Consider the following 57671-nt stretch of genomic DNA (forward strand, 5'->3'; position numbering starts at 1 on the left):
ATATGCGCTTGCGGATTTTTCTAATCAACGGGTTAATCAGCTACACATAAAAAAACATCAAAGCTAGTAACTTTTACTAACTTTGATGTTCATAGATGACCTTATCAGTCCGATTTGACAAAGAGCCCTTTTATTTCGTGTTTCTTCTATTATAATGCTTCTGTATTTCTTTCCTGATCCTGCAATCAATAAAAAAGCTCGGAACAAAGATCCTGAGATCTTCATTCCGAGCTTTTACGTCCGAATAGATGTTGCTTAGTTTTGCTTAATTCAATTAAGCTTTGATTTCTGTAACGACACCGGCACCAACTGTACGTCCGCCTTCACGGATTGAGAATTTAGTACCGTTTTCGATAGCGATTGGGTGGATTAATTCAACTTCCATTGTTACGTTGTCGCCAGGCATAACCATTTCAGTTCCTTCTGGTAATTCAACAACACCTGTTACGTCAGTTGTACGGAAGTAGAATTGTGGACGGTAGTTAGTGAAGAATGGAGTATGACGTCCACCTTCTTCTTTTGTCAACACGTATACTTCTGCAGAGAATTTTGTATGAGGTGTGATTGTACCTGGTTTAGCTAAAACTTGTCCACGTTGGATGTCTTCACGTGCAACACCACGTAGTAAAGCACCAATGTTGTCTCCAGCTTCAGCGTAGTCTAACAATTTACGGAACATTTCAACACCAGTAACTGTTGTTTTTGAAGTTTCTTCAGAAATACCAACAACTTCAACTTCGTCACCAACGCGAACTTGTCCACGTTCAACACGACCTGTAGCAACAGTACCACGACCAGTGATTGAGAATACGTCTTCGACTGGCATCATGAATGGTTTGTCGTTGTCACGTTCTGGAGTTGGGATGTATTCGTCAACTGCAGCCATCAATTCAAGGATTTTTTCTTCGTATGAAGCGTCGCCTTCTAGAGCTTTCAAAGCTGAACCAGCGATTACAGGAACATCGTCACCAGGGAATTCGTATTCTGTTAATAGGTCACGAACTTCCATTTCAACTAATTCTAGTAATTCTTCGTCATCAACCATGTCTACTTTGTTCAAGAATACAACGATGTAAGGAACACCAACTTGACGAGACAATAGGATGTGTTCACGTGTTTGAGGCATAGGGCCATCAGCAGCAGATACTACTAAGATAGCTCCGTCCATTTGAGCAGCACCAGTGATCATGTTTTTAACGTAGTCCGCGTGTCCTGGGCAGTCAACGTGAGCGTAGTGACGTGCGTCTGTTTCATATTCAACGTGAGCAGTTGAGATTGTGATTCCGCGTTCGCGTTCTTCTGGAGCACCATCGATTTGATCGTAAGCCATAGCTTGGCCGCCGTTTTTCTTAGATAGTACAGTTGTGATTGCAGCTGTTAAAGTTGTTTTACCATGGTCAACGTGTCCGATAGTACCAATGTTAACGTGTGGTTTAGAACGGTCAAATTTTTCTTTTGCCATTTTAAAATGTCCTCCTAAAAATACAATATAATTTTTTTATTTGTCTGATAGGTATGTGATATACGAATGTATACCACATGCCCATATCATCGATAATTATTTTACACGAAACTATATTAAAAATATAGTCTCTTTGGATAATCTCTTTACGAGACGATCCGGTTTTAAGAAATTATTCAGCTTTTCCGCCGTTTTTCTTAATGATTTCTTCTTGTACTGATTTTGGTACATCTTCGTAGTGGTCAAATGTCATGGTAAACGTACCGCGACCTTGAGTAGCTGAACGAAGTGTTGTTGCATAACCAAACATTTCAGCAAGTGGAACCATCGCACGAACAACTTGTTGTCCGCCAGCGCGTGCTTCCATACCTTCAACGCGACCACGACGTGCAGTAACATGTCCCATAACATCACCTAGGTAATCTTCAGGGATAACGACTTCAACAGCCATGATTGGTTCAAGGATCACTGGGTTTGCTTTCTTAGCTGCTGCACGCAATGCCATAGAAGCAGCAACACGGAAGGCAGTTTCATTTGAATCGACATCGTGGTATGAACCGTCGTAAAGTTTTGCTTTGATATCAACTAAAGGATATCCAGCTAAGACACCATTTTCCATAGCATCTTTCAAACCAGTTTCAACAGCTGGGATGTATTCACGAGGAACGACCCCACCGACGATCGCATTTTCAAATTCGAAGCCAGCACCTTCTTCGTTTGGTGTGAATTCGATCCATACGTGACCGTATTGACCTTTACCACCAGACTGGCGTACAAACTTACCTTCAGCTTGAGTGCCTGCACGGAAAGTTTCACGATAAGATACTTGAGGCGCACCTACGTTAGCTTCAACTTTGAATTCGCGACGCATACGGTCAACGATGATATCTAAGTGAAGTTCTCCCATACCAGCGATGATTGTTTCGCCTGTTTCCACGTTTGTTTCAGCACGGAAAGTAGGATCTTCTTCAGATAGTTTTTGCAAAGCGATACCCATTTTATCTTGGTCAGCTTTTGATTTAGGTTCAATAGCGACTTGGATAACTGGTTCTGGGAATTCCATTGATTCAAGAATAACTAAATTCTTTTCATCACATAGTGTGTCCCCAGTAGTTGTATCTTTCAAACCAACAGCGGCAGCGATATCTCCAGCATAAACTTCAGAGATTTCTGAACGTGAGTTGGCGTGCATCTGTAAGATACGGCCGACACGTTCACGTTTGCCTTTTGTTGCGTTTTGTACGTATGAACCTGATTTCAAGACACCAGAGTACACACGGAAGAAAGTCAAACGACCTACGAATGGGTCAGTCATAACTTTAAATGCTAAAGCTGAGAAAGGAGCGCTGTCGTCTGCTGGACGTTCTACTTCTTCGTCAGTTTTAGGGTCAATCCCTTTGATAGCTGGGATATCTAATGGTGATGGCAAGTAGTCAAGAACTGCGTCCAATAATAATTGAACCCCTTTGTTCTTGAATGCTGAACCGCAAAGTACTGGGTAGAATTCAACATTGACTGTTGCGCGGCGGATACCTTCTTTTAACTCAGCTTCAGTGATTTCTTCACCTTCTAAGTATTTCAAAGTAAGTTCTTCATCAGTTTCAGCAACAGCTTCTACTAATTTTTCGCGCCATTCTTCAGCTAATTCGCGATATTCTTCAGGAATTTCTGTTTCTTCGATCTCTGTTCCAAGATCGTTCGTATACATTTCAGCCTTCATTGTTACAAGGTCGATAATTCCTGTAAAGTCGTCTTCCGCACCAATTGGCAATTGGATTGGGTGAGCGTTTGCTTGCAGACGGTCATGTAAAGTTGATACTGAATATAAGAAATCAGCACCGATCTTATCCATTTTGTTTGCAAATACGATACGAGGTACACCATAAGTTGTTGCTTGACGCCAAACTGTTTCAGTTTGAGGTTCTACACCTGATTGAGCATCAAGAACAGTTACAGCACCATCAAGTACACGCAATGAACGTTCAACTTCAACAGTGAAGTCTACGTGCCCTGGCGTGTCGATGATGTTGATACGGTGACCCTTCCATTGTGCTGTAGTCGCAGCAGAAGTGATCGTAATACCACGTTCTTGTTCTTGTTCCATCCAGTCCATTTGTGAAGCTCCTTCATGAGTTTCACCAATTTTATGGATTTTACCAGTATAGTACAAGATACGTTCGGTAGCAGTCGTTTTACCAGCATCGATGTGGGCCATGATACCGATATTACGAGTGTTGTGTAAAGAAAATTCTCTGGTCATTCTCCTTGTTTCTCCTCTCTTTACTATCTAGTTGCTAAATATAAGGACGCTATCTGAGGCCGGCTGAAAGCCGACCAAACAGAGAGAATCTTACCAGCGATAGTGAGCAAACGCACGGTTGGCATCAGCCATTTTATGAGTGTCTTCACGTTTTTTAACAGAAGCACCTGTGTTGTTTGCAGCATCCATGATTTCTTTTGCTAAGCGTTCTTCCATTGTGTGTTCACCGCGCAAGCGAGCGTAGTTTACTACCCAACGAAGACCTAAAGTCACACGGCGTTCAGGGCGAACTTCAACTGGTACTTGATAGTTTGAACCCCCAACACGACGTGCTTTAACTTCAAGAACAGGTTGAACGTTTTTCATTGCTTGTTCAAACACTTCTAATGGATCGTTACCTGTAGATTCTTTGATCAAGTCAAAGGCATTATAGATAATGTTAGCTGCAATCCCGCGTTTTCCGTCAACCATCACACGGTTGATCAAGCGAGTTACTAATTTTGAGTTATAAATAGGATCTGGTAAAACATCACGTTTTGCAACAGGACCTTTACGTGGCATCCGTAACTCCTCCTTCCGAAATATTGTTCATAGTAGTTACTTCTATAATATAGAAGTAAAATTCATTTGCTTGAATAATTAAAATTAAGCTTTAGGTTTTTTAGTACCGTATTTAGAACGGCTTTGTTTACGGTCGTTAACACCAGCAGTATCTAGTGCACCACGAACGATGTGGTAACGTACCCCTGGTAAGTCTTTTACACGTCCACCGCGTAATAATACGACACTGTGTTCTTGTAAGTTATGACCAATCCCTGGGATATAAGCAGTAACTTCAATTAAGTTTGACAAACGAACACGTGCATATTTACGTAAAGCTGAGTTCGGTTTTTTAGGTGTCATTGTACCCACACGAGTTGCAACCCCACGTTTTTGAGGTGAGTTTACGTTAGTTTGAGTTTTCTTAAAGCTGTTATATCCTTTGTTCAAAGCAGGTGAATTAGATTTTTCCACCTTTGATTTACGAGGTTTACGTACTAATTGGTTAATTGTAGGCATTCCTTGTTCCTCCTTCCCACGATTTGCGTCTAGTTCCACACATCCAGGTGGTTCTTTTTTTGCGATAAAAAATAAATGCAATGTCTGCATCTTATCAAATATGCTTTGAAAAACAGTCAGCACGTTTCTTCACAGAAACCTGTAGATAAAGCACCTTCGTTAGAATATCACGAATGAAAAAGCATGTCAACCAGTGTTGTGTTTTTTTTGCAAAAACCTGAATTTACCTGGAAAGAAAGGTATCTTTTTTCTGTAAATAACGATAAAATAGCAGGGAAAGCACGGAGCTCAAACTCAAAAAAGTGGAGGCAAAAAATGAATTTAAAACAATTGGCTGGTATTGAAGCGGCAAAATTCGTAGAGGACGGAATGATCGTAGGTCTCGGCACCGGTTCGACTGCTTATTATATGGTAGAAGAAATCGGTCGCCGTATGCGAGAAGAAGGTTTGAAGATCACGGGAGTCACTACTTCCAATGCAACAAAAGAGCAAGCTGAAAAACTTGGCATTCCTTTGAAAAGTATCGACGAAGTACCTGAGGTCGACTTGACGATCGATGGCGCTGATGAAATCAGTGCGGACTTTCAAGGGATCAAAGGCGGTGGCGCAGCACTTCTCTTCGAAAAAATCGTTGCTACTTATTCGAAGAAAACGATCTGGATCGTTGACGAAACAAAACTAGTGAACAAATTAGGAAAGTTCCCTCTTCCTGTAGAAGTCATTCCTTATGGTTCACAACAGCTGCTTCGTCTGTTCGAAGAAAAAGAATTCCAACCTGTCTTGCGCAAAACAGAAGATGGTGAGATCCTCAAAACAGATGGCGGACATTATATCATCGACTTGCATTTAGAAACGATCGAAGAACCAGAAAAACTGGCTACCTACCTGGATCAACTAGTCGGTGTAGTCGAACACGGATTATTCTTGAATCTGGTATCAAAAGTGATCGTCGGTTCCGAATCAGGGACACAGATTTTAGAAACCCCGCATCACAGCTAGACGAAAAAAGGGTCCTTTTTTCACAAAATGAAATAAACAGCTGAAATTTGCGAAAAAACTATCTTTTTTATTCACTTTATGCTACATTCTTACTGTTATATTCAGTTAGAAAATCACTGCTAGAAAGGAATCACCATGAAAATTATTGGTTATGCACGCACAACCATAAATGATGTTGATTTAACAACTCAGGTTGAACAATTATCTGCCTTTGGTTGTCAAGAAATTTACCATGAGACATATGAAGTAAAAGATACTGGTTCTGCCACGATCGAACTGGAAACAGTTATCGGAAACATGCAGCAAGGCGACGCGCTTGTTGTCTGCCAACTTCATCGCTTAGGCAAATCCACACGGCAATTAACAGAACTTACGCAATTATTCAAAGACCGCGGGCTGCATTTAGTTAGCATTGATGAAGGAATCGATACCCGCGAAATGGGCAAAATCTATTTCCAACTAATGGAAGGTCTGGCGAACATGGAATGTGCCTTGATCAAGGAACGGACATTGGTCGGACTAGATGAAGCTCGTAAAAAGGGGAAGATCGGCGGTCGACCAAAAATCGATGCCAAGACCATCAAAAAAATCCGACGTCTCTATTATGAGAAAAAAGAAACGATCCAATTTATTTCTTCCAAATGTGGTGTTTCAGTCGGGACCTGTTATAAATATATCAATTTACCTGAAAAAGATATCGAGCAATTATGTATCTGATTCCAAAAAAACGAACGGCCTGCAAGTGCTGTTCGTTTTTTTATTCCTCTCACTCTTGCACTCACAGAATCTTATCCAAATTTTCGATGGAAATCTCCTTCAAAAAATTGTACAATAAAGCAGAACTGAAAATTTCAGAAATTCAACTTATCTTAAAGGAGAGCTAAACATGCCAAAATTAGTTTTTTCTCGTCACGGTCTTAGTGAATGGAACGCATTGAACCAATTTACTGGTTGGGCGGACGTTAACTTAGCACCAGAAGGAATCGAAGAAGCAAAAGAAGGCGGACGCAAAATCAAAGAAGCTGGAATCGAATTTGATGTTGCCTACACTTCTGTTTTAACACGTGCAATCAAAACATGTAACCTGATTTTAGAATACTCAGACCAACTTTGGGTACCACAAATCAAATCATGGCGCTTGAACGAACGTCACTACGGTAAATTGCAAGGCTTGAACAAAAAAGAAACTGCTGAAAAATACGGCGACGAACAAGTACACATCTGGCGTCGTTCATACGACACTCTTCCTCCATTGATGGACGAAAGTGACGAAGGTTCTGCAGCAAACGATCGTCGTTATGCAATGTTAGACAAACGCGATATCCCTGGTGGCGAAAACTTAAAAGTTACTTTGGAACGCGCTTTGCCATTCTGGCAAGATGAAATTGCTCCTGCACTACTAGACAACAAAACTGTTCTAGTTGCTGCACACGGTAACTCATTACGTGCATTAGCAAAACATATCGAAGGCATCTCTGATGACGATATCATGGATCTTGAAATCCCAACAGGTCAACCACTTGTTTATGAATTAAACGATGATTTGACAGTTGCTAAAAAATACTATCTATAATAAGCACCATAAAAAAGGAACCGCAAGGAACAGCTTCAAGCTGTTCCTTGCGGTTCCTTTTTGCTTTTATTATTCAGCGATAGCTGTTTCCAAGCCGACCTCGATCATTTCATTGAATGTCGACTGCCGTTCCTCTGCGGTCGTTTCTTCTCCTGTGATCAGATGATCACTGACTGTCATGATGCCCAGTGTTTGTACCTGATATTTCGCACCTAGATAATATAGAGCCGCAGCTTCCATCTCAACACCTAAGACACCTAGATCTGCCAGCTTGAATGTTTCTGTCAGATCATCTTTATAAAAAGAGTCTTCGGAAAGAACATTTCCCACATGGGTCGTGTATCCTTTTTCCTTTGCGATTTCGTAGGCTTTCAGCAACAAATCAAAATCACTGATTGGCGGAAAATGGAAGGTCTGGAAATTCTTTTCGATCATCGAAGAACTAGTCGCTGCACCTTGGGCAAGGACCAGATCCCGAACATGGACATCCTTTGACAATGCTCCGCATGTCCCTACACGAATCAATTTTTTCACGCCATAAGATTGGATCAACTCATGCGCATAGATCGTTGCAGACGGCATCCCCATTCCGGTCCCTTGTACAGATACTCTCACACCTTTGTACTCACCTGTGAATCCCAGCATCCCTCTTACTTGATTGTAACAGACAGGATTTTCCAAAAAAGTTTCAGCAATATATTTTGCACGTAGCGGATCTCCTGGAAGTAAAATCTTGTCAGCAATCTCTCCTTGCTTTGCTTCAATATGCACACTCATCTATGTTTTCTCCTCCTCTTGACGTTATAATAATGTCAACGTTTCTTTGATTAACGATTTGAACGACTGCTTGACGCGCTGTGTCGTCTCTACGACTTCTTCATGGTTCAAGTTTGCCTGCATCCCCGCAGCCAGATTGGTGATGCAAGAAATCCCAAGTACTTTCAATCCGCTATGAGCGGCGACGATCACTTCAGGAACAGTCGACATCCCTACTGCATCAGCCCCCATCATTCGTGACATACGGATCTCAGCCGGTGTTTCATACGTAGGCCCAGAATAGCCCATGTACACACCTTCTTTAAGTGCTAAGCCTAATTTTTCAGCTGCATCTTTTGCTGCCTGACAGTAAGTTTTTGAATAGGCTTGACTCATATCAGGGAAACGAGGGCCCATGTCCTCTTCATTTGGTCCGATCAAAGGGTTTGTGCCAGTAAAATTGATATGGTCCGTGATCAGCATCAAATCCCCTGGAGCAAATGACTCATTCACTCCGCCACTTGCATTCGTCACGATGACAGAATGAGCGCCCAAAGCTGCCATCAAACGAACTGGATAAGTGACTGTCTGCATGGAATAGCCTTCATAATAATGGAAGCGCCCCTGCATCGCTAATACTTTTTTACCTGACAATGTGCCGTATACTAGCTGTCCTGCATGCCCTGCGACTGTTGATGTCGGGAAAAAGGGAATCTTGTCATAAGAAATGGTTTTTGCGTCTGTGATTTCATCTGCCAGTTCACCTAGACCTGATCCTAGAATCAGACCGAACTCGATTTCTTTTACTCCCTGGTCAAGAATAAACTGGGTTGTTTCTTTTAACATCTCGTTTAACTTGGTCATTTGCTTTCTCCTGTCCACCCTATTTATTTTAATAATTTCAAGAAGCTTTCGCCATTTTCAGTTGCGGATACCCCGAAGTTCTCAGCGATCGTTGCAGCAATATCCGAATAGTATCCTTGTGGCAATGATCCCTGTTCTTTCATTTTTTTACTGTAAACCAGCAATGGGACATATTCCCGTGTGTGATCTGTACCAGTGAAAGTTGGGTCATTCCCATGGTCCGCTGTGATCATCAGAAGATCGTCATCTGCCATAGCTTCAAGCAGTTCCGGGATTCTCAAATCAAACTCTTCGATCGCATGAGCGTAACCGACCACATCACGACGATGACCGTACAAAGCATCAAAGTCTACTAGATTGGTAAAACTGATCCCGTCGAATTCTCTTTTCATCACATTCAGCAGCTGATCGACACCATCCATATTGCTCTTGGTGCGAACAGAATCAGTGATCCCTTGCCCATTGAAGATATCATTGATCTTCCCAACAGCGATCACATCTTTCCCAGCTTCTTTCAGTGAATCAAGAACCGTATGACCAAAAGGATCGAGCGCATAATCATGTCGATTGCTTGTTCGTGTGAAGTTTCCTGGTTCACCAAGATAAGGACGTGCAATGATTCGTCCGATCATATACGGGTCATCTTTCGTGATATCACGGACAAACTGGCAAATCCGGTACAATTCATCTAAAGGAATAATTTCTTCATGAGCTGCGATCTGCAAGACTGGGTCTGCAGAAGTGTAAACGATCAGATCGCCGGTTTTCATCTGATGTTCACCATAATCATCGATAACAGCGGTTCCACTATAAGGTTTGTTGCATACGACTTTTCTGCCGGAGAATTCCTCGATTTTTTGGATCAGTTCTTCTGGGAACCCGTTTGGAAACACACGAAACGGTGTTTTGATATTCAATCCCATGATTTCCCAGTGCCCAGTCATCGTATCTTTTCCTACAGAGACTTCTTCTAATTTTGTCGCATAACCTTGATGATCTTCTACTGCTTCTACCCCGTCTAGCGGACGGATCGTTCCCAAACCAAGTTGTTCCAAGTGCGGAATGGTCAACCCAGCTTCTTTCGCGATGTGCCCTAATGTATCAGACCCTGTATCGCCAAATTTTTCAGCATCTGGTGCTTCCCCAATCCCTACTGAATCCATAACGATCAGATGTACGCGTTTAAACATGATTATTCCTTCTTTCTTTTATTTTGTCTTACCTTTAAAACAAAAAGGGCGAGACGAAAAACACTTCCCGTAACCCACCCCTTTTATTCACTAAAAAGATTATTTTGATTTGATATAATTCTTCCCGTTTGCCTTTGGTCCTGATGCTTTTCCTAAGAAAGCAACCAATACGATGATCGTCAGCAAATAAGGAGCGATCTGCAGCAGCACCGGCGGAATCGAAGAAATGACCGGAAGCTGTGCGCCGATGATACTCAAACTTTGTGCGAACCCGAAAAACAAAGATGCGCCCATTGCGCCTAAAGGATTCCATTTACCGAAAATCATTGCAGCCATAGAGATGAACCCTTGCCCAACGATCGTTCCAGCTGAGAAGTTTCCTGAAATCGACTGTGCGAAGACTGCTCCACCCATTCCGCCGAGCAATCCGGAAATCAGAACACCGGAATAACGCATCGCATAGACATTAATCCCAAGCGTGTCTGCTGCTTGAGGATTTTCCCCTACTGAACGCAGACGCAACCCGAATTTTGTTTTAAAAATGATCACCCACGCTAAAATCGCGATCAGGATCGCACAATAAGCAGGTAAAAAAGTATTCTTAAAGAAAATCTGTCCAATCACCGGAATATCTGATAGTCCGGGGAAGGAGAAATATCCTAAGTTGTTTACGATGTTGTCTGTTTGTCCTTTTCCGTACCAAGCTTTGATCAAGAACACACCTAGCGCTGGCGCCATCAGATTGATCACTGTCCCGCTGATGATATGATCTGCACGAAGACTGACAGTCGCCACAGCGTGAATCAGCGAGAACAAGATCCCAACGACTCCGCCGACTAAGATCGCGATCCAAGGCGTCATTGCGCCAAGGGAAGGACTCATTGTCAAGTTGAATACGATCGAGCTGAATGCCCCCATCACCATGATACCTTCTAATCCGACGTTTACGATCCCGCTTCGCTCAGAGAAAGTCCCGCCTAGCGATGTCAGGATCAGTGGTGTCGAGTAAACAAGGGTCGAACTCACGATCAAAGCGATTAATTCTACAGTTGACATCACAGCTCACCTCCTTCATGACTTTGATTGGTTGGTTTTGCTTCGATAGTAGTAACGATTTCTTCTTGTTTTTTCCCTTGGAAGAACTTCGCCATGATAAAGCGGATCAGGAAGTTGATCCCTACGAAGAAAATGATCAAGGCAATCGATACATTGACGATCTCAAATGGGATACCTGCACCAGTTTGCATGCCAAGTCCGCCGATTTTCAAGATACTGAACAAGATAGCGGATAAAAGAATCCCGATCGCTGAACCAGAACCAAGTAGAGATACCGCCATTCCATCAAAACCGATCGATAATGAAGTCGTCTGGACGAAGAAATTCTGATACGTGCCCAATCCTTCGACAACACCACCCAGACCAGCTAAAGCACCTGAGATGACCATCGACAAGACAATCGTTCGTTTACTACTCATCCCTGCATATTCAGAAGCAAAAGGATTCAACCCAACTGAACGGATCTCAAATCCTAATGTCGTTTTCTTCATCAATAACCAGACAAGAATCAATGCGATAATTGCTAAGAACAATCCGGCATTCACCCGAGAACCGCCAAATGCCTGCGTCAGCCATGGGATTCGAAGAGATGCGTTAGGACTGATCAAGTTTGAAGAATCCAAGCTTGAACGGTAACTTTCCGGCATCATTTCATGCAGCCCGAACGTACTTAAGTAAAGCAAGATGTAGTTCATCATGATAGTCACGATTACTTCACTCGTTCCAAAGAATGCCCGTAGCAAACCTGGAACAGCAGCTGCCATTGCACCAGCTAAGGAGCCTAAAATCACACACAACGGCAATAAAACGAATTTTGGCAGATCCGGAAAAGCAAGTGCTACCCAGACACTGACGATCCAGCCACAAAGCGCTTGTCCAGAAAGCCCGATATTGAAAAATCCGGCTGAGTTTGCCACAGAAAATCCTAAAGCTGTAAAAATAAGCGGTGTCGCCTGTCTCAATGTTTCGCCGATCCCTCTTTGTGAGCCAAGTGCAGCGTCCAACATAGAAGAATAACCTTGAAGCGGCTGATACCCAAAGGCTGCCATCAAAATCGCGCCTAAAACCAATCCTAAGACAACTGAGAAAATAGGCACCAGCAGATTGCGGAATTTTTCACTGCGATCATTCATTTGTGCCACCCGCCTTTTCTAATTCTCTTCTCGCTTCTTCTAAGGAATACCCTGCCATCAGCAGTCCTAATTCATTCTCAGAAGTCTCTTTCGGATGAACGATCCCAACGATCTCTCCCTCATGGATAACCGCGATACGGTCAGAGACATTCAAGATTTCTTCTAATTCAAAGCTGACCAGTAATACTGCTTTATACTTGTCTCTTTGCTCGATCAACCGTTTATGGATAAATTCGATCGCACCAACATCAAGTCCGCGTGTCGGATTTGCCACGATCAGCAGATCCGGATCACGATCGACTTCTCGTGCAATGATCGCTTTTTGCTGATTTCCTCCTGATAATGCTTTTGCTGGAGCCAGCTCGTTGGTCGTACGCACGTCATATTCACTGATCAGTTCTCTTGCATGTTCATTCATCACTGAATAGTTGAGCATCCCGTTTCTACTGTAAGGTTTTTGGTGATATGTCTGTAATGCGATATTCTCAGATAAAGTCATGTCTAGGACAAGACCGTATTTGTGACGATCTTCTGGCACATGCCCGACCCCAGACTCTGTGATCCTTCGAGGTTTTTTATTAGTGATGTCTTCGCCTTTCAGCTTGATTTTCCCGCTTTCTGCTTTTCGCAAACCAGTCAGGGCTTGGATCAACTCGGATTGTCCATTGCCATCGATTCCAGCGATCCCTAGCACTTCCCCTGCACGAACTTCCAAGCTCAAATGCTTCACAGCTTCTAATCCTCGGTTCTCCTTCACGACAAGGTCTTCGATGGATAAAACAACTTCTTGCGGTTTTGCTTCTTTTTTCATTGTTTTGAACGAAACCGTACGTCCTACCATCATGTCGGCTAACTGCTGAGAGGTAACGTCTTTGACATTCACTGTCCCGATCCCTTTTCCTCGGCGGATCACCGTACAACGATCAGCTACTGCTTTGATTTCATCTAACTTATGCGTGATCAGGATGATCGATTTTCCTTCTTTGACCAATTCTTTCATGATCACGATCAGTTCATCGATTTCCTGAGGTGTCAGCACAGCTGTCGGTTCATCAAAAATCAGTACATCTGCTCCACGGTAAAGTGTTTTTAAGATTTCGACCCGTTGTTCCATCCCCACAGAAATATCTCGAACATAAGCATCTGGGTTGACGGATAAACCGTACTGCTCAGAAACCTTTATGATCTCTTCCCGCGCTTTTTTATGATCGATCATTCCGGCACGACTCGGCTCGCTTCCCAATACGATGTTTTCTGTTACCGTAAAAGCATCAACAAGCATAAAATGCTGGTGAACCATTCCGATTCCTAGCTGGTTCGCCTTTGTCGGACTTGTGATCTGGACTTCTTTCCCCCGCATCAAAATTTTTCCTGACGTTGGCTCTAAAAGACCGGAGAGCACATTCATCAATGTTGATTTGCCAGCACCGTTTTCTCCAAGCAATGCGTGGATCTCCCCCGCCTTTACTTGTAAATTGATGTTGTCATTTGCTTTGAATGTCCCAAACTGCTTGGTAATATTCTGCATTTCTATGACAATATTTTCTTGAACCACCTTTTTCACATCCTAACGATTTCTATCTAGGGCAACGATTGACTAAGAATCCCGCTTGTTCAACAGTCTTCTTCATTTGAAGCAAATTACTTCAGGGAGTTGCTCCCTTATCCAAACCGGTAAACTTACCGACTTGGATAAAACAGCAACACCTCGCGGATAATTGAACCATAGCCTTGTCAAACAGCTGTCCAACAAGGCTATAGAATTGGTTTTATTATTTTTCAGGTGCTTCTGGGACTTTTACGTCTCCTGAAATGATTTTTTCTTTTGCGTCTTCTACTGCTTTTTCTGCTTTTTCAGATAGCTGGCCTTTTGTCAGACCCACACCGTCTTCTTTCAGACCGTAAACAGTATGCTCACCGCCAGGGAATTTGCCGTCAGCTGATTTTTGCGCCAAATCTTCTACGACAGTTCCTACACCCTTAGTTGTAGAGGTCAAAGTGAAGTTTTTCTTTTCGCCGTTCAATGTGTATTCGCCTTCGTCTGATTGGTCACGGTCAACACCGATCACCCAAACTTTTTTGTCGCCTGATTCGTTCAATGATTTTGCTTCTTGGAAGACACCATTACCTGTACCACCTGATGCATGGAAGATGATGTCAGCATTTTGTGCGTACATTCCTTGTGCGATCGAACGGCCTTTGTCAGGTGCTGAGAAGTCGCCGGCATATTGGTTCAGTACTTTGATGTCTTTTCCTAATTCTTTTGCCCCTGCTTCGACACCAGCTGTGAATCCAGCGTCAAAACGATCGATTACTTCACCTTTCACGCCGCCGATGAATCCAACAACGTTTGTCTCAGTTGTGTACGCTGCTGCGATCCCTGCAAGGTAAGAAGCTTCATTGTCTTTAAATGTAGCAGATACTACATTGTCCAAGCCATCGATCACATCATCGATGATAACGAAGTTCGTACCTGTATTGTTTGTTGCCTGTTCTTGGATCGCTGGTTTTAATTTATACCCTACACCGAAAATCGTCTTGAAACCTGCGTTCAAAGCTTGGTCGATATTCGGGATATAGTCGGATTCATTTGAAGACTGGAAGTACTGGAATCCATCGTTGCCTCGTGAAAGTCCTTGATCTTTCCCCCATTTTTGTAATCCTTCCCAAGCTGACTGGTTGAATGAACGGTCATCTACGCCGCCTGTATCTGTGATCAATGCTGCGGTAGCTGTTTCTGATGCGCTTTTGCCTCCAGATGAATCAGTTGAACCGTTATTGCCGCATGCACCTAAAAATAACCCTGCTGCTAATGCGACAGTACCTAAACCAAATAATTTTGCTTTTTTCATTTCTGTAAAGCCTCCTAAGTGAATTGTTTTATTTTTCAACAGTCAGCTGACTGAATGAACGTGAGTTATAGATCTTTATCTGTAAAAGCGTAAGGCAATAGTCCGCTAACGGTCGTTTCTTTGGTTACGCCATCTTCTCCAACCAGAGTAACTGGCATATCCGGCGCACAAAACTCTGCCATGACTTGTCGGCATGCCCCGCAAGGAGAAATCGGTTCTGGCGTGTGCCCTGCTACAACTAAATGAGTAAATGTCCGCTCGCCTTCTGATACAGCTTTGAAGAAAGCTGTTCGTTCTGCACAATTCGTCAATCCGAATGAAGCATTTTCGATGTTGATCCCTTGATAGGTTTTCCCGGATTCTGTCACTAAACAGGCACCGACTGGAAAATTCGAATAAGGAACATAGGCTTTATCCAGCGCTTCGACGGCTGTGTCGATCCATTCTTGTTTGATTTCTGACATCTTTTCCCCTTCAATCCTCTACTACTTTATTTCGCAGTTTTAATTAATAGCTTTCGCCAGTTGAACCAGACATGATCGCCACACCTGCACTAGTACCGATCCTTGTCGCTCCTGCTTCGACCATCGCAAGGGCTTCTTCTTCGTTATGGATACCGCCTGATGCTTTCACACCCATTTCTGGTCCTACTGTTTCACGCATCAAACGAACATCTTCCACTTTTGCTCCTCCTGTAGAAAAACCAGTAGAAGTCTTGACGAAATCTGCACCTGCTGCTTTGGCTAGTTCACATGCTCTGATGATCTCTTCTCTGTCCAGTAAAGCTGTTTCGATGATTACTTTGACTAACGCGCGGTCTTTTGCTGCTTCGACCACTGCTTCGATATCTTTTTGGACTTTCTGATCCTCTTTTGACTTCAATGCGCCGATATTGATGACCATATCGACCTCATCTGCGCCGTTTTCGATGGCATTCCTTGTTTCAAATGCTTTTGTTTCAGAAGTGTTCGCCCCTAAAGGAAAACCGATCACGGTGCAAACGGCTACTGGTTCGCCTTGCAAGTTTTCCTTTGCTAAAGCTACCCATGCCGGATTGATGCAGACAGAGTAAAAATGATATTTCTTTGCTTCCTCGATAATACGCATCACGTCTTCTTTCGAAGCATCTGCCTTTAAGATTGTATGGTCGATCATTCGATTCAGTTCCATTGTTTCTCCCCTTTTCTCTATTAGATGAGATGCGGTATGATCCGCTATTTTCATTTATTCAGTGATGATATCGTGGATCAACGTCGGTTTTACTGCTGAATCACTGATCTCGATATTTTTATATAACAATTCGACCACGTCAGAGATCGCTTCTTCATTACTGTAGATCGTAAGCAATGATTCGCCTTGCTGTACTGAATCACCGATTTTTTTATGCAGCTTCAATCCAACAGCATGATCGATGTCATCTTCTTTTGTCTTGCGTCCTGCGCCTAGCATCATCGCTGCGATCCCTAATTCATTCGCAACGATCTTTGAGACGATGCCGCTTTGTTTCGCCGGTAATTCGACGACATAACGTGCTGTCAGTATGCGCTCTGGATGATCGACGATACTTGCGTCTCCACCTTGGTTTTGGATCATTTCCTTGAATTTTGCTAACGCTTTACCGCTCGTCAGTGCTTCTTCCAGCAAGCCACGTGCCTGATCCACTGTTTCTGCTTTGCCCGCTAGTACGACCATTTGACTTCCCAAGGCATAACACATTTCTACGAGGTCTTCCGGACCCTTCCCTTGGAGCGTCTCGATAGCTTCCACTACTTCCAGGCTGTTCCCGATGGCTTCGCCTAAAGGTTCGGACATGTCGGAGATCACAGCGACAGTTTGGCGGTTGGCTAGTTTTCCGATACTTGTCATCGTTTTTGCCAGACGTCTTGCGTCTTCGATGTTTTTCATAAATGCACCGTCACCAGTCGTTACATCTAAAACGATCGCATCTGCGCCAGCAGCGATTTTTTTGCTCATGATCGAGCTTGCGATCAGCGGGATCGAATCGACAGTCGCTGTCACATCGCGTAAAGCGTATAATTTTTTATCTGCTGGTGCTAGATTTCCGGACTGTCCGATGACTGCGACCTTGCTTTCGTTGACGATCCGTACGAATTCCTCATCTGAAAGCTCGATCTGAAAACCCGGAATCGCTTCTAATTTGTCCAACGTACCGCCTGTATAACCTAATCCGCGTCCAGACATCTTCGCTACTGTTACTCCAACACTCGCAACTAGTGGCGCTAAAATCAATGTAGTCGTGTCCCCCACACCGCCAGTCGAGTGTTTGTCGACTTTGATACCGTCAAACGAACTCAAATCGATCACATCTCCGGAATTAGCAATCGACAAGGTCAAATCTGTAATTTCTTCATTTGTCATATCTTGATAGAAGATCGTCATCAATAATGCACTGATTTGATAATCAGGAATTGTACCATTTGTATAATTGTTGATAATATACTCGATTTCTTCTTTCGATAGTGCCTGTCCATCCCTTTTTTTCTCAATCAGATCTACCATTCGCATTGCTTGATCCTCCTCGTCTTCATTCGGTATTATACATGATTTCTGTGAAAGGTAAACCACTTTAGTAAACTGGTTTACTAAAAACTCAAAAAGCACTAACCCGCCATTGTAAACACTTACATAAGCAATATAACGCCGAGTTAGTCCTTTGTCAATACTTTTACGCTCTCACGAATAATTAATTTTGTTTCGAACACTTTGTTCGGAACTTTTCTTTGAGGAAATTCGATCGTGTCGATGAGGAAACGGGCGGCATAAAATCCGATATCGAAACTTGGCTGCTGCACCGTTGTCAGCTGCGGAATCATGTATTCCGATAATTTCAATCCATCGAACCCGATCACGGAAATATCTTCCGGGATCTTTTTGCCTAATTCATCGATCGCCTGGTAACAGCCGATCGCCATTGCATCATTTCCACAGAAAATAGCCGTGATATCTTTATGCTTCAACAATTTTTTTGACGCATTGTACCCGCCTTGCACCGTGAGCTCTCCATGTTCGACATACCGGCCATTGAACGGCAGTCCATGATCTTTCAATGCATGCCGGTAACCATTGAAACGCTCTTCCAACTGATAGTAGCCCGTCGTTTCTTTCAACATACCGATTTTTGTATGGCCACTTTCGATAAATAGCGAAACAGCCTGGTAGGCGCCTTCATACTCTTTGACAAGCAATCGGCCGTTGTCACGCTGGTTCAATCCGCGATCGATCAAGATGATCGGCATGTTTTGGTAAAAACTGCTGTCCAATGCGTACTTATCAGGTAAGACATTCGGTGTTGCCAATAAAATCCCGTCAACGGACCGATGCGAAAGCTCCTGCAGATATTTGATCTCATTTTCTTGATTATGGCGGGAATTGCAAAGCATGATCACGTACCCCAAAGGATTCAGATAGCTTTCGACTCCCTCGATCAATTTAGAGAAGAAAAAATCAGTGACATCGGGAACGATCATGCCGATGGTTTTAGAATGTCTATTGATGACATTGGATGCAAAATAATCAGGCTTATAATGATGTTCATTCACGATAGACAGAACCTTTTTCCGTGTTTTATCACTGAAACGGCTCCCTTTGTTATTCAAAATCTGAGAAACAGTTGTGACTGAGACTCCTGCCATCTCCGCAATATCTCTGATCGTCAGCTTCATCTTTTCAGCTCCTTTGTCCTAAATTCCCTCTCAGTGTACCAAAACCCTTTCAAAAAGAATAGACCAAAAAAAGAAAGAGAAATTTCACGAAAACAATTCTCTATCGTACAAAAACAGGTCAAAAACCTAATGAGAGCCAACCTTTAGACATCTCTCTCCTGGAAAACACCAAGATTATAAAATAACTATAAAAATATAGAGAATTTCGTTTTGGGTATTTCCTGATTTTTTTCATTTGACGATTATGAGTCCATATCCTACAGTTTTTATCACTAACTACTTGTTTCGATGAAGAAATAGAGAGAGGATACCAATTTTAAAAAGAACGTTTTTTTATTTTTATTTTTTCAGATAACATTGTATTTTTCGAAGTTTTTCCGAATAATTATCATTGTAAGCGGAATCATTGAGAAAGAAGGTGAAAAAAAGACCGTTGTCGGCCTGTTGCTTTGTCCTTGAAAGGAGAAAACATGAAAAAATTGACTCGTTTGTTTTTTGTCGTGCTGACGCTTCTGCCATTTGCTGCTACTCCTGTCCAGACCCACGCCCAAGAAACTGCTGCGATCAAAGCTGAACAACTCGTAACAGCCCAGCCTCTTGGCCCAGCGCTCCCGTCTCTCTCACGTATCCCTGAACCTGCCGCTATCCAAGAGCCAGACCAACACAACGCGGAAGCACTTGCTATTACGGTTACTGGCGGGGCGAGCGCCTCTGCGTTCTTCTCTAAATTTGCTGTTGCCGGCGCTACTTTAAGTTCCGGGCTACTTTCCCTTGCGACTGCCCCTGTAGTCGTTTCAGGTCTCCTGACGGTAGGAGTCGGTTACGGCTTTTATCAGTTAGGTTCTTCTTTAGGCGTTGCAACAGCAGATATCGTCAAGACCAATGCTAGTCTGTATGAGTCAGCTGCCGCAGATCCCGCCATGCAACAAGCGCTCACTGCCTTTGCGATTTCTGGTATAGATTCTACGACCAGTACCTATGATTTTTCGCAAGGCTTGCAGACAAGATATGCCCAAGATGTGACTAGCAATGCCTTGATGCGGGAGTATCTGACAGGAACCACGGATCATGGTGCCTATCGCTTTTCGGTCAATACCAGTGATTTTGCTAGAAAAACGATTCTTTACAATTCCCTGTGGAGTGAGCGAGGACGTGTCGGTGTCATTGGTCGAGATGCTTCGGTAGTGACCTCGCTTCATACAGCCAATCAATTCTTTTTGCTAGAGAGCATCCAGCTGCGAGAGACGACCCGTGGAAGTGATCAAGCAGAATTGATCATCTCTGGTGAAGCCTATACCGATCGGGGATTTCCTCAGCCCTTTGTCTACGAGACACTTCTGACAGCTACGATGAGTGCCTTATTAGCCCAGATCCCAACACAAGAAGCCTTGCTTGATTACATCCAGCAAACGACCACTTATGAATTTGGTGTGATCGACACGCCTTCAAGAGAGGTAGCTGTGTCTACCGCACGTCAGATGGCTGGTGAATATACTGCGCGCACTGCACGAATCGCTGATCACTTAGCAGAAGCTTTGGCGCCAACGAATAATGGTCTATCCTTCGACCCGTCCGGCATGATCGCTACGTTGTATGGTCAGACCGTCGTATTGGATGAAACCGGCAACTTCGTTTACGCTGACACGCGAGTAGCCGTTCCTGAATACCAGTGGGGAGCGATCGATTTCACTTACAATGCGGCAGCGATCCCAGTCGATGATGCGATTACGATCGATGGTCGGCGAGGACTATTCGATCCAGATACAGGAAATATCGTCGATCAATTTGGGCATGTTTTGCTATTTGCGCCTCTAGGGGTATGGACACGCGAACTCTATAACACACTAGTAGAACAATTGAAGCAGTATGAGGAAAATGAAGATAGATGGTATACTCCTCTTGATTTGTACTATGACGAACATCATGCAGATAAAGGGAAAGGCCATACTTTAGAACGTCATTCTAGACAATCTTGGACTGCTTTAGAACAACGCATGAAAGAAAAAGAACGTTTAAATCAACATGCTAGCTTCTACAACTGCGCTCAGGCATTAGTGATGATCAATTATGCCATATGGACTGCAAAAAATCAGGAACTGTTAGCAGGCAGTTCGAAATTGAATTTAGGAAACTGTACACTTCAAAAACCTAAAAATGATCGAATCCGTTACGAATCTCACGGCTACTTATCTCTAGGTCTTTCCCTAGGAAGAGGAATAGAGCGCATACACGTAGCTGGAGCAGATGATGAATTCAAACGACATAACCACATTAGCTACGCTAGAGTGATTATCCAAAAAACCAATGAAATCATTCGAAAAAACCGAAGATACTATATTTTGACTGCTTTCCCAGACTTGGAAAGACAGTTACAAGAAAACCCGCAAAAGCGGGTTTTCTTACTTTAAGATGAAGTTGATGCACCGATAACCACAAATCTCTTTTCTATTGGATCATAGATCGTCCACAGATAAGCTCCCCACCATTCTCGCCCCAATGAAAAATAACTGGACCAGCTATTGTTCCAGCTATACGCGATTAGATTTTCTTTATTAGGGAACAATGTATCGTTCAGCTCCAAAAATCCTTCCTTAGTCGTAACAGTTTGGGAAGGAGTATTAAAAAATAACCCTTCATAGAAACTTTCTGGTTGAAACATCTCTTCGAAATCCATAGGCTTAGGCAACATCCGATGTTTATTCAAATGAATCGGATAGTCATGTATGTGGTCAAAAGATGTCCAGTCGGTATAAACGATATCCGATTCTACCCTATCCTTCACTAGGTCGTAGAGACAGACTCTTCTTTTCAGACTCCGTCGTTCACGAAAATATTCCCGAAAAGTCATCATTGACGATTTATCTGTCATTTTCTGCTGCACCCATTTTTTGTGTACGAATTCTAAAAATGGGACAGGTTTAGGTACGGGTTTTATTCGTTTACTCCATTGATACCATCTATCATTTTCATATTCCAGGAAAGCGATCGCTGCTTCTTGGTGGCTGTCTATTCCTTGATAATCTGGTTCAAATAAAATGACATAATCCAACAATAAATCATACTTTTTGTATAGTTCATCCGTTTCTTCTTTTAAGATTTTCATTTCTTCTCCTTTTTCTTATTCAAACATGACTGATTTTTTTCTTTTCAGATGATATAGCGTTCCAAAAATCGATCTGACTACCCCACTTCTGTCGCAACCTCTCTTTCTATCACGCTTGATTGACTAGATTAATACTGATTACCGTGAAGCGACTCCTTTTTCTATCATAAACCGTCCACAGATAAGCTCCCCACCACTCGCGTCCTCCATTATAGTAATTCGTAAAAGAGGTATCCCAACAATAAATCTCTAGCTGATCTTTTTCCAGAAACAACTGCTCATTTATTTGTATGAATTCAGCTTTTGTTTTAGGAGCAGCTGCTCTCTCATCAAGAAAAGCTGTTTCATAAGTCCCATTCTTTACAAAAAATTTTTTTGATTCCATTTCTTTTGCCTTCATCAGTGCGATATTTACTCGTACGGGCCATCCTTGCACATCTTCAAAGGAACGTGAATTACTGTATACAAGCTTATCGCTTGTTTGTTGAAATTTTTCTTCAAACGCTTCTGGCGAAACATTTTCCCCCGTCCGCATAAAAATATCTAAAGACCATATATCACATTCCCAGAGACGATTATGATAGGTAAGGTAACCTAATACGGCTTCTCTATGGCTTTTGAATCCTTGATTCTGATTTTCTTTGAAAAATGCAAAACGTGTAAATAATCTTGTTTGATAACCGAATTCCCTTGTTTCTTTTTCTAATAGTTCCATCTTCTCCCCACCTTCATTTCTTCTAGAATCACATTGGTCTATCCTTCATTTTATCGCAAAAGCAAGCGTTTTTTGCTCCTAGTATTTCTTTTCTGGTAAAAAATAGTCCAGTGATTTTTGGCACAAAAAAAGAACGGCGGCGTACATGCCTCCCGTTCCTTTTTCTGAGTATACAGTTATTCTTTCACGCTTTTGATGATGTAATAGCCTTTATCCTTTATCACGATCTCTGCGTTGCCGAATGTTTCTTTCATTTTCTTTTGCGCGCTTGGTGCTCCTTGTTTTTTTTGGATCACGATCGTCAATGTACCGCCCTTTTTCAGTCTAGGATAAGCACCTGTCAAAATCTCATGCACGACTTGTTTTCCTGCACGGATCGGCGGGTTACTGAAGATCGCCGCATAGGATTCTTCATGGACATCTGCATAGATATTGGACTGATGCACATCGACGTTTTCGATCTGGTTCCGCTTTGCATTCCCTTGTGCAAGAGCTACTGCCCGTTCATTGATATCTATCATTTCAACCAATCGCTCACTAGCGTAGGCCAAGGACAAGCCGATCGGTCCATAGCCACAGCCGACATCCAACAGCTTTCCTTCTTCAGGTAATTCTTCCCAGTCGAATGCATCGATCAATACTCGAGAACCATAATCGACTGTTTCACGTGAAAATACGCCAGCGTCTGTCACAAATTGAAATCTTCTTCCTCTCAATTCAAATGACCACTGCTCAAAATCATGGGCGGTATCTGGACGCTCAGAATAATAATGATTTGTCATGTCTTCCATCCTTCTCATTTCTTCGATGTCCCTAGTCTATCCTTTTCTGTATGGGTGTGCAAGCCAAAGAATAAGTCGGTTTTTCTCTCTATCACAAAGAATGCGCAAAAAGATCGTCATTCTCGCTTAAGTGGTGGGGTTTGCAGCTTTTTTGTGTTAAAATAGTTCCATTGATGGGAGAATGCAGGAGGCTATTATGAATGATCCAATGAATTATTACCGCGTAGCACGAGAAGAATGGCGAGAATTTTACAGAAATGGACAAGCACCGCTGACACAAGATGAACTGGATAATATCAAAAGTCTGAATGACCGCATCTCGATGCAGGATGTTCGGGACATCTATGTGCCGCTTGCTCATTTGATCTATCTTTATATGAAGGAATTCGAATCTTTATCTTTGAGTAAAGGTCTCTTTCTCCATAAATATGTAGAAGTACCACCGTTCATCATTGGGATCGCCGGGAGCGTAGCCGTCGGAAAAAGCACGACTGCTCGTTTGCTACAAACGATCCTGTCTCGGACATTCAAGCGCAGGAATGTTCAATTGATCACCACAGATGGTTTTCTTTACCCGAATAAAGTATTGAACGAACGCGGGATCATGGATCGCAAAGGATTTCCAGAAAGTTACGATATGGAGATGCTGATCGATTTTTTGAATCGTGTCAAATCCGGTCAGGAAGAGATCCAGGTACCGGTCTATTCACATGATGTCTATGATATCATTCCAAACGAGTATGAACTGATCCAACAGCCAGATATCCTGATCGTTGAAGGGATCAACACCCTTCAGCTTCCAGCAAACCAACAGATTTACGTCAGCGACTTTTTCGACTTTTCTGTCTACGTGGATGCTGATCCTCTGCTGATCGAAAAATGGTATTTGGATCGTTTCGGCGCGCTGCTCGACACAGCTTTCCAGAAACCGGAAAACTATTACTATCGCTTTGCCATCGGAGACCGCGAAGAAGCTTTCAAAATGGCAAAAGACGTCTGGAAAAATGTGAATTTGAAAAATTTAAAGGAATATATCTTGCCTACTCGCGGAAGAGCGGATATAATTCTCCATAAAACTGAAAATCATATCATCGATTCGATTTTCATGCGCAAATATTAGCATTTTGAAATAGTTTATCTATTTTGAGATAAAATTTAAAGGGATAGGGGTAATAAATTTGACAAACGTTGCCGATATGACGAACGTTGAGAAGATTATCGTATTAGACTACGGTAGTCAGTATAACCAATTGATCACAAGACGTATTCGTGATCTTGGAGTCTTTTCCGAATTATTGAGCCACCGCATTACTGCAGAAGAAGTAAAGGCGATGAATCCAAAGGGAATTATTCTTTCTGGCGGACCAAACAGTGTGTATGACGAAAACGCGTTTGGTATCGATCCTGAGATCTTCAACTTAGGGATTCCTGTTTTGGGGATTTGTTACGGGATGCAGTTGATCACGTATAAACTTGGCGGTGCTGTAGAGCCTGCGAAAAACCGTGAATACGGAAAAGCTTTATTAGAATTGACAAGCGATCAAGCTGTTTTATTCAAAGAAACACCAAGAAACCAAACAGTCTGGATGAGCCATGGCGACTTGGTCACAAAAGTTCCTGAAGGCTTCGAAACAGTCGGAACAAGTAAAGATTGTCCGATTGCTGCTATCCAAGATACAACACGCAACTTTTATGGTATCCAATTCCATGCTGAAGTACGTCATTCTGAATATGGGATCGAATTACTTCGCCATTTCGCATTCGATGTTTGTCAATGTGAAGGAAACTGGACAATGGATAACTTCATCGACATGCAGATCGAAAAAATCCGTGAGCAAGTCGGCGACAAAAAAGTATTGCTTGGCCTTTCAGGCGGTGTGGATTCTAGCGTTGTCGGTGTTCTTTTACAAAAAGCGATCGGTGACCAGCTGACATCGATCTTTGTCGATCACGGTTTGCTGCGTAAAGGCGAAGCGGATCAGGTAATGGAAAGCTTAGGCGGAAAATTCGGCTTGAATATCATCAAAGTCGATGCAAGAAAACGTTTCTTGGACAAACTGGAAGGTGTTTCCGATCCAGAACAGAAACGTAAGATCATCGGGAACGAATTCGTCTATGTCTTCGATGACGAAGCAACGAAATTAGCCGGTGAAGAAGGTATTTCTTTCTTGGCACAAGGAACGTTGTATACTGACGTGATCGAATCTGGGACAGAAACGGCACAAACAATCAAATCTCACCACAATGTAGGTGGATTACCAGAAGACATGCAATTTGAATTGATCGAACCTTTGAACACATTATTCAAAGATGAAGTCCGCGAATTAGGGACACAATTAGGAATGCCTGATTCTATCGTTTGGCGCCAGCCTTTCCCTGGACCAGGTCTTGGTATCCGTGTTCTTGGTGAGATCACAGAAGACAAGCTGGAAATCGTACGCGAATCCGATGCTATCTTGCGTGAAGAAATCGCCGCTGCCGGTCTTGACCGTGACATCTGGCAATACTTCACTGTCCTTCCTGGCATCCGTTCAGTCGGTGTCATGGGCGATGGACGCACTTATGACTACACAGTAGGTATCCGTGCCGTGACTTCGATCGACGGGATGACCGCTGACTTTGCCCGTATCCCATGGGAAGTCTTGCAAAAAATCTCCGTTCGTATCGTAAACGAAGTGGCACACGTCAACCGTATCGTGTACGACATCACTTCTAAGCCACCAGCAACCGTTGAGTGGGAATAATCAAAAACAGCCAACAAACGTTGATACGTCAATGTTTGTTGGCTGTTTATTTATTGTTTCAGTTATACTTTTTCATTCTCAAACGGATTTATCTTACAGCCACTGCCATGCCTGTGGTGTTGAATGCTCGCTCATAGGTACCTGCGTCGATCCATTTTGCCCCAAATACAGGGTCGACAACGTGATAGGCACCGTCTCTAAATCCATCTACGAGAACGACATGTCCGTTCCAGACTGCACGTCCCCAAGGCATCTGCTTGAATTCTGGCGTAGCATAGTTATAAGTGATCCAGGTCACGACTGGGTTATTGTTTCTGATTTCATTTTTAATGCCATTTGTACCTTGTCCTGTGATGTTGACCGCATTTCCACCGACGTTTTTCGCCCATTGCACGACTGGATCAGCCATCATGCCTTGATACGTCCCATTCACATTGTAGCGCCATTCGCCAGAATAACCATGATATGGGTTACCGTCCGAAGCTTTAGGCATGGAATTAACGAAAGTCGTTAAGTTTTGGTTTGTCGCAACGCCTTTATAATGCAATCCTTCTAATAAAGAAGCTCCTTCACATAACATCGTATTTCCTTGCCACACGACTGGCACATTCAATACTTTGCTATTGACTGGCGTTGGTGTTGGATTTGGTGTGCTGTTTGGCATCGCATACCAGCCTGTTCCCTCGATTTTCCATCCTTGCCGACTAATGATATTTTTTTCATTTTGATCTAACGTGTAATGGTGCCAATTGACCGAACGATTGTATAAACGAGTGACCGGTACACCGCCTCCGCCTGTATAGGAATAAAAAGCAACGCCTTCATACGTCCAGCCAGTATGAGAGATCTTATCTCTTTCGCCAGCGTCGATCGTATAAAAATGTTCGCCATTATATCGGTTGTACAAGCGATAAACAGGGGAACCGCTTGTTGGTGCTTGCCACGCCACACCCTCATAGCGCCAACCAATACGAGTCAAACTGTCGCGTTCAGCAGTCGTTCGAGTATACAAATGTTCCCCACTGTAAGGATTGTACACACGATACATCGGGATCGAGCTATCTGCAAACGCGGCTTGTCCGATCAACAGCCCGCCTAAAACCATTGTTCCGGCTAGTAGTCCCTTTATTGTCGCTTTGTTCATTCTTTCTCCTCTTTTCATTTAAGATCCAATCTCCAACTATACAAAATTATACCATGGCAAAGATCAGCTAAAATAAAAAAGTCTAAAATAAGCAATTCAAAGTCATTTTTGATGAGGAGTCTGCTTTCTAAATCAGATAAAAACAAGTCACTCATGCTCTTGAATGGACAAAAAAAGCAACGATCAGTATAGAAACAAGTGCGAAAGCCGTCATCATCCAGATTTCAATGGAAAAGTCAGTCGTAGTCGAGACGATCAGCGATAAACCGATTGGTCCGCCAATCTGATGCATCGTATTCGTCACACCACTCGCGATACCAGCTAGTTCATTCGGTGCTTCATGGACACCCGCTGAAGTGACTGGTGCTAAAACCAGACCTTGTCCTAAACCGAGAATCAGCATAGGGACAAAAACCGCGACCCAGTAGCCGCTTGTGACATCAGAAACCGCAAGCAGAATCAGCCCTCCTGCTAATAGGATCTCCCCGATGAGCAAAACCTTACTGTTTTCGAATCTAGCAGTCAAACGCGGTAATTGCATCGCGACGAGAAAATTAACGATCGTCAGGGGCAAAAACGCCAGACCCGATTGTAACGCAGAAAAACCATATTGACTTTGCATCATCTGCGGCAAAAAGAACCAGAATGGCAACATTGCCATCATAAATAGAAGACGAGTCGCGTACGCTCCAGAACGTATCTTATTTCTAAATAGGGACAAAGGTAAAATTGGGGAAGAGATCTTTTGTTCCCAGAGAATGAACAAGACTAAAACAATGAGACCTACAAGCACAAATCCAAATTTGGCTTCAGTAAATCCATAGATGATCCCGATCAACCCAATGATCGATAATAAACTACCTAGGTAATCGATACTTTCCTTCCGGCGTTTTGAGTTTTTCACATACTTTAATGTCAAGAAAAACAGTAAAAGCGTGAATGGCACATTGATCAAGAAACCGGCACGCCAAGAGATCAAACTAGTCAATCCACCTCCTACTAGTAATCCGACGCTCGAACCGATTCCTGCTGTTGCGCCATAATAAGAAATGGCTCGCTGTCTCATGTCATTCTCATATGCATCCATAATCAAAGCAAGCGTGGTAGGTGCAATAATTGAACTGCCGATCCCTTGAATAGCACGCATAGCGATCATCATTCCCGCTGTTTTCGATAGCCCGATCATGAATGAACTCAATCCGAAAATAAGCAGTCCCGCCAAAAAAATCCTTTTTCTCCCCAATAGATCAGAAAGTCGTCCGCTCAAAAGCAAGAAACCTCCAAACGTGAGCGTATAAGCACTAGAGACCCATGAAAGTGCCGCGGCAGATAAACCTAAACTTTGACCTATCTGTACGGAACTTGTAAAGATGATCGAATTATCCATTAATATCAAAAAATAAGAGAGTAATGTAATGGGTAATATGATTCCAAATTTTTCTTTATTCACATTTTCTAACTTCTTTCTATTTCTTTGATTGTTTAGTTGTTTCTAGCCAAGTGTCTATTTCCTTTGATACTTTCTCTTTATATTTACCTTGAATGGCAAGTAAGAGACCGTTCGTTTCTTCTCCGCCTTTTACGGTATAGCCTTCTAGCACGTTTGCTCCTTCAGCTCTAGCTTTTATTTGTCTAAAGGTGGAGCCAGCACCATAACCAGCATGCGTATTAAACGGCAAGACTGTTTTCCCGCTGAAATCATAACTATCTAAAAAGGTGATGACTGCTTGCGGCAAAGCCATATTCCAAGTAGGCGAGCGGATAAAAACACGTTCATATCGATCAAAATCAGGAATAGACGTTTTCAATATTGGTAAGCTACCCTTTTCTTGTTCTTGTGCATTTTGTTCGACTTCTATCCTGTAATCTGCTGGTCTGGGTTCTTTCGTTTCGATTTGTACGAGCTCCCCATCAATTTTTTCTTGGATTAGTTCAGCTACTGCCTCAGTATTTCCCGTTCGAGAGTAGTAGATGATCAGTGTTTTGTTGTTCATCATTATCCTTCCTTCTATTCGTTAGATGTCCATGATTGTAGATTGTTCCATAAAAAATGCTGTGATACGAGGTTGTGACAACTGCGTTCTGCTTTAAGAAATAAGGACATTGAACAGAAAATAGCTCCTCATATTTTCTTGTTCAGTGAACTTATTGCCGAGAAGCAGCAGTTGGAACACCGTGAATCAGAGGTTGTGAAAAAGCTGCCCTGCATCAAGTAATAAGAACAGACAAACAAAAATAGCTCTCCATATTTTTCGTTTGGTTGGGCTTATTACCGCAGATGCAAGCTTTTGAACACCGTTTATCGAGAGGTTGTGACAGAAGTGGGCAACTTCAAGAAATAAGAAGGAATTCACTAAAATTGCTTTTCAAATTTTCGTGGAATTTCGGCTTATTTTCGAAGAAGCTACTTCTGGAACACCGTTTATTCGAAAAAAAGAGCTATGACAAGTCTTTTGTCACAGCCCCCAAATTTTTCTGGTGCCTTCTGATACGCAAGTGTATTTCAGTTGTACACTTCGTTCAATCAGTAAAAATCAGGTTTGGGCTGATTTTCTGAACCAGGCTCCCATAAACCGATACTTGCCCGACTGTCGTTTCTTTTTCCTGTAATATTGTCTACAACGAACTGAGCAACCGCACGTCTAGTGATTTGAGCGCCCAAAAACGGCTCTCCTTTAGGACTTGCGACATAATCCTTTCGTTTCCCGTTATAGAGCCAAGTCATCCGCATATAAGTATAATCCAGATCACTTGCTTCCAGCGCTTCAATCCCGCGGCCATGCGCCACCGATTTGCCCATCATACGTGTATTCCACGTAGCAAATGGTTCTGCCACTTCACCATATACACTAAGTACACCGGCTTGGATGATCCGTTTCACTCCTGTTTCGTGCATGGCTTCGATAACTACTCCAGTGATTGTTTTATCGTCAAAATTCATATAAACGAGGTCTTGGTTCTGCATGGCCTTCACCAGATCTGATAGGTTTCCAGCGTTACCAGAAATCTTTGTAACGTTGGTATAAGGTAAATCAGCAGCATGACGGCCGAATAACGTCAAGTGCCACTCTGATTGTTCTTGTAAAAGCGGGATCAGTTCTTCTGGAATTTGGCCGCCTGCACCAATAATCAATATATTTTTCGTCATTTTTCAGTATCCTCCATCCTCTTCATGAACCATTCGACTTGTTGCGGTGCATCATGATCGAAGAAAGCCGATTCTTTCATATCTAAAGCTGCAATTTTTTCAATATCTTCTGTTGAAAGTTCGAAATCAAAGATATCGATGTTTTCAGCCATCCGTTCTGGACGCACTGATTTTGCTAAAGCAACGATCCCTCTTTGCATCAACCAGCGAAGGACGACTTGTCCGACCGTTTTTCCATATTGTTTGCCAATTTCTTTTAGTACAGGATTTGTAAATAATTCATGACGTCCTTCAGCAAATGGTGCCCATGCTTCGACTTGTACTCCGTATTTTTCATGCCATTCTTGATCTTCGATTCGTTGATTCCAAGGGTTTACTTCGATCTGGTTGATCTGAGGTGTGACCTCATTCAATCCAACAAATTCGATCATCTTAGCGGATTTGAAATTGGAGATACCGATCGCACGTAATTTTCCTGCTTTTTGTGCTGCAACCATTGCTCGCCATGCCCCATATACGTCTCCGTATGGTTGGTGGATGAGGTAAAGATCGAGATAATCTAGCCCCATCGTATCAAGAGAGTGTTCGATCGTTTCAGCTGCTTTTTCTTCTGGTGCTTGTAAAATAAATAATTTGGATGTCACAAAAAGTTCCTCACGTGTGACCAGTCCTTCGTCAATTGCACGTTTGATTCCTTCACCCGTCTCTTTTTCATTTCCATAGATAGAAGCTGTATCGATCAAGCGATAGCCTGCTTTGATTGCTTGATATACTGCTTCTGCTGTTTCTTCCAGTGGGATTTGATAAACTCCAAATCCTAATTGAGGCATTTCTACGCCATTGTTCAATTTGATTGTCTGCATGTTTTTTTCCTCCTCTATGATTCTTTACATGTTCTATCCTAAACCTTGGAGTTCAGTCCATAGCAAGTCCAACCTCTTATTTTTTTCGTTCCCATAATTTTTCGACTTTATCTGGTGCCATTTCTCCTGCTTTGAATTTTGCAATATGCTCATCATATGTCTTGATTTTATAAACTAGCAATTCTCTTACTTCTTGCATTTCAGTCAATTTTTTGTCTAGTTCTTCTAATTGATCATACAAGATCTGCTTTTGTGCCTTTTCTACGTTTTGAGTTTCACGCAACTGTGCCAATTGAGCGAACTCGATCAAAGATTCTACCGATAAACCAGCATTACGTAAGTTTTTTGCTAAGTATATCCAATTCAAATCATTTGTCGTATAGTCCCGATAGCCGCTTGCATTTCGGTGAACAGGGGGAATGACACCGACTCGTTCATAATAGCGCAGTGTATCCACACTTAAATCAAACATTTCAGCTGCTTTTTTGATATTCATCGTATAGCCTCCTTACTGATGTACCTATAATAAACCTTAGAGTTGACTCCAATGCAAGAATAAGACTTTCCTTTTCTCATATAAATAAAAAAGCAGATAACCCCACTTTTAATCATGAGATCATCTGCTTTTAGCTATCGTTCAAAAGATAATTTTTATTTTCTTATTTTTTCACTTCATTACGTTTCACATCTTTGATGATTTTCAGTGCACGTTTTCGTGTTTTGATATTTGGGCTTTTCAAACGACGGTAAGCACTTGAGATATCTGTTTTTTCCATATTGGTTTCCTCCCGGGATTTTTTCTTTTATAACGGATAAATAGGCATTCGTTTTAATTGACGACTTTTTCTCCCTTATAATAACCTTTGAGTGAGACATGGTGGCTGCGTCTGTAATCACCTAGCGAATCGTCGTAAGAAATCTCAGGCTTGTTTAATCGTTGGTGGGTGCGACGCAGTTTCTTTTTCATTTTCGATGTTTTTCTTGCAGGAACAGCCATGTTCGTCCCTCCTTTTCGTGAGTTTGTAATGTGTGGTACGTATTAATTCACTTTTTGATTTCTCTAAATTGAGCTTTTCTTCTTAATTTTTGCGAATATTTTTTTAGCTCCAACCGGTCAGGCGTGTTTCTCTGATTTTTACTTGTCAGATATAAACGTTCGCCAGTTTCTACGCATTCTAAGATAATATTTTGTCTCATTTTATCTCTCCTTTTCCAAGTAAAATGATCGATTACGTTTCCTCGTTTACAAAACGTAATGATTACGATTTGATCTTTTGGATTTTAACAAAGTATTTCAGCAAAGTCAATAAAAAAACAATCTATCGAAAAAGTGTGATAGATTGCTTTATGAACTTCTTTCATTTTATTAATCCCCATCATCTACTAAAGAGGACTGGACAAAAAGATGTCCAGCCCTCTTTCATTTTTACTTAGCAGAAAATAGATTCCCTATTGCAATTTCTTTCGCACGACATTCAGGTAATGCTGCAAACCGACTGTCATTACCCAAGCCACACCTAACCCGATAAAACTTCCTAAGACGATCCCTAGAAAACGATACTCGATCAAAGACATCAAATAGGCACCTCTGATGAGTGTGGATAGCATCAAGGCCATCGGATTCAGGAAAATATTGGCAACCGCATAATTTCTAGCGACCAGAAATTGAGCGATCCCATAAAGAAAAGTGATCAGAAAAATCGTCTGCAACTGTGTGAATGGCACAAAAGATAAGACAGCCGACACACATAGGCCACCCATCGAGCCGATCAGATACTGGACCTGTCGATGCTTCATCGCTTCCAGATTTTCTGCTAGAAGGATCGAGGCACATGAGAGTGTGAGCCAGTACGGATTATGCAGGTTCAACCCATGACTGATATAAACGGACAGAAAAAGAGCTGCACTGTAGAATACAGAATCAATGATGACCAATGGCTCTTCCTCAAATCGTTCCTTGAGCGTCGCTTGTGTCAAAACTAGTTCTTTACGTCTATCCAAAAGTTTCGTGATGACTGCTGCAATCAACGCAAAAACAACACCCATAAAGAAGAACAGAGAAATCACGGGAAGCTGTGTGATCGGGACGGACATACTCGTACCCATCGCTGACAGCATCGCAAAAAACAAGCCTCCTGGTTTCGAAATATGGAACAACCGCAGGAAAAAACGACTCAAAAAAGCAGCGATAGCCACAGCAAACGGTTCTGTCCATAAGATATACGTAGACAGGATTCCTAAGATGAATGCAGCCAAAAGCCCGCAGCCAATGAAAAACATACGTTTCAATAAGTACTTCATGGGGATATTTTGATAATAAAAAAAGGTAAAGATCCCTAATGAAGAAAAACTGGAAATCAAGAAATTATGGTTTATGTATCTATCCATAAGACAAGAAAGATGAGTAGCATCAAATTCATGATCCGAAAAGGGTTATCCTGGATTTTATTAAAACGAAAATAAGTCTTTAACAATCTATCACTCCTTTCTATTGACAATTGACGGTAGCAAATTCCGCCAGCATTACCTAGTATAACAACAATTTCTTTAATTTCCATAAAAAGAGGTTGTGAAAGAGACGTTCAGCCTTGAGCTATAAGAAGCGATTTTGAAAAATAGCTCCCCATATTTTTACAAAATCGTGCCTTATTGCCGATAGGCTGTCTCTTGAACACCGTTTAGGGAAGAGGTTGTGACAGAAGTGGGCAACTTCAAGAAATAAGAAGGAATTTACGAAAATTGCTTTTCAAATTTTTGTAGAATTTCGGCTTATTTTTCGAAGAAGTTACTTCTGGAACACCGTGTATGAGGTTGTGACAGTGTCGTTCAGCTTTGAGGGCCAAGTAGGTACGTTGCATCATCGAATCACTGACATTCTCCGTGATTTAACGCAATAAGAAAAATTTTGTGAAAATGGCTTCTCACATTTTTTCATAAATTAGGCTTATCTCCGAAAAGTTGGCACTGGAACACCGTGTATGAGGTTATGACAACTGCGTTTTGACCTGAGTAATAGAGAGGAAAAATGTAAAATAGCTCCTCATATTTTCTTGTTCAGTGTCCTTATTACCGAAAAGCAGCAGATGGAACACCGTGAATCAGAGGTTGTGAAAAAGCTGTTCTGCATCAAGTAATAAGAACAGCCAAACAAAAATAGCTCTCCATATTTTTCGTTTGGTTGGGCTTATTACCGCAGATGCAAGCTTTTGAACACCGTGAATCAGAGGTCGTGAAAGAGACGTTCGGCCTTGAGCGATAAGAAGCGATTTTAAAAAATAGCTCCCCATATTTTTACAAAATCGTGCCTTATTGCCGATAGGCTGTCTCCTTGAACACCGTTTATGAGAGGTTATGAGCCTACCGATTTGTTCCTTTATTTCCTATCCGCTTGGCACACGAAAAAACTTAATGCTTATTTATCACTTTCTTGTTTTGTCAGATGGTATAATTTTCAAAAAAAGGAGAAGATGGGATGAGATATTTACCGAGGATCTTGTTATTTTCTTACTTGTTCCTGTTATTATGGCTGATTTTATTCAAACTTTCTTTCGATTTTTCTCGCTTTGTTACTTATTCATTCAGCAATACCAATCTTGTTCCTTTTTCGACTTTCTCATTGAATAATCCTACGATTTTGAGAGAAACGATGTATAACTTGATTGTTTTTGTTCCGTTAGGCGTACTTTTACCTGTCAATTACAAACAAGTTTCTTTCTGGAAAAAACTCGTCTTTATTTTTCTCTTGAGTTTGTCAGCTGAAATGATCCAATTCTTCTTTCACATCGGAGTAGCAGATGTGACTGATTTGATCACAAACACTACAGGCGGATTATTGGGATTGTTGTCTTATCAGGGAATGAACCGCTTCTTAGGAACAAAGAAGCTTGATCGATTAGTTGTTATTTTAGGGTTTGTTTTATTGTTATTTTTAGTGACATTTTTTCTTTTGATGACCCTTACTAGGCGTCTTCAACTCCAATAAAAGGATATTCTATCTATGAAAGCGACCCACAAACGTTAGACCAAAAATCGAACATTTGTGGGTCGTTATTTCTATGGTAATTCAAGATTCACATCGATGGTCTGTAACGGTATGTCATAAAACCGGTCTTCTCTTCGACCAAGAAAATCTTTGCCTTGTTTCGGGAATAACGCGTACAGTAACACGTCTTCTTCCGTTTTTGCATACTCGCCAATCTCTTTCCGGAAAGTTGGCATTTGCGGTCCGATCAAATCCGCTGGACGGACAGTGACGACTTCTTCTTCCCCGATGATAGCTGATTTGATTGCTTCACTGATTTCGACTGGCGGACGTCCATACAAGCCTCGAACATAATCTTTGATCTCACTTGGAACGAGTTTATATCGTTCTTTGGAAATGACATTCATCAGCGCTTGTGTTCCAACCATTTGTGATAACGGTGTGACTAAAGGCGGGAAACCAAGATCTGCCCTGACTTTTGGTACTTCGGCTAAAACCTCCTCGTATTTATCTTGTAATCCCTGCTCGGTCAATTGACTTAAAAGGTTGGAAAGCATCCCTCCCGGCACTTGATAAATCAATGTTTTAGGTTCAGTATCCTTCACTTTGGGATTAAGTATCCCCTCTTCACGGAATCGGTCACGGATCGGATTGAAATATTCTGCGATCTCTGCTACTTTATCCATCTCTAACCCTGTATCAAAGCCCATATCTCCTAAAGCAACTGCGAGCGATTCCGTCGCTGGCTGGCTTGTCCCGCCGGCAAATGAGGAAATGGCAGTGTCGATGATATCAGCACCGGCCTCTGCTGCTTTCAAATACGTCATCTCAGAAATTCCGCTTGTGGCATGTGTATGGACTTCCAGAGGCAGATCGACAGCGTCTTTGATCCGGCTGACTAGCTCATAGCCAGTATTTGGTGTTAGAACACCTGCCATGTCTTTGATACAAATCGAATCAGCACCTATTTCTGCCATCTCTTTTGCTAAAGAAACAAAATAATCCACCGTATGAATCGTACTTGTCGTATAAGAAATCGCTGTCTGGCAATGTCCTCCAGCTTCTTTTGCCGCAGTAACTGCTGTGTTCAAATTTCTCGTATCATTCAGTGCATCGAATACACGAATGATATCGATCCCGTTTTTGACTGATTTTTCAACAAAATCACGTACCGCATCATCGGCATAGTTTTTATATCCCAATAGATTTTGGCCTCGAAGCAGCATTTGCAGCTTCGTCTGCTTCACTTCTTTTCGGATAAGCCGCAGCCTTTCCCACGGATCTTCGTTCAAAAAGCGCAAACAGGAATCAAAAGTTGCACCTCCCCACATTTCCAGCGAATGATAGCCCGCTTGATCCATCGTCTCTAAGATCGGCAGCATATCACTAGTGGGCATCCGCGTAGCGATCTGGCTCTGCTGCCCATCGCGCAAGACTGTTTCCATCAGTCGAATCTTTTTTGTCATCAAGTTCTCTCCTTCCTTTTTCTATGATCCTATGAATGGCTTGTTGCATTTCTTGGACCGTATGCTTACGAGCACGTCCGCACAGTTTGGCTTCCTGTGTACAAAGAAAACAGCTTCTTGCCGGGATACCTAGTTCTTTTCTACTGACAGGACGGGGCTGGTCATCAGCTAGACAAAGGACGTCCAGATCAGCTAGCCGTCCGAAAGGGTGTGTTTCCTCGATCATGACCATCTTCTTTTTGACTTCTTTTTCTGGTAAAGAGGTCAGAAAATAACAGACAGGGCCGGTGTGTTCTTTGGGGGAAATATATGTTGTCTGGACTGTTTCTCCCATTGTTTTTTCTACAGCTTCCACCATGGTTTGAAAGATTTCCGCCAAACTTGCCGAATATTTGACTGGTCCGGGGATGTTCAAGGTAGCGCAAATCAGTACTGTGTCTTTTTCTTCTGACAACAATTCCTTTTGCACTGCTACTCTTCTTGAACGGGCATCCAGCATATCTTTTAAGCTAATCGCTGGGCCATCGAATAATTTTTCAGACATTTTTGACCACATCGATGATCGTGCCATCCCGATATTCGATCAAAGCGACTACTTTTTCGCCATATTCGATAGGGTCCGGTTTACCGACGATTTGATACGCTTTTTCTTTTAATTCATCGATCGTAAATTGAGGGATATCAACGGTTTGGAAGTGTGTGATCAAGTCTTGGCGCTCTGGATTGATCGCGATTCCGATCTCTGTCACAACCACATCGATACTTGTTCCCGGCGTTACTACTGTATTGACTTGGTCGACAATCGTCGGTATTCTTCCTCGGACTAAAGGCGCAATGACGAGACTCATTTTACAAGCCATACTCGTATCAGAATGCCCCCCTGAAGCACCGCGGATCACTCCGTCAGACCCTGTGATCACGTTGATGTTAAAGTTCGTATCGACTTCCAATGCGGATAAAATGGCTGTATCTAACTGATTGATGAAGGAACCTTTGCTCAAGGGCGAGGCATACATATTCGCATCGATTTCATAATGGTCCTTATTTGTCCCTAGCGAAACGGCTGAAGGATGATCGAAGTCTTGAACATCCACGATTTTTTCTACCAGTCCCTCTTCCAGCAGCTCGACCATTGCATTCGTGATGCCCCCGAGCTCAAAAGCTGCTTTGATCCCGTCACGAATCATGGCTTCACGTAAAAAACGTGAAACGGCTAATGCGGCACCGCCTGTTCCAGTCTGGAAAGAAAATCCTTCGCGATAATAAGGCGAATGGGTGATCACTGAAGCTGCGTACTCTGCGATCAGCAATTCTTTGGGATTTTTTGTAAAACGCGTAGCCCCTTTTGCTATACCTGCCGGGTCTCCGATCGAATCGATCTCTACTACGTAATCGACATCTGTTTGAGGGATACTGATCGGTGTATTCGGAAATGGAACAAGCGTATCCGTGATGATGACTACCTGATCGGCATATTTGGCATCGATCATCGCATAGCCTAAAGAACCGCATGTCGCTTTGCCCACAGTCCCATTCGCATTCCCATAAGCATCTGCACTTGGCGCACCTAAAAATGCGACATCGATATGGATATCCCCGGTAGCGATCGCACGCGCTCGTCCGCCATGGGATCTTATGATGACTGGGTTTTCCATGATACCGGAAGAAATGGCTGCACCAAGCTTGTCTCGAAGGCCGCTTGATGTGATATTCGTCACCACGCCATTTTTGATATGATCGATCAGAGGCTCATGGACATTAGCGATCGAGCTAGGAGCAATGGTCAGGTTTTTGATCCCCATTGCTGCAATTTCTTCCATTACTCGATTGATCACATGATCGCCTTCGCGAAAATGATGATGGAAAGAAATCGTCATTCCATCTTTTAATCCGGTTTTTTCAATTGCTTCTCTGATACTGCCCAGAAGTTTGGTTTCATGTGGACGTTTGGGCTGGATCGTGCGGCTTGCTTCCTTATAGGTTTGGATATGTGCTAGTTCCCCTTCAAAAACACCGTAATGTTCGGCATATTCTGCCGGTATCTCTTTTCCTGCTTGATTCAAGACCATGATCAGACCTCCTCTTTTGTGATCATTTTTGCTGCTTTTGCAAGGGCGAGTACCCGCTCTGCCCGCTCTACGATAGGTTTATCGATCATCTTTCCATTCAAGGAAATCACACCAGAGCCTTTTGCTTCTGCTTCACGAATCGCCCAGACCACTTCTTTTGCGTTCTGGATCTCTTTTTCTGAAGGAGCGTAGATGGCATGTACCAAAGGAATCTGACGCGGATTGATCACTGATTTCCCATCGAATCCCAGCTGTTTGATCAGCCTTGTTTCTGCCTGGAATCCTTCAACATTATCGACATCAGAATAAACTGTATCGATCGCAGCAATACCTGCTGTTCTTGCTGCGTGCAAGATCATGCTCCGCGCAAAGAACAATTCCTGACCATCTGGATAACGTTTCGTCTTCAGATTCGTCACATAATCTTCTGCACCTAAAGCAATACCGATCAGTCGTTCAGAAGCGGTTGCGATTTCTCGTGCATTCAATACGCCTTCTGCAGATTCGATTGCCGCCATCATTTTGGTGGTACCGACAGGGATCCCATTTGCCGCTTCTACCTGTGTGATATGCTCATCGACTGCTCGAATATCCTGAGCGGTCTCTGTTTTTGGCAAACGGATCACGTTGACTCCGGCCAAGACGACTGCCTCGATATCTTCTGCTCCCGTCGTTTCCAGTCCATTGATCCTTACGACTGTCTCTACTGAACTGTAATCAAATGTTTTCAAGGCAAAATGCACTAATACGCGAGCGGCATCTTTTTCCTTCAAAGAAACAGCATCTTCTAGATCAAACATGATCGAATCTGCGCCATATAATGGTGCATCTCGAAGCATTGCCGCATTTGCTCCGGGAACAAACATCATTGTCCTTCTCAAACGTTCCATGAATCGATTTCCCTCCAGTCATATTCTTGTTCAGCCGCACGGTGGACGGCCGTGAGCAGTCTAGCGGCGATCGTACAATCCAATGCGCCTTTATCGACTGCTGTGACCACCGCAGATTCCACACCCAGATCTGCAAGTGTTTTCTTTATCACTTGGCGGATCTGTCGTCCGAATTGTTTTTCGACGCTGCTTTCTAAAGAGATACTGATGCTCTTTCTTTCATTGGGTTCGACTGTGATCAGTACGTCACTGGACTCCACTGTTCCTGCTGATGCAGTTTTTTTTATTTCCACTTTTGTTCACCTCTCGATTTTTTTATGCTTTTCTAGATAATCTAATGTCGTTTCTGGCAAAAAGGCGGTCAAGATCGACCAGTCTTTTTCCTCTAGCGCTTTTCTTACTCTTGTCGCACTGATGATCTCCCCCTGAGCACGGAGCCGAGGAAGAACGACTAATTCGATTTCCGGATGAAAGACTTCCCTCATCATTTGATTGTAGATCGCTGTCACTTCTGACAAAGGTTCTTCCCCAACGTACCGCTTCCGGATAGCTAGGATCGGTGCAAGCTTTTCTTTGAACAACTGAGCATCCAGCTTTGCCTGGACATGGGCAACATCATGAGGAGCATTCTCCTTCAGGAAATAAGCAGGAAAAATAGCGGAAGACACTAGATAATCGTTTGTCGGGAGGACACTGACATTTTTCAAATGTGCTACCCCTAGTTTGACCATTGCTAGCCGTTCTGCAGAAGAAAAAGCCGATCGATCTTCTGATAAGACAAACACATAGACGTGCTCGCTTTGCTCCGCTGCTTTTTCGATCAGATACTGATGCCCTTTTGTAAACGGATTGGCGTTCATGACGATCGCGCTGCCGTCCTCACCTTTTTTTGCCTGCTCCAGCATTTGACGATACTGTCGGAAATCTGGGGCGCCGATTTCCATGAATACGAGTTCTTCTGTCACCAGTATTTCCTGAAAACCTAAGGAATGAAAAATCAGTTCGTTCTCCGGTTTGGTATAAACAAATTGATGATGCACTCCTTCTTCTCTCATTTTCTCGAGTAGATGACCCATGAGTCGTGTCAATAGATTTTCCGATTGATACTTCTGGCAGACAGCGATCCCTTTCAAGATATTTCCGAGAAAGGAGCCCGTGGCAACCAGGCGGTCCTTATCATAAATCCCAGCTGTATAGCCTACTTCTTCATCAGGATCTAATCCTGCTGTATCCATCAGTTTTTGCCATTGTTTTTTTGTCTGAGTATCCTGATCCAGCCATAATCGTTTCAGTCTATACATAGCAATCCTTCTTTACTTTTTAACTGGAAATGCTTTTGTCAGCAGCAGCGATGCAAAATAAATGACTAATATAACGATAAATACGCCACCCCAGCCAAAAAGCAGTAATTCCAATGCTATCAATAAATCTTCTGTCATCGATTTTCCTCCTTATGTTAATAATGCGAGTAGCAAGCCGCCAGCAATCACTGAAGCGATCTGCCCTGACACATTTGCTCCTGCTGCATGCATCAAAATGAAATTCTGAGGATCTTCATCTGTCGCCATTTTCTGGATCACTCGACTAGACATCGGAAAAGCTGAAATCCCGGCTGCGCCGATCATCGGGTTGATCTTGTTTTTCCGGAACAGATTCAATAATTTCGCAAACAGTACGCCACCCACAGAATCCATGATGAAAGCGACTAACCCTAAAGCGATCACCATGAGCGTATCGAGCTGCAGAAATTCTTCGTACTGCATTTTCACTGAAATGGACAAGCCTAATAAGATACTGATGATATTGACCAGTTCATTTTGTGCAGTGATCGAAAGCCGGTCCAGTACACCACATTCTCTTAGTAGATTCCCGAACATCAAGAATCCGACAAGTGGTAAAGACACAGGGGCGATCAATCCCGCCACAATCGAAATGACGATCGGAAACAGGATTTTTGCTGTCTGTGAGACTTCACCTGCTCGGTAAGCCATACGGATTTTTCGTTCTTTTTTCGTTGTGACTGCTTTGATCGCGACTGGCTGGATGATCGGGACCAGTGCCATATAAGAATAGGCCGCAACCATGATCGCTCCCATATATTTAGAATTCAGTGTATTGGCAACAAAGATCGAAGTCGGCCCATCTGCTGCACCGATGATCCCGATCGAAGCAGCATCGTTCAGATCGAATCCTAGTAACACTGCCACGATCACTGTAAAGAAAATACCAAATTGTGCCGCTGCGCCAAACAAAAGCAGGAACGGATTCTGCAGCAATGGACCAAAATCGATCATCGCGCCGATTCCAATAAATAATAGCAAAGGGAAAAGCTCTGTATTGATCCCCATATCGAACAATACTTGAAAAGGTCCTGCTTCACCTCCAGCACTCAATACGCCTGAATTAGGGAAATTCACCAAAATCGTTCCTAACCCCATCGGTACTAGCAGTGTTGGTTCATATTCTTTTTTTATCCCTAGGTACATCAGCACCCCGCCGATGATCATCATGACAAGACGCCCGGGTTCCGTCCCCATACCTACTACACCTTCAATCAATGTTTCCATAAACTTCACTTCCTCTTCTCATATGATAAGTACTACGAAATAGTGATCAGCGCATCACCTGGGTTAACCATATCGCCAGTCGCCACATGAATACCAGCGACTGTTCCTGCTTTGCCAGCTACGATCTCATTTTCCATTTTCATCGCTTCTAAAATCATAAGCGGCTGGTTTTCCTGCACTTGTTCACCAGGAGCGACCAGGATTTTTAGAATCGTTCCTGGCATCGGCGCAGTCATTGCTTCGCCTGCTGACTCTGATGGATTTACAGGAGCTGAAGCAGAAACTGGTGTAGCGGCTGGTTCTGGATCAGGTACGGAAGCAACCGGAGCTGTCGAAGGCGCTGGCTGAGCCGGCTGGGGCTGCGGGACACCGCCGATCTCTTCCATTTCGACTAGATATTCTTTTCCATCGATCGTTATTTTGAATTTGCGTAACATAATTGCTCTCCTCCACTACTCATTCGTTTATTTTTTTGCTATTTTCTTGACGGCAAACTGTGAATGTTCCGAATCTCCCGTTGCAAGACTGACTGCAACTGTCGAAACGAGTGCAGCTTCCGGGTTGATCTGTTTGATCTTTTTTACTGCAAAGCGGCTTTCAGGCATATCACCTGCTGCGATAGCTGTCGCAATCACACTGACGAGTTCGTACGCTTCTGGTTCAGCCGGAATGTATTTAGGAACCGCTTTCCATTTTTCTGCTGGTTCTATCTCTTTGGCAGGATGATCGGCAAGAATGACTTCCTTTTCTATTTGTTTCCTTTTGAACAAACGATTCAAAATATGCAACTCTGTTCTCCTTTCTATGTTATTCGGCTCATTTCCATTATAAAAAGAACCATGAAATCAGCTAGTGCTACTTGGACTTATAATTGTTCTTTTGGTGTTCCTTTTTGTGCACAAAAGGAAAAAACTACAAATAACGCTGGTATAACAGCGTTTTTCAAGCGTTAATATTCTATTAAGAACTTGTTAAGCAGTGAATAAGAATTACCGGAACGGATTGTTTTTTCATTGTTCTTTTTTCATAATCGCCTTTCCCAACTGAATGCTTTTGATTATTCTTAGGCACATCAGCTAGCTGTTAAAAACGAGATGGAAGGGAGATGGAACGTCTAGTTGTTCTGATTATCACAAGTCTTTGCCCGCATTTTTTTACGATCCTTTGTTAACGCTTACAAATTCCATTATTTGAAAGGAAGAAAGTCTATGCTTCTTACTGTTTTGTCTTATGCAATGATTATTGTTTTTATGTTTGTGATCATGAAAAAAAAGATGTCACCTTTTACTTCTTTGGTGATCATCCCACTTATTTTTACGATTATTGCGATGCTGTCTGGGGTCGCTGAAAAGGGAAATATCGGAGATTTTGTCTTAGATGGTGTTGCAACGACTGCGAATACAGGGATCATGTTGCTTTTTGCTATCTTATACTTCTCGATCATGCTGGATGCCGGTTTATTCGATCCGATTACGAAAAAGATGATCTATTTTGCTAAAGGAGACCCGATGAAGGTCCTGATGGCAACAGCGATCGTCGCTGCGGCAGTTTCATTGAATGGCGATGGCACGACCACTACATTGATCTGCTGTTCTGCATTCATCCCGATCTATAAGAAATTGAATATGAAAATGATGAATCTCGGCGTACTGATCATTCTGCAAAACACGATTATGAATCTGCTGCCTTGGGGCGGACCAACTGCTCGTGCGATGGCTGTATTAAAAGTCGATGCGGATATTTTGACTTATCTGCTTCCGGGAATGGTTCTTTCTTTATTATATGTCACTTTCTTCGTTGCTCGTCGTATGGGGAAGCAAGAACGTGCTCGCCTTGGTATCACACAAATGACAGATGCTGAGATCGAAGAAATGACGACAGTATCTGATCCGGAAATGAAAAAGATCCGTTGTCCGCATAATTTCCTGTTCAATGGGATTCTTACTATCGTATTGATCGGTTGGCTAGTCGCTAGCTCATTCGTTTCTTCGATTGCTTTACCGCCTATTCTATTGTTCTTAGTCGGGACTTGTATCGCTTTGATGGTGAATTATCCGGTACTGAAAGATCAATCTGCACGTATCGGGGCAAATGGCGGCGATGCAGTCCAAGTTGTCATCTTGGTCTTTGCAGCTGGTGTGTTCATGGGACTGTTCCAAGGTTCAGGGATGGCAACAGCTTTAGCAAATAGTTTTACCCATCTGATCCCGCAGCAACTAGCTGGATTCTGGGGTTTGGTTATTGCCTTGATCTCCGCGCCAGGTACCTTCTTCATCTCGAATGACGGTTTTTATTTTGGGGTGCTTCCTGTCTTAGCTGAAGCTGGACGTTCGTATGGATTCACGAATATGCAGATGGCTCTTGCTTCTTTATTAGGACAAGCTTTCCATCTGTTGAGCCCGTTAGTTGCATTTATCTATCTGCTTTTGCGTTTGACTGGTTTGGATATGGGCCAATGGCAAAAAGAAGCTGCAAAATATGCTTTAGGGATTTTCGTGATCTTTGTCGTGACGATCATCCTGTTAGGTCATATGCCGCTTTATATCCCGCAATGATCCCTTATTTGTATCAAAAAAAAACGTTCTTTTGAAATTGTTGTTTAAACAGGTTGAATTTTGTTATTTTTTTCGTTATGATTCCGTTAGTAGGACGATGTGAGGAACAAAATGATTTTCTTGTTCTATCCGTCAGATAGGAGTTGGCCATGCATTCAATTGTTGAAGTGGTAAGCAGAAATCTCGATTTTTCGCAAAACAAACCGTTAAAAATACTTGTCTATGAAGCCTTCCGTAAAACCATCATCTTAGGGGATATCCCAGCCGGTGCGCGGATAAACGAAAAAGAACTGGCAGATGCCTTGAATATCAGCCGAACCCCGATACGCTATGCTCTAAGAGAACTCGTCAGTGAGCAGCTGGTGGAACATGTCCCCAAAATCGGAATCGTTGTAAAAGGAATCAGTATAAAAGATGCTTATGAAATTTATGATATCCGAAAGTCGCTGGACACACTTGCAACGATCAAAGCAATGAACAAAATGACAGAGGAAGATTTTTCTCGTTTGAAAGCGCTATTAATCGAAGGAGAACAACTGAATCAAGAAAACAGAGTCGATGAATTGCTGCAGAATTTCTCAGATTTCAATGCGTTCATCTATGAGAAGAGTCAGATGCTCAGGCTAAAAAGCATCGTCTTAGAGTTACAATCTTATTTGGTTTACTTTCGTGACCTCTCGATTCGCTCTTCAAAACGCCGCAGCACGGCACTTGAAGAACATTGGCTTATCTATCGTGGCATGAAGACAAAGGATGAAGCACAGATCACCATGCTCACACATGAACATTTGGATCATTCGCTTCAATTTATTTTAGCGGAAATGGAGCGTCAGGAAATTGATTAGCTTACTCACTAAGATCAGCGGTTACGCCGAAAAAGCTTTGTTATACGAGGTTTCTTTGACCCCTAAACCTGGATTAGTCGATCGCAGGAACAGCGGTGCACATCAAGACATGGATTTTTTTACTTTCATAGATAGTATCGTTTCACTGTCCCCTTTCTTTCAGAATTATGTCGAAGCAGGTTTTTATCATGAAGGCCCATTGCCCCAACTATTCGACCAGCTGAGAGAAATCGGGAAAAAAGCTGAAACAGCCATGCTGGAAGCAACGAATGGCGTGAATACTCATAAAGGGGCGAATTTCTCTTTTGCTGTCCTATTAGGCGCAACAGGGTTCTATCTGCAGACTGGAGCTGTCCTTCCGTTTGAACGAGCAGATTCGGAAAAAATCCTGCAAATCGCAGGCCAGATGACGAGCGGACTCTTGGAAAAAGACTTTCATGATCTGGCATCCAAAACTTCTTTGACGTATGGCGAGAAACTCTATCACGATCAAGGGGTCACAGGTATCCGCGGGGAAGCAGCAAGCGGATACCCCTCATTGAAAAAACTGCTGCATTATTTGAGACAGCACGAAGAAGACGAGGAAGAACTCACTTTCTTAAGGGCACTCATCTATTTGATGAGCGAAGTGGAAGACAGTAATCTATTGCATCGAGGGGGGCTATATACATGGAAAAAGGTCCAAGCCGAAAGCCGAAAGATCCACCAGGCAAATTTGCAAAAACTTGAGCTGATCGATCAGTTACGTACTTATGACCAGCTCCTTATCAAGCGGAACCTGAGTCCGGGCGGCTCTGCTGATCTGTTGTCTCTGGGGATTTATTTTTCTTTTTTAGAAGGTTCTGTATCTCCTGAAGGTAAAAAAGTATAACCGATACCCCAAACTGTTTTTAAGTATCTTGCATTTTTGGGATCTGCTTCGATCTTGTTTCTTAAATGATTGATAAAAACCATAATCGTATTCGCATCGAATTGCCCGTCATCCCACACACTGCTGTAAATCTGTTCCTTTGAGAAAACCTGATCGGGATTTTCCATGAAGAATCGGATCAACTGGATCTCCTTTGAAGACAGCTGGATTTTCTGACCTTTCTTGTATAGCTGGTAACGACTTTGATCAAAACGGAAATCGCCAATGACCAGTTCCTTGTTGTTTTGACAGATTCTGTGGTCACGAATGACTTGATTTCGATCCAAAGCCGCTACGACTTGTGCTCGTAACAGATTCAAAGAAAAAGGTTTCGTCAGGTACTGGTCGGCCCCGACTTCCAAACCGGCAATGATCTCCTCTTCTCTTGTTTTCCCGCTTAGAAAAATCAGCGGCACCGCAGGATCTTTTTCTCGAATCAATTGTGCTAAATGATAGCCGTCATTCTCATGCTCCAGACTGACATCCAATAAATAAAGATCGAATGTCACACGTGACATGATATCCAATGTTTTCTCCACCGAATCGCTTTGATAAATCAAGATACCGGTCGATTGCAATGATTTCCAGATCAAACGACGAACGGCCGGTTCATCATCGATAACTAAAATTTTTTCGTTTCGCAAAAGAATCTCCCCCTAGTACATAATGGAATAAAACGCGGAAAGGAACCTATCATGAAAAGACCTTCGAATAAATTTTTATATGGCAGTATGCTGCTTGTCCTGTTACTCACGATCATTGGAATGCTCTTTACTCTCTCAAGTTACTATCATACTCAAAAACATGCCGTAGCATTAGCAAAAGACCAATTGACAACGATCAACCGCTCTGCGATCAATGTCATCCAAACCAGACTTCAGTCTTATCAGCTCGCCTTAAAGCTTTGCAGCCAGTCTTTAAGTACGGATAACATAAAGCTTGAAGAACCGATCTCGTCCCTCGATGAACAGCATACACAAGAAAATCCCGCTGCAGCAGGCCTTTATCTTTTCTCATCAGAAGGAACTTTGTTAGATAGCAGAAAGTTATATTCGAATCCGATGCTTTCAGTCAAAGATCGTACCAAAGTTATCGCTGCCGATCCATATTTTAAAAAAGCGATCGAAACCAAGAACGAAGAAACAAGCGATGTCTATTTTCTACACAATCACTCTTACATAAACCTTTATCAGCCACTTTCTTTAGAAACAGACAAGCAAGCCTTGCTCGTTATGCCTATCGATCTACAGAATCTTTATCGAACAGAATTGATGGAGGAACACTCCTTGAATGGCTATACTATGGTCAAAAACCAAGAAATGAAAGTCGTCATGCACCCTTCACAAGAACAGATCGGCCTAGGGATCATCGAGGGACGAAAAGAGAAATTTCCGGATCTGGATCTATCTGATCTAGTACGTTTAGAAAAAGAGCAGCTCGCAAACCAAAAAGGTAGCCTGTCGTATCATTCTTACTGGTGGACAGATGCTCGACCGAAACAAGTGCTGAAAATCACTTCATACGAATGGGTCACTCTGGGAAATGCTCATCTTGTTTTTGCCAGCAACGAAGATTATTACGAAAAAAACGGTCTCCTGATCCAAGATGATTTGATTACTTTGGGCCTGCTGATGCTATTGCTTGTGGTGATTCTGTTGTTAGGCTTTGCTACTCATTACTATCTGAAACGCAACCAGACCTATCATGAAAACCAGAAGCTGCGAGAGCGTCAGCATCTTCTTCAGGAAAAACACGAACTGGAAAAAAGTATCCTCCAGCAATCAAAACTGGAAACGATCGGACTATTGACCACAACAATCGTCCATGACATGAATAATTTTTTGACCCCTATGATCGGTAATCTTCAATTGCTGATTGAAGAGCATCAGGGGAACGAGATCCTGACAGAAGATCTCCAGGAAGTTTATCATGCTGCTGAAAAAGGGCTGCAGCTTTCTAAAAATGTGCTTCGCTTCTCCAAAATCGATACCATGCAAAAAAACAAACATTCGATCACACCTGTCATCGAAGAAGCGATTCAGATGCTTCGCGTGTTGCTGCCGAAATCACTTACTCTTGAAATTTCGTTATCAGGAAATGGGATCGCCTGCTTCGAAAAAGATGATCTTCAAATCATTCTCTACAATCTTATTACCAATGCTTATCAAGCAAGAAATGACTGTTGTATCCATCTGATGCTCGAAACGACAGACGAGTTGCCCACCTATTTTGAGCACCGCCCTTCGTTTCAGCAAAAGAACTCATTTGCAGTAATCAAAATCGCAGATAACGGTCCGGGGATTCCGCCAGAGATCCAAGACAAGATCTTCACCCCGTTCTTCACTACTAAAACAGCTTCAGGCGGCACAGGACTCGGCCTTTTCATCGTTGCATCGATCGCAAAGAAGAACGACTGGCTACTCCATGTGACAAGCAATGAGAAAGGAACGACTTTCTCTCTTGGCATCGCAATAGAAAACTGATAACACCGAACGAACATAACAGAGAACTACTGTGCATGCTCGGCCAATAATCGAGTATGTGCAGTGTTTGGCTTTTCTTCTCAATTCTTTCTCTATCACAGTTTAACATTAAAGCGCTACCATATGATAGATACAAAAAGATTTTTTGACAACTAATCTTCTTTTTTTGAAAAAAAGAGTGAACTTGGCTTTGATTGTAAAATAACAAGGGTAATGATTTTTTTGCTTATTAAAAAAAATAATGTTTTTTTATATAAATAATCATTTGATGAAAAACCTATTGCATGAGGATTAAATCAGTGATGTAAATGCTTCCTTTTTTAAATATTCCAATTATACTAAAATAGGAATAGAAATGAATAACAAACATCTATCAAAATGATCACCTATTATACCGTTGATCCATCTGAAATTCGGAATAATTAAAAAGTGATTGTTTTTTCATCATAATCGTTAGAACAGGAGTCCGGATAATGAAAAAAAGTACATTTATTTTAGCCAGCCTATGCACATTGACTGTCTTATTGATTATAGCTGCTTTCTTCACTACTCCAGTAATGGACATCTCCTCAAAAGCAGAGATGAACCAATCCATCGACGAAGATATGGCGCATGTCCCTACGAAAAAACAACTGATGAAAGCTGAAGGACCACAACTCACCTTGCTAGGACTTTATCAGATCACCGCAATCGATTTTGAGGATACGCTTCAAGCGACGTTGACGGATGAAGAGCAGAATGAGCACAAATTTTCGATTTCTATATTAGATAAGCAGAAAAAACGATTTACGATCCCTGAGATTCGTTACACCCCGCAAAACCTAGCCCTTCATGATACGTTCGGTTTAGCAAAAAAAGGAGCACGTTACTTTGCTTATCAGCCAAGTAATAGTAAAACAGAGTGAATTTATCTCCACGAAAACATACCCCCTATCGGTATGTTTTTTGCTTACAAACTAGTTTTATTTTACTCTAATGATCCTTGTTTTCCCTTGAAACAACCCTTCTGCCCAATGTTTCTACGTTCTCAATTCTTCGGCAAAATACGCTAGTTTTCTTTTATTTTTAGCTAGATTTGACAGATGAACTATCGTTTTTCCTAGCGTAAATAACGCTCCTCCAAAAGCTCGTTATTTTAAAATAATAAAATAACATCTATCTCCAATCATTCAAGTTATTTTTTATTTGTGGTATACAAACTTTTTCTTTGGCGTCGTATGTCTCTTTAATATTTATACATTTGCATTGTATATTCGTTATTCCCCTTATTTTTGGTTCTATTTCATCGTTTTTCTTCGATTTGTTCTGTTGAAGTTATCCACTGTGGAAAACAGTGGGTAACAAAGGACTGTTTGTTTTTTTCCACAAAAAAGACTTCTCAGTTCCCTCTCTCCTAAAAAATCAGATGCTTGATCTAACTTTGGAAGATTGTTTCCGTTCCTGAGAAGTCTTTTTTATTTTTTATATGCAGCAACGATAGTAAAAACAGCCGTTGAACAGACCACGAACCAGCTGCATTTGCTTTGGCCTAAATAAATAAGTATGGTGATAAAACTTGTGATCAATCCTATACGAGATTTCTTCCGGTCCATAAGGGGGGGTGACAAAAGACTTGTCGCAGTTCCTTTTTTCGAATAAACGGTGTTCAAAAGCTTGCATCTGCGGTAATAAGCCCAACCAATCGAAAAATATGAAGAGCTATTTTTGTTTGGTTGTTCTTATTACTTGATGCAGATCAGCTTTTTCACGACCTCTTGATATAAACGGTCTTCTCCTGCCAACTCCTTGCGCCTCAAAGTTAAACGGCAGGCTCACAACCTCTCCTTTTCCCCTAAAAAAACAGATTATTTTTTATCTTTCTCTTATTTTTATCTTAAATTTAGTAAAATTGGCTATTCGTCATTTATATTGCGATTCGATGGCACGACTAGGTATGAACCAAGCCATCAGGATCACAATATTTGCGATCAATACAGCGACAGGCGCTATCAGATAACCTAACAGGATACCTAATACATTCAGACTGATCGAAAGGTATGATTTCTTGTAATTGTTCAAAAGCTTTTTGAGTCCTTTTTCATGTCCTTTATTGGCATTGACTAGTTCCCTTGCCAAAATATAATAGGCGATATTCGCCACTAGCGTAACTACCCCGTAAGTGATCTCTGGAGTCAAGCTATTGATATATTCACTGATCCATGAAGTAGCAAATGGAAAAAGCGACAATGCGAAGATAAAGAAGCTGTTTGCCCACAAGACACGTCCATTTATCTTATGTACCACTTGAAATAAATGATGATGGTTATTCCAGTAAATCCCTAAGATAACGAAACTAACGATATAGATAAAGAAACGATTCCCTAAAGCTGTAAGCGCGGCCCACGTATCGCCCTCTGGTTTATGAAGCTCTAATACTAAAATAGTCATAATGATCGCGATGACTGCATCTGTAAAAGCTTCTAAACGATTTTTTGGCATAAATATTTCCTCCTTTTCTGCTTCATTGTAGATGAAATGGAATAGAAAAAGCAATTGTTTGATCGTTAGAATGACCTAGAAAAAAATCAGTCTACAGTTGGAGGTGAAAAAAGAAAATTCTTGTTATACTTTCTTTATCATAAGACAAGGAAAAGAGGAGGGTATCCCATGAGACAAAAAAATACATTCTTGAACATTTTCATGCTGATCATGGTTCTGATTGTTGCTAGTTTTGTTGTAAGTCTTTTTATCGGTGCATTAAGCAGCATCCTATGGTTCGCAGTCAAATTACTGATTCCCGCAGCTATTGTCGTCTGGCTGGTTCGCTGGATCACAGGATCATCGCGCAGTAGAAAATATTACTAAACAAACGAACAAAAAATAAACTTTGAAACCTTCATACTGACTTATTCAAAAAAGAGGTTGTGACAGAATTCAATTCTGCCGCAACCTCTTTTTATCTGAGCGTTCCTGCTGCCTGATGTAGGACAGCTTTTTCACAACCTCTAACCCAATGCAACGTCTAGGATCATCATGATGATAAAGCCACTCATCACCCCAAATACAGCAAAATGCCGTTTACTCGACAAGGTCTGCTGTGCTTCAGGGATCAATTCCTCTACAACGACATAAATCATCGCACCCGCAGCAAAAGCCAGTGCATAAGGAAGAAGCAACTCGACTTTGGTCACTAATATCGCACCAATCACCCCTGCAATCGGCTCGACGATCCCAGAAGCTTGCCCGTAAACAAAAGCTTTCCTTCTGCTAAGTCCCTCTTGGCGTAATGGGATCGACACTGCAGCGCCTTCCGGGAAGTTTTGGATACCAATCCCTAAAGCAACCGATATCGCTGCCAGAATAGATGCTGTAGGGTTATCAGCCGTTGCTGCCGCGCCAAAAGCGACACCTACTGCCAGACCTTCTGGGATATTGTGTAATGTAATAGAAAAGACAAGTAAAATCGTTCGTTTCAAATGTGTAGGAAGCCCCTCTTTTTCATGCTGGGGACCAAAATGCATATGCGGGAGTGTTTTGTCCGCAATATATAAGAAAATACCGCCTAAGCCAAACCCGATACTGACGACTAGCCAAGCAATATCTCCGTTTTCTTCGGCTTTCGTGATCGCAGGATCTAACAACGACCAAAAACTTGCCGCAATCATTACCCCTGATGCGAAGCCTAACATCAAATTCAAGACCTCTTTTTTGATTTCTTTAAAGAAAAACACTAACGCCGCGCCAAGCGCAGTCATGAAATACGTAAAAGCCGTTCCGGTCAGTGCCTGTTGCCACGGTTCCAACTTCAATAGCCACTCAGTCATGTCATTCTCCTCTCACCTATTTGATTACTACTCTAGCATAGATGAAAAACTGTGACTACTTTTTTATAAGGAGACGAATTAGTTGGGATTTTTTGGAGAAAGTTCTATACTCTAGTTATTAAAACATCAGCGAAAGCGATGTGTAAAAGGAGTGGTACATCATGTCAACAGTCAATGCAGGAATAGCTATGGTAAAAGTCCTCGAAAGTTGGGGAATCGATCATATTTACGGCATCCCCGGCGGTTCGTTCAATTCGATCATGGATGCTTTATATCATGAAAGAGAAAAAATTCGTTATGTCCAAGTCCGCCATGAAGAAGTTGGTGCTTTAGCCGCCGCAGCCGATGCCAAACTGACAGGAAAAGTCGGAGCAGTTTTTGGTTCAGCTGGTCCTGGGGCAACCCATTTGATCAATGGCCTATATGACGCACAAATGGATCATGTCCCACTTGTAGCTTTTCTAGGACAAGTCGCTTCTACTTCGATGAACTACAATTCATTCCAAGAATTAAATGAAAACCCTATATTCGCAGATGTCAGCGTATACAATCGTACAGTGATGACTCCGCAAAGTCTGCCACATGTGGCTGATGAAGCGATCAAAGCAGCCTATGAGCACAAAGGTGTAGCGATTGTCACTATCCCTGTCGACTTTGGTTTTGAAGAAATCGAAGAACAAGCCTTTTCTACTGCACATACACATAAAACAAGCGTCATTTTACCTGAAGAAAAAGACCTGCTTGCTGCACTTCCTTTTATCAAAAAGGCTCGTAAACCAGTGTTGTACATCGGTCAAGGGACCCGAAACGGTTTCCCGCAGATCAAACAGTTTTCTGAACACTTCTCAACACCTGTCGTCGCTTCTGTATTAGCTAAAGGTATCGTACCTGATAGTTATCCTAACTTCCTTGGTTTTGCAGGTCGTGTAGCAACCAAACCGGGAAACGAAGCACTAGCAGAAGCTGACCTGATTTTATTCGTAGGAAGTGATTTCCCGTTTGGACGTGCCTTCTTCAATCCGGATGCCGAATTTATCCAAGTAGACATCGATGCTTCTAAATTCGGTCGTCGTCATGAGACATCTCTTTCGATCTTAGGAGATGCCAATACAACGCTCCAAAAACTTGTCGAACTTGGTGAAGCACGACCTGAAGACAGCTGGTTCCTTGCTAATCAAGAAAACAAGGAAAAATGGGTCAAATGGCTACAATCATTTGAATCACGTGACGAAGAGCCTGTACGCCCTGAAGCTGTTTACAAAGAAATCAATCGAATCGCCAAAGACGATGCAATCTTCGTGACAGATGTCGGAAATACGACGATTCATTCGATCCGCTCACTGAATATGAATGGTCAGCAAAAACATACGACTTCCGGTTGGTTCGCAACAATGGGAAATGGAGTACCAGGCGGAATCGCAGCTCAATTGAGCTATCCTGAAAAACAAGTCTTTACGTTGAGTGGCGATGGCGGATTTGCGATGGTCATGCAAGATATCATCACACAGGTAAAATACCAGCTGCCAGTTATCAATGTCGTCTTTTCGAATGATTCATTCGGCTTTATCGAAGCTGAACAAGAAGATACGGAACAAAAGAAATTCGGTGTATTTTTAGAAGGTGCTGACTTTGGAAAAGTCGGAGAAGCACTAGGCGCAAACAGCTTTACCATTACCGAATATTCGCAGTTGCGACCAGCATTTGACGCAGCAGCCAAATCTACCCGTCCAGTGGTCATCGATGTAAAAATCGGAAACAAACGACCACTGCCAGTAGAAGACCTCCATTTAGATCCAAGAAAATATTCAGAAGAAGAAATCCAGGCATTCAAGGAAAAATATGAAGTCGTTGATATGCCAGTGTTGAATGAATTGTATGAAAAGAGGTTGTTCAAAAGCTGTCCTGCATCAAGCAGTAAGCTTTTGAACACCGTGAATCAGAGGTTGTGAGCCTGCCGGTTAACTCCAAGGCACAAGGAACAATTTCAAAAAACAGCTTCTCATGTTTGATGAATATTGTGACTTGTGCCCGAGGAGTTGGCAGGAGAACACCGTGTATGAGGTTGTGACAACCGCGTTCTGCTTTAAGGAATAAGGACACTGAACAGAAAATAGCTTCTCATATTTTCTTGTGCAGTGAACTTATTGCCGAGAAGCAGCAGATGGAACACCGTGTATGAGGTTGTGAAAGCAGCGCTTTGACCTGAGTATTAGAGAGGAAAAATATGAAATAGTTCCTCATATTTTTGTATTTTTCTGAGCTAATATCGAAGCTCAGCTGGTTGAACACCGTTTATCAGAGGTTGTGAAAAAGCTGCCCTGCATCAAGCAGTAAGAACAATCAGCTAAAAATAGCTCCTCATATTTTTCTGCTGATTGGACTTAGTGCCGCAGATGCAAGCTTTTGAACACCATGTATGAGGTTGTAACAGTACCGTTCAGCTTTATTTGCGTAAGTACATTCCCTCATCGGATCACCGAAGTTCACGTGATTTCGCACTATAAAAAGAATTGATTTATAAAAAACGATCGGCCTCCAAGCATTTGCATCTTCTGCTAATCCTTGGAAGCCGATTTATCTGTTTCTTAATGATTCGATCACATATTCTTGCTACTTGGATTATCTGAACGCATAAACGATATGCGTGATACCAAATAACATAAAATAAAAACCTACTAAGAAACTCAATGTCAACGCTGAAGAGATCGGATTGAACAATAAAACGATCCCCAACAGAATCCCTAAAATATTTACAATAACTGTGAACCAGTAATAACCAGTACTTACACCTCTAGCCAAGTCTGCAGTGAACAATGCGAGAACCGAATCGGCAATAAACCATACAGCAAAGACAAATGGCAATGCAGCAACTCCTGCGCCGATATTGAATAAGAAAAAGATACCAACTAAAATATCGACTACTCCGATGACTAGTGGCATTTTCCCTTTGTATCCCGTCAGTTCCTTCAAGCGGTTACGGATGAATAACTCAAAGATCCCCTTTAAAAAAGCAAAAATGGCAAAAACGACTACGATAGCGACGAGATTTCCGACTGGGTCTTGAAAAGATAAGAGCGAAACTAGAACAAATAAAATACCTAAAATCAAAGATCCCCAATCGACTGTTTTTCTTTCATTCATTTTCTATCCTTCTTTCATTTTCTTTACATTTCCATAGTACGCCCTCTTATAAATAACGTCAAAAATTATGCTGTTTTATATTTTTTCGAATGAATGATTATTTTTAAATCTGACGCAAACCACTCTTATCTTTCATTTTTTGCGAAACGTTCCACGTGAAACACAAAGAATAGCCGATTACCTTGAAACTTTTACCTTTCCCCTATATAATTCTAGAAGACTTGTCAAAACTAAAAGAGATAAAAGTGAGGAAAAAAATTGATTACTGTAAATGATGTGAGTTTGCACTTTTCAGACCGCAAACTATTTGATGATGTAAATATTAAATTCACTCCCGGAAACTGCTATGGCTTGATTGGTGCAAATGGTGCAGGTAAATCAACGTTCCTTAAAGTATTATCTGGCGATTTGCAGCCTTCTACAGGTACAGTTTCGATGGGTCCTGATGAACGTATGGCTGTATTGAAGCAAAATCATTATGATTATGAAGAATATACAGTGATGGAAACAGTGATCATGGGACACAAACGCTTGTATGAAGTGATGAAAGAAAAAGACGCCATCTACATGAAAGAAGACTTTACCGATGAAGACGGTATCCGAGCAGCAGAACTTGAAGGCGAATTTGCCGAACTGAATGGCTGGGAAGCTGAACCAGAAGCTGCGGTCTTGTTGCAAGGATTGAATATCCCAGAAGAATTGCATCACCAACAGATGAGCGAACTTACTGGAGGACAAAAAGTAAAAGTACTGCTTGCTCAAACCTTGTTTGGTAAACCAGATGTCCTTCTTCTAGATGAACCAACAAACGGATTGGATATCCAATCCATCAACTGGTTGGAAGAATTTTTGATTGAATTCGAAAATACAGTCATTGTCGTTTCACATGACCGCCATTTCTTAAATAAAGTATGTACACATATGGCAGATTTGGACTTTGGGAAGATCAAGCTTTATGTCGGGAACTACGATTTCTGGCTGGAATCTAGTCAGTTGGCAGCAAAATTACAAGCCAATGCCAATGCCAAAAAAGAAGAACAAATCAAAGAACTACAAGAATTCATTGCGCGATTCAGTGCCAATGCTTCAAAATCGAAACAAGCAACTTCCCGTAAAAAAATGCTGGAAAAAATCACATTAGATGATATCCAACCATCTTCTAGACGTTATCCATTCGTTGGTTTCAAACCGGAACGTGAGATCGGGAACGATCTTCTGCAAGTCGAAAACGTTAGTGTCACCATCGATGGAAAGAAAATCTTAAATGATATATCATTTAATTTGAGTAAAGAAGACAAGGTTGCTTTCGTCGCAGAAAATGATATTACAACTACTACTTTGTTCAAAGTTATCATGGGCGAAATCACTCCTGATACTGGAACTGTTCGTTGGGGAGTTACGACAAGCAACTCTTACCTGCCAAAAGATACAACGAAAGAATTCGATACAGAGTTGACGATCTTAGACTGGCTACGCCAATACGCCAGCAAAGAAGAAGACGACAATACATTCTTGCGAAGCTTTTTGGGTAGAATGTTATTCTCTGGGGAAGAAGTGCTAAAACCCGTCAATGT

The 57671-nt window shown here is 42.2% G+C and carries 56 protein-coding genes and 1 pseudogene (1 of these 57 running past the window's edge); 15 read left to right on the forward strand and 42 right to left on the reverse strand.

All coding sequences use genetic code 11. The annotated features are described in order from the left end of the window. Nucleotides 1-274 precede the first annotated feature (274 nt). From tuf to rpsL, 4 genes are all read right to left on the reverse strand, one after another. Nucleotides 275-1462, reverse strand: a complete 1188-nt coding sequence (gene tuf / locus G7Y42_RS12545; protein ID WP_165006375.1) for an elongation factor Tu — start codon at nt 1460-1462, stop codon at nt 275-277. 172 nt (nt 1463-1634) lie between these two features. Continuing rightward, nucleotides 1635-3722, reverse strand: a complete 2088-nt coding sequence (fusA, locus tag G7Y42_RS12550; RefSeq protein WP_165006382.1) for an elongation factor G — start codon at nt 3720-3722, stop codon at nt 1635-1637. Between the two features lie 90 nt (nt 3723-3812). Further along, a complete protein-coding gene (rpsG, locus tag G7Y42_RS12555) occupies nt 3813-4283 on the reverse strand; it encodes a 30S ribosomal protein S7 (protein ID WP_002290440.1) in 471 nt (156 codons plus the stop codon). 84 nt (nt 4284-4367) lie between these two features. Continuing rightward, nucleotides 4368-4781 carry a 30S ribosomal protein S12 gene (gene rpsL, locus G7Y42_RS12560; RefSeq protein ID WP_002294318.1) on the reverse strand — a complete coding sequence of 138 codons (414 nt, stop codon included), beginning with the start codon at nt 4779-4781 and terminating at the stop codon, nt 4368-4370. A gap of 315 nt (nt 4782-5096) precedes the next feature. Here rpsL and rpiA point away from each other — a divergent pair, with 315 nt between their 5' ends. The 3 genes from rpiA to gpmA all read left to right on the forward strand — a co-directional run bounded on the left by rpiA (nt 5097) and on the right by gpmA (nt 7353). After that, complete coding sequence (rpiA, locus tag G7Y42_RS12565) at nt 5097-5780, forward strand: ribose-5-phosphate isomerase RpiA (protein ID WP_165006389.1); 684 nt, start codon at nt 5097-5099, stop codon at nt 5778-5780. Nucleotides 5781-5915: 135 nt separating this feature from the next. Continuing rightward, a complete protein-coding gene (locus G7Y42_RS12570; protein WP_165006394.1) occupies nt 5916-6497 on the forward strand; it encodes a recombinase family protein in 582 nt (193 codons plus the stop codon). 169 nt (nt 6498-6666) lie between these two features. Beyond that, nucleotides 6667-7353, forward strand: coding sequence for a 2,3-diphosphoglycerate-dependent phosphoglycerate mutase (gpmA, locus tag G7Y42_RS12575; protein WP_165006399.1), 687 nt, complete (start codon nt 6667-6669; stop codon nt 7351-7353). A 69-nt stretch (nt 7354-7422) separates the two neighbouring features. Here the strand turns inward: gpmA and deoD are convergent, their stop codons facing one another. From deoD to G7Y42_RS12630, 11 genes are all read right to left on the reverse strand, one after another. Then, a complete protein-coding gene (deoD, locus tag G7Y42_RS12580; protein WP_165006404.1) occupies nt 7423-8130 on the reverse strand; it encodes a purine-nucleoside phosphorylase in 708 nt (235 codons plus the stop codon). 24 nt (nt 8131-8154) lie between these two features. Then, complete coding sequence (locus tag G7Y42_RS12585; protein WP_165006410.1) at nt 8155-8973, reverse strand: purine-nucleoside phosphorylase; 819 nt, start codon at nt 8971-8973, stop codon at nt 8155-8157. A 23-nt stretch (nt 8974-8996) separates the two neighbouring features. Continuing rightward, a complete protein-coding gene (gene deoB / locus G7Y42_RS12590; protein WP_165006415.1) occupies nt 8997-10163 on the reverse strand; it encodes a phosphopentomutase in 1167 nt (388 codons plus the stop codon). 99 nt (nt 10164-10262) lie between these two features. Then, a complete protein-coding gene (locus G7Y42_RS12595; protein WP_165006419.1) occupies nt 10263-11219 on the reverse strand; it encodes an ABC transporter permease in 957 nt (318 codons plus the stop codon). Beyond that, entirely contained in the window at nt 11219-12352 is a 1134-nt protein-coding gene (locus G7Y42_RS12600) for an ABC transporter permease (RefSeq protein WP_165006424.1), read from the reverse strand. Before G7Y42_RS12600 ends, G7Y42_RS12595 begins: the two co-directional genes overlap by 1 nt. Next, a complete protein-coding gene (locus G7Y42_RS12605) occupies nt 12345-13907 on the reverse strand; it encodes an ABC transporter ATP-binding protein (protein WP_165006427.1) in 1563 nt (520 codons plus the stop codon). Before G7Y42_RS12605 ends, G7Y42_RS12600 begins: the two co-directional genes overlap by 8 nt. 217 nt (nt 13908-14124) lie before the next feature. Continuing rightward, nucleotides 14125-15204 carry a BMP family protein gene (locus G7Y42_RS12610; protein WP_165006430.1) on the reverse strand — a complete coding sequence of 360 codons (1080 nt, stop codon included), beginning with the start codon at nt 15202-15204 and terminating at the stop codon, nt 14125-14127. Nucleotides 15205-15269: 65 nt separating this feature from the next. After that, a complete protein-coding gene (locus tag G7Y42_RS12615) occupies nt 15270-15668 on the reverse strand; it encodes a cytidine deaminase (RefSeq protein ID WP_165006433.1) in 399 nt (132 codons plus the stop codon). Between the two features lie 43 nt (nt 15669-15711). Beyond that, nucleotides 15712-16374, reverse strand: coding sequence for a deoxyribose-phosphate aldolase (gene deoC, locus G7Y42_RS12620; RefSeq protein WP_165006436.1), 663 nt, complete (start codon nt 16372-16374; stop codon nt 15712-15714). A gap of 54 nt (nt 16375-16428) precedes the next feature. Beyond that, a complete protein-coding gene (locus tag G7Y42_RS12625; RefSeq protein WP_165006439.1) occupies nt 16429-17730 on the reverse strand; it encodes a pyrimidine-nucleoside phosphorylase in 1302 nt (433 codons plus the stop codon). Nucleotides 17731-17870: 140 nt separating this feature from the next. After that, complete coding sequence (locus G7Y42_RS12630) at nt 17871-18887, reverse strand: substrate-binding domain-containing protein (protein WP_165006442.1); 1017 nt, start codon at nt 18885-18887, stop codon at nt 17871-17873. A gap of 470 nt (nt 18888-19357) precedes the next feature. Here G7Y42_RS12630 and G7Y42_RS12635 point away from each other — a divergent pair, with 470 nt between their 5' ends. Then, nucleotides 19358-21295: an RNase A-like domain-containing protein gene (locus tag G7Y42_RS12635; RefSeq protein ID WP_165006445.1), complete on the forward strand. Its 1938-nt coding sequence runs from the start codon at nt 19358-19360 to the stop codon at nt 21293-21295. On the opposite strand, the gene G7Y42_RS12640 is transcribed toward G7Y42_RS12635, so the two are convergent. From G7Y42_RS12640 to G7Y42_RS12650, 3 genes are all read right to left on the reverse strand, one after another. Beyond that, a complete protein-coding gene (locus tag G7Y42_RS12640) occupies nt 21292-21990 on the reverse strand; it encodes a hypothetical protein (protein ID WP_165006449.1) in 699 nt (232 codons plus the stop codon). The two genes, G7Y42_RS12635 and G7Y42_RS12640, sit on opposite strands and share 4 nt — an antisense overlap. A gap of 109 nt (nt 21991-22099) precedes the next feature. After that, complete coding sequence (locus G7Y42_RS12645; RefSeq protein WP_165006451.1) at nt 22100-22705, reverse strand: hypothetical protein; 606 nt, start codon at nt 22703-22705, stop codon at nt 22100-22102. 176 nt (nt 22706-22881) lie between these two features. Further along, nucleotides 22882-23487, reverse strand: a complete 606-nt coding sequence (locus tag G7Y42_RS12650) for a class I SAM-dependent methyltransferase (RefSeq protein WP_165006453.1) — start codon at nt 23485-23487, stop codon at nt 22882-22884. A 196-nt stretch (nt 23488-23683) separates the two neighbouring features. Between G7Y42_RS12650 and coaA the strand changes: the two genes are divergently transcribed. Further along, nucleotides 23684-24607 carry a type I pantothenate kinase gene (gene coaA / locus G7Y42_RS12655; RefSeq protein ID WP_165006456.1) on the forward strand — a complete coding sequence of 308 codons (924 nt, stop codon included), beginning with the start codon at nt 23684-23686 and terminating at the stop codon, nt 24605-24607. Between the two features lie 58 nt (nt 24608-24665). Then, nucleotides 24666-26231, forward strand: a complete 1566-nt coding sequence (guaA, locus tag G7Y42_RS12660; RefSeq protein WP_165006459.1) for a glutamine-hydrolyzing GMP synthase — start codon at nt 24666-24668, stop codon at nt 26229-26231. Between the two features lie 88 nt (nt 26232-26319). Here the strand turns inward: guaA and G7Y42_RS12665 are convergent, their stop codons facing one another. From G7Y42_RS12665 to G7Y42_RS12710, 10 genes and pseudogenes are all read right to left on the reverse strand, one after another. Then, nucleotides 26320-27375: a C39 family peptidase gene (locus tag G7Y42_RS12665; RefSeq protein WP_165006462.1), complete on the reverse strand. Its 1056-nt coding sequence runs from the start codon at nt 27373-27375 to the stop codon at nt 26320-26322. Between the two features lie 151 nt (nt 27376-27526). Continuing rightward, nucleotides 27527-28825: an MFS transporter gene (locus G7Y42_RS12670; protein WP_165006465.1), complete on the reverse strand. Its 1299-nt coding sequence runs from the start codon at nt 28823-28825 to the stop codon at nt 27527-27529. A gap of 16 nt (nt 28826-28841) precedes the next feature. After that, nucleotides 28842-29369, reverse strand: coding sequence for a flavodoxin (locus tag G7Y42_RS12675; RefSeq protein ID WP_346773847.1), 528 nt, complete (start codon nt 29367-29369; stop codon nt 28842-28844). Nucleotides 29370-29899: 530 nt separating this feature from the next. Then, complete coding sequence (locus G7Y42_RS12680; protein ID WP_165006471.1) at nt 29900-30523, reverse strand: NAD(P)H-binding protein; 624 nt, start codon at nt 30521-30523, stop codon at nt 29900-29902. After that, entirely contained in the window at nt 30520-31386 is an 867-nt protein-coding gene (locus G7Y42_RS12685; protein ID WP_165006474.1) for an aldo/keto reductase, read from the reverse strand. Before G7Y42_RS12685 ends, G7Y42_RS12680 begins: the two co-directional genes overlap by 4 nt. A 76-nt stretch (nt 31387-31462) precedes the next feature. Then, nucleotides 31463-31882, reverse strand: a complete 420-nt coding sequence (locus G7Y42_RS12690; RefSeq protein WP_165006477.1) for a MerR family transcriptional regulator — start codon at nt 31880-31882, stop codon at nt 31463-31465. A gap of 163 nt (nt 31883-32045) precedes the next feature. Further along, the gene (locus tag G7Y42_RS12695; protein ID WP_165006480.1) at nt 32046-32162 is read right to left on the reverse strand and encodes a putative metal homeostasis protein; all 117 of its coding nucleotides are present in this window, start codon (nt 32160-32162) and stop codon (nt 32046-32048) included. Between the two features lie 53 nt (nt 32163-32215). Beyond that, complete coding sequence (gene rpmF, locus G7Y42_RS12700) at nt 32216-32383, reverse strand: 50S ribosomal protein L32 (protein WP_165006483.1); 168 nt, start codon at nt 32381-32383, stop codon at nt 32216-32218. A gap of 47 nt (nt 32384-32430) precedes the next feature. Next, nucleotides 32431-32583 carry a 50S ribosomal protein L33 gene (rpmG, locus tag G7Y42_RS12705; RefSeq protein ID WP_165006486.1) on the reverse strand — a complete coding sequence of 51 codons (153 nt, stop codon included), beginning with the start codon at nt 32581-32583 and terminating at the stop codon, nt 32431-32433. A 252-nt stretch (nt 32584-32835) separates the two neighbouring features. Further along, nucleotides 32836-33860: pseudogene (locus G7Y42_RS12710) on the reverse strand (FUSC family protein). Nucleotides 33861-34858: 998 nt separating this feature from the next. Between G7Y42_RS12710 and G7Y42_RS12715 the strand changes: the two are divergent. Further along, nucleotides 34859-35368, forward strand: a complete 510-nt coding sequence (locus G7Y42_RS12715) for a VanZ family protein (protein ID WP_165006489.1) — start codon at nt 34859-34861, stop codon at nt 35366-35368. A gap of 71 nt (nt 35369-35439) precedes the next feature. Here the strand turns inward: G7Y42_RS12715 and G7Y42_RS12720 are convergent, their stop codons facing one another. From G7Y42_RS12720 to G7Y42_RS12760, 10 genes are read right to left on the reverse strand one after another with little or no spacing between them, the layout of a single operon-like run. Next, entirely contained in the window at nt 35440-36834 is a 1395-nt protein-coding gene (locus G7Y42_RS12720) for an oxaloacetate decarboxylase subunit alpha (protein ID WP_165006492.1), read from the reverse strand. Beyond that, on the reverse strand, nt 36755-37378 hold the full coding sequence (citX, locus tag G7Y42_RS12725; RefSeq protein ID WP_165006495.1) for a citrate lyase holo-[acyl-carrier protein] synthase: 624 nt from the start codon (nt 37376-37378) through the stop codon (nt 36755-36757). The genes G7Y42_RS12720 and citX overlap by 80 nt, the downstream gene beginning before the upstream one ends. Then, the gene (gene citF, locus G7Y42_RS12730) at nt 37371-38903 is read right to left on the reverse strand and encodes a citrate lyase subunit alpha (protein WP_165006498.1); all 1533 of its coding nucleotides are present in this window, start codon (nt 38901-38903) and stop codon (nt 37371-37373) included. Before citF ends, citX begins: the two co-directional genes overlap by 8 nt. Nucleotides 38904-38905: 2 nt before the next feature. Continuing rightward, nucleotides 38906-39793, reverse strand: coding sequence for a citrate (pro-3S)-lyase subunit beta (gene citE / locus G7Y42_RS12735; protein WP_165006501.1), 888 nt, complete (start codon nt 39791-39793; stop codon nt 38906-38908). Then, a complete protein-coding gene (gene citD, locus G7Y42_RS12740) occupies nt 39781-40086 on the reverse strand; it encodes a citrate lyase acyl carrier protein (protein WP_165006504.1) in 306 nt (101 codons plus the stop codon). The genes citE and citD overlap by 13 nt, the downstream gene beginning before the upstream one ends. Before the next feature lie 6 nt (nt 40087-40092). After that, nucleotides 40093-41094, reverse strand: a complete 1002-nt coding sequence (gene citC / locus G7Y42_RS12745) for a [citrate (pro-3S)-lyase] ligase (protein WP_165006508.1) — start codon at nt 41092-41094, stop codon at nt 40093-40095. Between the two features lie 12 nt (nt 41095-41106). Continuing rightward, nucleotides 41107-41232 (reverse strand): OadG-related small transporter subunit, encoded by a 126-nt coding sequence (locus tag G7Y42_RS15160; RefSeq protein WP_277424431.1) that lies wholly within the window; start codon nt 41230-41232, stop codon nt 41107-41109. A gap of 12 nt (nt 41233-41244) precedes the next feature. Further along, nucleotides 41245-42360 (reverse strand): sodium ion-translocating decarboxylase subunit beta, encoded by a 1116-nt coding sequence (locus G7Y42_RS12750; protein ID WP_165006511.1) that lies wholly within the window; start codon nt 42358-42360, stop codon nt 41245-41247. Between the two features lie 32 nt (nt 42361-42392). Then, entirely contained in the window at nt 42393-42797 is a 405-nt protein-coding gene (locus G7Y42_RS12755; RefSeq protein ID WP_165006513.1) for an acetyl-CoA carboxylase biotin carboxyl carrier protein subunit, read from the reverse strand. Between the two features lie 27 nt (nt 42798-42824). Beyond that, nucleotides 42825-43148, reverse strand: a complete 324-nt coding sequence (locus G7Y42_RS12760) for a hypothetical protein (RefSeq protein ID WP_165006516.1) — start codon at nt 43146-43148, stop codon at nt 42825-42827. A 420-nt stretch (nt 43149-43568) separates the two neighbouring features. Here G7Y42_RS12760 and G7Y42_RS12765 point away from each other — a divergent pair, with 420 nt between their 5' ends. The 3 genes from G7Y42_RS12765 to citG all read left to right on the forward strand — a co-directional run bounded on the left by G7Y42_RS12765 (nt 43569) and on the right by citG (nt 46631). Next, nucleotides 43569-44915, forward strand: a complete 1347-nt coding sequence (locus G7Y42_RS12765) for a citrate:proton symporter (RefSeq protein ID WP_165006519.1) — start codon at nt 43569-43571, stop codon at nt 44913-44915. Between the two features lie 149 nt (nt 44916-45064). Next, nucleotides 45065-45760 carry a GntR family transcriptional regulator gene (locus G7Y42_RS12770; protein WP_165006522.1) on the forward strand — a complete coding sequence of 232 codons (696 nt, stop codon included), beginning with the start codon at nt 45065-45067 and terminating at the stop codon, nt 45758-45760. Then, nucleotides 45753-46631 (forward strand): triphosphoribosyl-dephospho-CoA synthase CitG, encoded by an 879-nt coding sequence (gene citG, locus G7Y42_RS12775; protein ID WP_165006525.1) that lies wholly within the window; start codon nt 45753-45755, stop codon nt 46629-46631. The genes G7Y42_RS12770 and citG overlap by 8 nt, the downstream gene beginning before the upstream one ends. Here citG and G7Y42_RS12780 read toward each other — a convergent pair. Next, nucleotides 46580-47314 carry a response regulator transcription factor gene (locus G7Y42_RS12780; RefSeq protein ID WP_165006528.1) on the reverse strand — a complete coding sequence of 245 codons (735 nt, stop codon included), beginning with the start codon at nt 47312-47314 and terminating at the stop codon, nt 46580-46582. The genes citG and G7Y42_RS12780 overlap by 52 nt on opposite strands. Nucleotides 47315-47365: 51 nt before the next feature. Between G7Y42_RS12780 and G7Y42_RS12785 the strand changes: the two genes are divergently transcribed. Beyond that, nucleotides 47366-49153, forward strand: a complete 1788-nt coding sequence (locus G7Y42_RS12785; protein WP_165006531.1) for a HAMP domain-containing sensor histidine kinase — start codon at nt 47366-47368, stop codon at nt 49151-49153. Between the two features lie 473 nt (nt 49154-49626). Next, on the forward strand, nt 49627-50058 hold the full coding sequence (locus tag G7Y42_RS15045; protein ID WP_241161962.1) for a hypothetical protein: 432 nt from the start codon (nt 49627-49629) through the stop codon (nt 50056-50058). A 994-nt stretch (nt 50059-51052) separates the two neighbouring features. On the opposite strand, the gene G7Y42_RS12795 is transcribed toward G7Y42_RS15045, so the two are convergent. Next, the gene (locus G7Y42_RS12795; RefSeq protein WP_165006533.1) at nt 51053-51631 is read right to left on the reverse strand and encodes a TMEM175 family protein; all 579 of its coding nucleotides are present in this window, start codon (nt 51629-51631) and stop codon (nt 51053-51055) included. A gap of 168 nt (nt 51632-51799) precedes the next feature. Between G7Y42_RS12795 and G7Y42_RS12800 the strand changes: the two genes are divergently transcribed. Further along, on the forward strand, nt 51800-51997 hold the full coding sequence (locus G7Y42_RS12800; protein ID WP_165006536.1) for a hypothetical protein: 198 nt from the start codon (nt 51800-51802) through the stop codon (nt 51995-51997). A gap of 140 nt (nt 51998-52137) precedes the next feature. Here G7Y42_RS12800 and G7Y42_RS12805 read toward each other — a convergent pair whose 3' ends face one another. After that, the gene (locus tag G7Y42_RS12805) at nt 52138-52956 is read right to left on the reverse strand and encodes a ZIP family metal transporter (protein WP_165006539.1); all 819 of its coding nucleotides are present in this window, start codon (nt 52954-52956) and stop codon (nt 52138-52140) included. A 161-nt stretch (nt 52957-53117) separates the two neighbouring features. On the opposite strand from G7Y42_RS12805, the gene spxB reads away from it, so the two are divergent. Then, complete coding sequence (gene spxB, locus G7Y42_RS12810) at nt 53118-54905, forward strand: pyruvate oxidase (protein ID WP_206215462.1); 1788 nt, start codon at nt 53118-53120, stop codon at nt 54903-54905. A gap of 670 nt (nt 54906-55575) precedes the next feature. On the opposite strand, the gene G7Y42_RS12815 is transcribed toward spxB, so the two are convergent. After that, entirely contained in the window at nt 55576-56097 is a 522-nt protein-coding gene (locus G7Y42_RS12815; protein WP_165006542.1) for a DUF308 domain-containing protein, read from the reverse strand. A 258-nt stretch (nt 56098-56355) separates the two neighbouring features. Here G7Y42_RS12815 and G7Y42_RS12820 point away from each other — a divergent pair, with 258 nt between their 5' ends. Further along, on the forward strand, nt 56356-57671 hold the 5' portion of the coding sequence (locus G7Y42_RS12820; RefSeq protein ID WP_165006544.1) for an ATP-binding cassette domain-containing protein. The gene runs 307 nt beyond the window's last position; 1316 of the gene's 1623 nt are visible here — the first part of the coding sequence; it begins with the start codon at nt 56356-56358; its stop codon lies beyond the right edge, outside the window.

The sequence above is a fragment of the Enterococcus sp. ZJ1622 genome, from assembly GCF_011038845.1.
Lineage (GTDB): Bacteria > Bacillota > Bacilli > Lactobacillales > Enterococcaceae > Enterococcus_B.

Excerpts from the sequence above, each read along its gene's own strand:
- G7Y42_RS12600 (WP_165006424.1), bottom strand. The coding sequence starts at position 12,352 with ATGAATGATCGCAGTGAAAAATTCCGCAATCTGCTGGTGCCTATTTTC.
- coaA (WP_165006456.1), top strand. The coding sequence starts at position 23,684 with ATGAATGATCCAATGAATTATTACCGCGTAGCACGAGAAGAATGGCGA.
- G7Y42_RS12595 (WP_165006419.1), bottom strand. The coding sequence starts at position 11,219 with ATGTCAACTGTAGAATTAATCGCTTTGATCGTGAGTTCGACCCTTGTT.
- rpmF (WP_165006483.1), bottom strand. The coding sequence starts at position 32,383 with ATGGCTGTTCCTGCAAGAAAAACATCGAAAATGAAAAAGAAACTGCGT.
- citC (WP_165006508.1), bottom strand. The coding sequence starts at position 41,094 with ATGTATAGACTGAAACGATTATGGCTGGATCAGGATACTCAGACAAAA.
- deoC (WP_165006436.1), bottom strand. The coding sequence starts at position 16,374 with ATGGAACTGAATCGAATGATCGACCATACAATCTTAAAGGCAGATGCT.
- G7Y42_RS12715 (WP_165006489.1), top strand. The coding sequence starts at position 34,859 with ATGAGATATTTACCGAGGATCTTGTTATTTTCTTACTTGTTCCTGTTA.
- G7Y42_RS12650 (WP_165006453.1), bottom strand. The coding sequence starts at position 23,487 with ATGACAAATCATTATTATTCTGAGCGTCCAGATACCGCCCATGATTTT.
- G7Y42_RS15045 (WP_241161962.1), top strand. The coding sequence starts at position 49,627 with ATGAAAAAAAGTACATTTATTTTAGCCAGCCTATGCACATTGACTGTC.
- citX (WP_165006495.1), bottom strand. The coding sequence starts at position 37,378 with ATGTCTGAAAAATTATTCGATGGCCCAGCGATTAGCTTAAAAGATATG.
- G7Y42_RS12805 (WP_165006539.1), bottom strand. The coding sequence starts at position 52,956 with ATGACTGAGTGGCTATTGAAGTTGGAACCGTGGCAACAGGCACTGACC.
- G7Y42_RS12630 (WP_165006442.1), bottom strand. The coding sequence starts at position 18,887 with ATGAAGCTGACGATCAGAGATATTGCGGAGATGGCAGGAGTCTCAGTC.
- G7Y42_RS12665 (WP_165006462.1), bottom strand. The coding sequence starts at position 27,375 with ATGAACAAAGCGACAATAAAGGGACTACTAGCCGGAACAATGGTTTTA.
- rpsL (WP_002294318.1), bottom strand. The coding sequence starts at position 4,781 with ATGCCTACAATTAACCAATTAGTACGTAAACCTCGTAAATCAAAGGTG.
- G7Y42_RS12755 (WP_165006513.1), bottom strand. The coding sequence starts at position 42,797 with ATGTTACGCAAATTCAAAATAACGATCGATGGAAAAGAATATCTAGTC.
- tuf (WP_165006375.1), bottom strand. The coding sequence starts at position 1,462 with ATGGCAAAAGAAAAATTTGACCGTTCTAAACCACACGTTAACATTGGT.
- G7Y42_RS12695 (WP_165006480.1), bottom strand. The coding sequence starts at position 32,162 with ATGGAAAAAACAGATATCTCAAGTGCTTACCGTCGTTTGAAAAGCCCA.
- G7Y42_RS12570 (WP_165006394.1), top strand. The coding sequence starts at position 5,916 with ATGAAAATTATTGGTTATGCACGCACAACCATAAATGATGTTGATTTA.
- G7Y42_RS12685 (WP_165006474.1), bottom strand. The coding sequence starts at position 31,386 with ATGCAGACAATCAAATTGAACAATGGCGTAGAAATGCCTCAATTAGGA.
- citE (WP_165006501.1), bottom strand. The coding sequence starts at position 39,793 with ATGGAACGTTTGAGAAGGACAATGATGTTTGTTCCCGGAGCAAATGCG.
- G7Y42_RS12815 (WP_165006542.1), bottom strand. The coding sequence starts at position 56,097 with ATGAATGAAAGAAAAACAGTCGATTGGGGATCTTTGATTTTAGGTATT.
- G7Y42_RS12770 (WP_165006522.1), top strand. The coding sequence starts at position 45,065 with ATGCATTCAATTGTTGAAGTGGTAAGCAGAAATCTCGATTTTTCGCAA.
- rpiA (WP_165006389.1), top strand. The coding sequence starts at position 5,097 with ATGAATTTAAAACAATTGGCTGGTATTGAAGCGGCAAAATTCGTAGAG.
- citF (WP_165006498.1), bottom strand. The coding sequence starts at position 38,903 with ATGGTCTTGAATCAAGCAGGAAAAGAGATACCGGCAGAATATGCCGAA.
- G7Y42_RS12625 (WP_165006439.1), bottom strand. The coding sequence starts at position 17,730 with ATGCGAATGGTAGATCTGATTGAGAAAAAAAGGGATGGACAGGCACTA.
- G7Y42_RS12720 (WP_165006492.1), bottom strand. The coding sequence starts at position 36,834 with ATGACAAAAAAGATTCGACTGATGGAAACAGTCTTGCGCGATGGGCAG.
- G7Y42_RS12750 (WP_165006511.1), bottom strand. The coding sequence starts at position 42,360 with ATGGAAACATTGATTGAAGGTGTAGTAGGTATGGGGACGGAACCCGGG.
- G7Y42_RS12680 (WP_165006471.1), bottom strand. The coding sequence starts at position 30,523 with ATGACGAAAAATATATTGATTATTGGTGCAGGCGGCCAAATTCCAGAA.
- G7Y42_RS12610 (WP_165006430.1), bottom strand. The coding sequence starts at position 15,204 with ATGAAAAAAGCAAAATTATTTGGTTTAGGTACTGTCGCATTAGCAGCA.
- G7Y42_RS12675 (WP_346773847.1), bottom strand. The coding sequence starts at position 29,369 with ATGAACAACAAAACACTGATCATCTACTACTCTCGAACGGGAAATACT.
- G7Y42_RS12785 (WP_165006531.1), top strand. The coding sequence starts at position 47,366 with ATGAAAAGACCTTCGAATAAATTTTTATATGGCAGTATGCTGCTTGTC.
- deoD (WP_165006404.1), bottom strand. The coding sequence starts at position 8,130 with ATGAGTGTGCATATTGAAGCAAAGCAAGGAGAGATTGCTGACAAGATT.
- deoB (WP_165006415.1), bottom strand. The coding sequence starts at position 10,163 with ATGTTTAAACGCGTACATCTGATCGTTATGGATTCAGTAGGGATTGGG.
- G7Y42_RS12645 (WP_165006451.1), bottom strand. The coding sequence starts at position 22,705 with ATGGAACTATTAGAAAAAGAAACAAGGGAATTCGGTTATCAAACAAGA.
- rpmG (WP_165006486.1), bottom strand. The coding sequence starts at position 32,583 with ATGAGACAAAATATTATCTTAGAATGCGTAGAAACTGGCGAACGTTTA.
- spxB (WP_206215462.1), top strand. The coding sequence starts at position 53,118 with ATGTCAACAGTCAATGCAGGAATAGCTATGGTAAAAGTCCTCGAAAGT.
- G7Y42_RS12640 (WP_165006449.1), bottom strand. The coding sequence starts at position 21,990 with ATGAAAATCTTAAAAGAAGAAACGGATGAACTATACAAAAAGTATGAT.
- G7Y42_RS12635 (WP_165006445.1), top strand. The coding sequence starts at position 19,358 with ATGAAAAAATTGACTCGTTTGTTTTTTGTCGTGCTGACGCTTCTGCCA.
- rpsG (WP_002290440.1), bottom strand. The coding sequence starts at position 4,283 with ATGCCACGTAAAGGTCCTGTTGCAAAACGTGATGTTTTACCAGATCCT.
- G7Y42_RS12615 (WP_165006433.1), bottom strand. The coding sequence starts at position 15,668 with ATGTCAGAAATCAAACAAGAATGGATCGACACAGCCGTCGAAGCGCTG.
- G7Y42_RS12795 (WP_165006533.1), bottom strand. The coding sequence starts at position 51,631 with ATGCCAAAAAATCGTTTAGAAGCTTTTACAGATGCAGTCATCGCGATC.
- gpmA (WP_165006399.1), top strand. The coding sequence starts at position 6,667 with ATGCCAAAATTAGTTTTTTCTCGTCACGGTCTTAGTGAATGGAACGCA.
- G7Y42_RS15160 (WP_277424431.1), bottom strand. The coding sequence starts at position 41,232 with ATGACAGAAGATTTATTGATAGCATTGGAATTACTGCTTTTTGGCTGG.
- G7Y42_RS12800 (WP_165006536.1), top strand. The coding sequence starts at position 51,800 with ATGAGACAAAAAAATACATTCTTGAACATTTTCATGCTGATCATGGTT.
- G7Y42_RS12585 (WP_165006410.1), bottom strand. The coding sequence starts at position 8,973 with ATGACCAAGTTAAACGAGATGTTAAAAGAAACAACCCAGTTTATTCTT.
- fusA (WP_165006382.1), bottom strand. The coding sequence starts at position 3,722 with ATGACCAGAGAATTTTCTTTACACAACACTCGTAATATCGGTATCATG.
- G7Y42_RS12765 (WP_165006519.1), top strand. The coding sequence starts at position 43,569 with ATGCTTCTTACTGTTTTGTCTTATGCAATGATTATTGTTTTTATGTTT.
- G7Y42_RS12690 (WP_165006477.1), bottom strand. The coding sequence starts at position 31,882 with ATGAATATCAAAAAAGCAGCTGAAATGTTTGATTTAAGTGTGGATACA.